This window comes from Catenulispora pinistramenti, assembly GCF_018274385.1.
GTDB classification, from domain to species: Bacteria; Actinomycetota; Actinomycetes; order Streptomycetales; family Catenulisporaceae; genus Catenulispora; species Catenulispora pinistramenti.
This window is the reverse complement of record NZ_JAAFYZ010000044.1, coordinates 1-56,971: the sequence shown is the minus strand read 5'-3', so window position 1 is coordinate 56,971 and position 56,971 is coordinate 1. Positions and strand designations below refer to the sequence as shown.

Genomic DNA, 56,971 nt, shown 5'->3' with positions numbered 1-56,971 from the left:
CCGCCGTGGCCGCCGCGCGCGCCTCGTATCTGGCGGGCTTCGCGGCGTCCTCGAACCTGGAGGCCCGGCGCCGTTACGGCGTCCCGACGACCGGCACGTCCGCGCACGCCTTCGTGCTGCTGCACGACAGCGAGCGCGACGCGTTCAGCGTCCAGGTGCAGACCCTGGGCCGGGACACGACGCTGCTGGTCGACACCTACGACGTCGCCGAGGCCGTGAAGGTCGCGGTCGACGTCGCCGGCCCCGACCTCGGCGCGGTCCGGCTGGACTCCGGCGACCTGCTGTGGATGGCGCACCGGGTGCGCAAGCAGCTGGACGAGCTGGGCGCCAAGCACACCAAGATCGTGGTCACCTCGGACCTGGACGAGTTCCAGATCGCGGCGCTGGCCGCGGCGCCGGTGGACTCCTACGGCGTCGGCACGTCCCTGGTCACCGGCTCCGGCGCACCGACCGCCGGGCTGGTCTACAAGCTGGTGGCGCGCGGCGCGAGCGTCGAGCCGGGCGCGACGATGGTCCCGGTGGCGAAGAAGTCCTCTGAGAAGGCCACCCGCGGCGGCCGCAAGTACGCCTGGCGCCGCATCGGCTCCGACGGCGTGGCGCAGGAGGAGGTGATCGGCACCGGCTCCGCGCCCGAGGCGCTGAAGTCCGAGGGCCGCGACCTGCTGATGCAGTACGTCGCCAAGGGCGAGGTGATCGCCCGGCCGACGCTGGCCGAGATCCGCGAACGGCACGAGGCCTCGCGCGCCGAGCTGCCGCCGTGGTCCACGCAGCTGTCGCGGGGCGAGCCGGCGATTCCGACGGTGTATCCGAGCTAGCCCTCAAGGTAGCGATCGAGCTAACGATCGAGCTAACGATCGAGCTAACGATCGAGCTAACGATCGAGCTAACGATCGAGCTAGCGGTTGGATCCGTCGTTGGGCCCGTGGTTGGGCCCGTGGTTGGGCCCGTGGTTGGGCCAGCGTTAAGGCCAGAGTTAAAGACAGCGCCTGAAACCCTTACAGCGCCTAAGAAGAGAGACCGAGCATGACGCGCGCACTGATCGTCGTCGACGTCCAGAACGACTTCTGCGAAGGCGGCTCGCTGCCGGTCTCCGGCGGCTCGGCCGTCGCGGCCGGCGTCACCGGGCTGCTGGCCGGCCCGGGCCGCGGCGGCTTCGAGCACGTGGTCGCCACCCGCGACTGGCACACCGACCCCGGCTCGCACTTCGCGGCCGAGCCGGACTACGTGAGCAGCTGGCCGGTGCACTGCGTGGCCGGGACGAAGGGTGCGGAGTTCCACCCGGACTTCGACCGCACGCACGTCGACGAGGTCTTCTCCAAGGGCGCGTTCCAGGCCGCGTACAGCGGCTTCGAGGCCGTGGACGGCGCGGACACGCCGCTGGGCGACTGGCTGCGGGCCCGCGGTGTGGACGAGGTGGACGTGGTCGGGATCGCGACGGACTACTGCGTGCGGGCCACGGCGCTGGACGCGGTGAAGTCCGGGCTGCGGACTCGGCTGCTCGACGGCTTGGTCGCCGGGGTGGCTGAGGGGTCGACGGCTGCGGCGTTGGCGGAGATGCGGGCTGCGGGAGTGGAGATCGTGTCGGCGGCGCAGGGCTGAGCGAGGTACCGGCGCAGACTCAGACAAGGCGTCGCGGCAGGGCCGAGCAAAGCACCGGCACCGGCACCGGCACCGGCACCGGCACCAACACCAACACCAACACCAACACCAACACCAACACCAACACCAACACCAACACCAACACCAACACCAACACCAACACAGCATCGCAGCACGCTCGCCGGTCGGAGCAGGGCCGGTCGCAGCACGCTCGCCGGTCGAAGCACGGCCAGTCGCAGCACACTCGCCGCTCGAAGCACGGCCGGTCGCAGCACACTCGCCGCCCGAAGCACGGCCGGTCGCCGAACACCTAGCCGAAACCGGCTGGCCCGGCGCCGTCGCGGCCGGGCAAGATGGCCGGCGTGGCGGGGAAATCGGGGAAGCTGGAACTCAGGACCCGGATAAGCCATGTCGGCATGGACGGGCGTGAGTACCGGGTGATCCGCCCGGACCGCCCGGCGCCGCGGCTGGTCCTGCATGACGAGAGCCTCTGGTACTCCGGCTTCGCCGACCTCGACGCCTTCAAGCAGCTGACCGTCCTGTGGGCGCTGGCAGCCGCCTCGCCGCGATCGATCGTCTACGTCCCGATGCGGCAGAACCTGTCGCGCTTCCAGGGCCACAGCGTCGATCTGGTGCTGTCCTACGCCTCGCTCCAGCTGCGGCCCTCGCGCTGGAAGGCGATCCGCGCCCGGCTCGGCAGCGGCGCGGCGCACACGGCCCGGCTGCCGGCCCCGGATCCGGATGAGGAGCCGGACTACTCCCGCATGCTGCACCGGGAGTACCGCGACGTGCTGAACTTCGACAACGCCGGTGACACGGTGTTCGTCACCGGCGGCCGCGAGTCGTTCCGTCGCGCCGCCGTGCGACTCAGTGCCCTGCCGCAGCGGACGATCGGGCGCTCGATCGCGGATCCGCACCATCTGTGCGTCGAGATCACGATCGGCGCCTGGTCCTGGTCGCGGGCGCCCACCCGGCACAACACCCCGGGCATGCTGCACTTCCAGTACGAGCCCGGCGGCTGGTGAGCTACCGCGCGCGCCGGCGCTTCAGGCGCGTCCAGTACAGCACCGTCACGACCAGCAGCACCGCGACCATCCCGCCGAGGTAGGCCTCGGAGGTCCCGTTCAGGACGTTCATCTTCGTCGGCACGCTGATCGTCTCGGCGAGTTTGTCCTCGCGGTCGTGGACCGACTGCGACATCAAGTAGCCCAGCGGCACGATGCCGATCGCCGAGATCAGCAGGACCGCCAGCGTGTGCCCGGCGCGCTCCAGCGGCCCGGCCTTCACCACGATCTTGGGCGCCTGCTTCTTCGGTCCGCGCGGGCCGTCGAACTCGGTGCGGGACGCGCCCTGCGGCCCGTCGGACTGCTTGGGGCCGGTGGTGATCTCCGGGCCGTCGAACGGCTTGCCGTCCGGCCGCAGCAGCCGGATGCGCAGCGACTGGCTGCCCGCCGACAGCTGCGCGGGGGTCTGCTTCGGCACGACGTGCAGGCCCGGACCGCCGGTGATCGAGATGCCCATCCCGGAGGCGCTGGCCACCGGGCCGACCGGGGACGTCGCAGACTGGTCGCCGACCCCGGTCCCGGCTCCGAAGCCGGGCGGCGGCGGTGACAGGCGCATGGGGTCGGGCAGCAAATCGTCGAAACTGGCGTCCGACAACGATTTCGGCGCGGTGAACGTCGGGGCCTTCGGCTCCGGTGCGGCCGCCGGGAAGTCCGGCATGGCGGCCGGGAACTCCGGGGCGCCGCCGCGACCGGGGAACGTGTCCGCTGAGGGCTTCGCGTCGTCGAAGCTCACCTCGGACAGCGGACGCGGCGGCGCGAAGGCCGGGGCCTTCGCCGTCTGCGACTGCGACTGCGACTGCGACTGCGATGACGACGAGGCGGGCGCTTCGGTGACCGTGCGGGATATCCCAGAGCCCGCCGAATCGTCCTGCGACGACCCGGCAGCCGAGGCACCGGCGGCCCGCGGCGGCGGGGGCACCGCGCCGGATTCCACGACCACATCCGCGTCCGCGCCGCCACCGGCCTTCTTCGGCATCGGCTTGCTGGTACCCGGGACCCACTTCGAACCATCCCAATACCGGATGTATCCGGGCACTGAGGGGTCTGGGTAATAACCGGGACGCGGTGAACTCTCCACGATCACCGAGCCTAGAACACTGCCGCCCAAAGCTGTACGGGTGCCGGGATTCCTTACGCAACCTTGGGGAATCCAGACACCCGCCACTATGACCAGGTACTACGTACTTTGCAGTAGAAGCCCCGCCGGGGGCTCACAGGTTGCCGCGGCGCTCCTGCTCGCGCTCGATGGCCTCGAAGAGCGCCTTGAAGTTGCCCTTGCCGAAGCCCTGGCTGCCGTGCCGCTCGATCAGCTCGAAGAACACCGTCGGGCGGTCCTGCACCGGCTTGGTGAAGATCTGCAGCAGGTAGCCCTCCTCGTCCCGGTCGACCAGGATCTTGCGCTTCTGCAACTCCTCGACCGGCACGCGCACGGTGCCGATCCGGTCCCGCAGCTCCTCGTCCTGGTAGTAGGAGTCCGGGGTGTCCAGGAACTCCACGCCCGCGGCGCGCATCGCGTCCACGGTGGCCAGGATGTCGCCGGTGTTCAGCGCGATGTGCTGCACGCCGGGACCGCCGTAGAACTCCAGGTACTCATCGATCTGCGACTTCTTCTTCGCGATCGCCGGCTCGTTCAGCGGGAACTTCACCTTGCGGCTGCCGTCGGCGACCACCTTCGACATCAGCGCCGAGTAGTCGGTGGCGATGTCGTCGCCGATGAACTCGGCCATGTTCGTGAAGCCCATGACCTTGTGGTAGAACTCGACCCATTCGTCCATCCGGCCGAGCTCGACGTTGCCGACGCAGTGGTCGATGGCCTGGAAGATGCGGGCGTTCGGCTCGACCAGCGGCGCGCGCTCGACGTAGCCGGGGGCGTAGACGCCCTTGTAGCGCGAGCGGTCCACCAGCGAGTGCCGGGTGTCCCCGTAGGCGGCGATCGCGGCCCGGACCAGGACGCCGTTCTCGTCCTCGATCTCGTGCGGCTTCTCCAGGCCGGTGGCGCCGTGCGCGACGGCGTACTCGTAGGCGGCGTAGACGTCCGGGACGGCGATCGCCAGGTCGGTGACGCCGTCCCCGTGTTCGGCGACGTGCTTGGCGACGTCGGTGCCCGGGCGGACCGAGCCCTTCAGCACGAAGCGCGCGCTGCCGGACTCCAGGACGTACGCCACCCGGTCGGTGCGTCCGGTCTCAGGGCCCGAATAGGCGACCACCTTCATGCCGAAGGCGGTGGAGTAGTAGTGGGCTGCCTGCTTGGCGTTGCCGACGGCGAACACGACGGCGTCCATCCCCTTGACCGGGAACGGGTCCTTGGCATCGGTGGACGGGCTGGCAGCGGCGGTGGTGACAGCGGTATCGGTCATGTCCTCACCATCGATCCACAGATCAAAGTGCGCAACAGGAGGTCAGAGAGCTATACAATCTGCTCAGTACTGGTGCCCCTTGGGGAGCGTTTCTGTACAGTGTGACCAGCGACACATCATCGCAAACCCGACATGGAAGGGAAACATCCGATATGCCCTCATCCGTTCCCTCCATCGACGACCTGGACGCCCGGCTGCTGGCCCTGCTCACCGAGGAGCCGCGGATCGGGATCCTCGAGGCGTCGCGGCGGCTGGGGGTCGCGCGCGGGACGGTGCAGGCCCGGCTGGACCGGTTGCAGGCGCGCGGCGTCGTGCGCGGGTTCGGGCCGGCGATCGACCCGGTGGCGCTGGGCTACGGGGTGACGGCGTTCGCGACGCTGGAGATCCGGCAGGGCCGCGGCGCGGAGGTCCGCGAGCATCTGGCGGCCATCCCGGAGCTGTTGGAGATGCACACGATCACCGGCGCCGGCGACATGTTGTGCCGTATCGTCGCGCGGTCCAACGCCGACATGCAGCGGGTGATCGACAAACTGGTCTCGTTCGAGGGCATCCAGCGGACCTCGACGGTGATCGCGATGGCGAATCCGGTGCCCTACCGGGTGCTGCCGCTGACCGAAGTGTGCGCCGCGGAGCACGGCACCGAGCACCCGGAGGGGTAAGGGTTGCTCCAGGGGTTTCTCAGGAGTCGCATTAGGTCACGGACGTCACGACTTGCCGAAACGGCGTTACCACGGATGCCGATATGGGCTAGTTTTGCTGCGTGTCCGAGCCGATCGAGGAACCCGCCGCGCCCATTCCCGAACCCCCGCAGCAGGAACCCCGGCCACAGACACCGCGTCCGTGGTGGTCCCGGGCGGTCCTGGGCGTCGCCGTCCTCGGCATCTCGCTGCTGGCGATGTACCACCTGACCATCACGTTCCTCACGAACTCGCCGACCAACACGGTCAGCACCAAGTTCGCCACACCCATCGCCAAGTGGGTGTATCCGTGGTTCGAGCAGAACTGGCGGCTGTTCGCGCCGAACCCGATGTCCCAGAACTTCACCATCGAGGCCAGGGTCTCGACCGACTGCTACAGCAGCGTCACACCCTGGTACAACCTCTCGCAGATGGACTACGACACCATCTTGCACAACCCGTTCCCGGGCCACACCGAGCAGAACGAACTGCGCCGGGCCTGGACCGACGGCTACGCGGCCACCCATGACGACAACGACGTCCCCACCTCCGACCGCGGCGACATGATGCGGCAGTACCTGGTGAACATCGCGCTGGAGCGGATCAAGCCGCGCAGCGCGGAGGACGGGGTGGCGCCGAACAAGATAGAGAACATCGAGTTCCGGGTCACCACCACCGACATCGCGCCGGCCGAGACCCCGAACCAGGTCCAGCAACCGTCGGTGCACATCATCCCGTGGCGCCAGGTCTCCGCCGACGTGGTCTCCTACGGCTGCCCGAACGGGAGCGTGGCACCGTGACCTCGGACGTCAACGACACGACCGGCACGACCGACACGACGGCCGCGGTCGGCATGCCCGACACGACCGCCGCGGTCGGCACGACCGGCACGACCGCCGCGGTCGGCACGACCGGCACGACGGCCGCGGCTGACACGACCGACACGACCGCCGCCTCCGACGCGGCCGCCGGCGGCGGGGACGCTGCCGCTGCCGACGCCACGGCCGCCGCGGCGGTCGCACTCGCGATGGCCGCCGCCCGGCGCCCCGGCTTCCGCGACCAGCCGCTGGTGTGGCTGGTCCAGACGATCGGCCAGTCCGTCACCCGGCTGACCACCCATGCGATCGCCCTCTACGGCACCGCGGTCCTGCGTATCGGCTACGGCTCGCTCTACCTGATCTTCCTGCTGCACGAGTACCCGAAGCACGAATCGCTGTGGGGCCCGAACGCCCCCTGGACCCCGGCCCTGAACCAGCAGTTCGCCAACGATCCGGGCCTGGACTGGTTCGCCGTGGACCGTTGGTGGTACACGTTCCTCGGCCACGGCGGGAACGTCTGGTTCCAGTTCTGGTACCACGCGGCGATCCTGATCTGCCTGCTGATGCTGCTGGGCTGGCGCACCCGGGCCACGTCGGTCTGCTTCGCGCTCACCATAATGGCGTTCACCGGCCGCGACGTGTTCCTCACCGACGGCGGCGACAACGTCATGGGCCTGATGGCCATCTACCTGGCCTTCAGCCGGTGCGGAGCGGTCTGGTCGCTGGACTCGCGGCGCAGGCGGCGGCAGGCCGAGAAGCGCCGGGCCCGCGGGATCCCGGAGTTCACCTGGCCCGACAGCCCGGGCTGGCAGGCGGTCGGGGAGCTGGACCGGACCCGCGAGGAGATCGTCACCTTCCTGCACAACGCGGCGGTGCTGGTGATAGCCGCGCAGGCCTGCGTGGTCTACGCGGCGGCCGGACTCTACAAGTCGCAGGGCTCTTATTGGCAGAACGGGACGGCGCTGTACTACACGCTGCACCTGGACTGGTTCCGGCCGTGGCCCGGGCTGTCGAACTTCATGGCCGGCCAGAGCGTGACGATCGCGATCGTGGCTTACCTGACGGTATTCGTGCAGATCGCCTTCCCGTTCGCCGTGTTCAGCAAGTGGCTGAAGTACCCGTGCCTGGTGGCACTGGTCGGGATGCACTTCTCGATCGCGGTCGTGATGGGCCTGCCGCTGTTCTCGGCCGCGATGATGGTCGCCGACGCGGTGTTCCTGCCGGAGGCGGTGTGGCGCTGGGTGGGGCGCAAGGTCGGGGCCGGGGTGGCGCGGCTGCCTAGGCCCGGGCTGCCGCGTCCTGCTCCAAGTACTCCGCGAAGTCCGGAAGCGTCCGTACTCCCCCGTCAAGCACAGCCTCATAAATCAGCGTCCCATTGACCTGCCGGCCGTATTCGGGACGCGGCGTCCACTCCTCCTTGATGCGCAGGATGGCCTCGCGGGTCTCGTCGGTGAGCCGCGGGAGCAGCGTGCGCAGGTGGGCCAGGTCCGGCTGCCGTGCGGGGTCGTCGACGAACCACAGGTCCAGGCCCCAGTCGCGGGGGCGGGTGGAGCGGTAGCGGACTTGGAGGAACAGGCCGTCGGGGTACTTGTCGGGCTCGGCGTTCCAGCCGCCGGTGTCGTTCCGGAACGTCACCTGCTGCACCCGCTCGTGCCGGGAGAGCCGGGCGGCGAGCTGCGTGACGGCGTCGAAGGTGGGCAGGTCCAGGCCGGTGCAGGCGGTGGTCACGTCGATGTCCGGCTTCACCATCACGCCGAGCGCGGAGCTGCCGGTGCGGATCGGATCGCCGACGGCCTCCAGCACGGCGAGCAGGTCCAGATCGTCAAGGACGGCCTCCGCCTCGCCCTGGAGAAGCCGCTGCCGCCGGAACAGATCATCGTCGATGCCCATCCGTCGAGTATGCGCCACCGACGTTCTAAGCTGCGCGTATGACCCGCACCGAACCCGCGCCGGAACCGGAGACCAGCCAGACTCTGGACCGGGGGATCCGGGTGCTCTCGGCACTGGCCGACGCCACCGCCGGGCTGACGGTCGCCCAACTGGCCGAACGCGTCGGAGCGCCGCGCACCGCCGGCTACCGCCTGGTCGCCACGCTGGAGGCGCACGGGCTGGCGCGCCGGGACCCGGACGGCCGGGTGCATCTCGGGGTCGGGGTGCTGCGGCTGGCCGCGCGGGTGCACCCGCTGCTGCGGGAGGCCGCGACGCCACCGCTGCGGCGGCTGGCCGAGGAGGTCGGGGCGACGGCGCATCTGACGGTCGCCGAGGGGCCGGACGCGCTGGCGATCGCGGTGGTCGAGCCGACGTGGACGGACTACCACGTGGGCTATCGGGTGGGGTCGCGGCATCGGCTGGCTCAGGGGGCCGCTGGGAAGGCGATCCTTTTGGGGCGCTCGGTTTCCGGGCTTGTGTTTAGCTCTGGGACGAACGCTGGGATGAACACCGGGATGAACACCGGGATGAACGCCGGGTCGAGGACTGACTCGAACGCTGACTCGAAAGCCGGCCAGAGTGCCGGGTCGAATGCTGACTCGAAGGCCGGCCCGAATGCTGGCCTGAACGCTGGCTCGAAGGCCAGGTCGGGCGCTGGGTCGACTGCCGGGTCGGGCTCTGGGTCGACTGCCGGATCGAAGGCCAGCCATAGGGATCCCGCGTCGCTCTACACCGTGAGCGAGGGCGAGTTGCAGGCCGGTGCGCACGGGATCGCGGCGCCGATCCGGGACGTGCCGGGGCTGGAGGCGAGCGTCGGGGTGGTGTCGTTCGCCCCGCTGGACAGCGCCAAGATCGCGCCGCGGGTGATCCAGGCGGCGGCCGAGATCTCCGCCGCTTTGAAGTGAGACCGCGCCTCAGCGCGGCGTCAGTTCGAAGACCCGCAGCTCCCGGCCGCTGCGCTCGGTGTAGACGTCGAAGTTGGGCCAGGTCTTGGTCAGCACCGGCCAGATGTCCGTCCGCTCCTCGCCTTCCAGCAGCCGCGCCGTGACCGGGATCTTCTTGCCCTTGACGGTCAGCGTCGCGTCCGGGTTCGCCATCAGGTTCAGCGTCCACACCGGATGGTGCTCCTGCCCCCAGTTCGAGCCGGTGAGGTAGTACTTGCCCTCGTGGCCGACGTAGAGCAGCGGCACGTTGCGTTCCTTGCCGGTCTTGCGGCCGACCGTGGTGAGCAGCAACCCGGTCAGGCCGGACGGGCTCATGGCGCCGACGCGGCCGCGCGTCACCTTGTACAGGACACGGTCCACGCGCGGGATGGTGTGCTTCCCGACCGCCACGAACCACGGCTGGCGGGCCAGGGTCTGGGCCGTACGCTTCATTCCCTTAAGGGTCATGGCGCGGAGTATGGCACTTGGCGTGCCAGCAGAGAAGAACGCCTTGCGCTCTGTACCTACTAGTATGTACAGTCAGCGTCATGGACACGGCAGACCGGCTCATCGAGAGCACCAGAGAGCTTCTCTGGGAGCGTGGATACGTGGGCACCAGCCCGAAGGCCATCCAGCAGCGCGCGGGGGCGGGCCAGGGCAGCATGTACCACCACTTCGACGGCAAGCCCGCCCTGGCGCGCGCCGCCATCGAGCGCACGGCCGAGGAGATGAGCGCCCTGGCCGAGCTCCAGTTCACCGGGCCCGGCACCGCCCGCGAGCGCCTGACCGCCTACCTGCTGCGCCAGCGCGACGTACTGCGCGGCTGTCCGATCGGCGGCCTGACGCAGGACCCGGACATCATGGCCGACCCGCTGCTGAAGGCCCCGGTCACACAGACGCTGGCGCGGCTGCGCGGCCGGATCGCGGATCTGGTCACCGAGGGCGTGGCGGACGGCTCGCTGCCTCCGGCCCTGAACCCCACGAACACCGCCGCCGCGATCGTCGCGGCGATGCAGGGCGGCTACGTGCTGGCCCGCGCGGCCGACGACCCCGCCCTGTTCGACAACGCCATAGCCGGAATCCTTCCCTTGCTTGGAGAGCGCTGATGTACGCGATGCAGTATGAGATCTCCCTGCCCGCCGACTACGACATGAACATCCTGCGCGAGCGGGTGGAGAAGGCCAAGCCCGTGCTCGACGAACGGGAGGGCGTGGGCTTCAAGGCGTACGCGATCCGCGAGGCGGCGAAGGGCTCGCCGGTGAATCAGTACGCTCCGTTCTACTTCTGGAGCGACACCGGCGCGATGAGCAGCTTCCTGTTCGCGGACAACGGATTCGAGCGGATCATCCGCAGCTTCGGGCGGGTACCGGTACGGCAGTGGACGGGCGTCGCGCACTACGCCGGACCCGCGCGGGCAGCGGAGGCGTTGCCGCGGGCGGCTTCGCGGCGGACGCGACCGGTGCCGGTGTTCGACGACACGCTGGGCGCGTGGCTGGCGGAGACGGCCGCGGAGGCTGAGCGGATGGCGCGGCGCGATGGGGCGCACACGGTCGGGCTGGCGATCGACCCGACGCGGTGGGAGTTGGTGGAGTTCGCTTTGTGGGCCGATGCGGTGCCGGGGGATGTCGAGGCTACGGAGCGGTATGAGGTGCTGCATGTTTCGAAGCCTTCGATCGGGGATCTGCCGGTGGGGTTGATTCGGTAGTGGGGCGGCGCGGCAGGTCGGTGGCTTGGCGGCGCTGTAGGCCGACTGACTGGCAACTCGGCAGTTGGGCGACTCGGCAGTTGCTTCGGCGGGCTGGATGTCGGCGGTCGGCTGTTCACTAGCGAGGTGACCGTTCGAGATCTGGCAGCCCGGCTCCCCGAGCCCGACGCGCTGCGTGCCGCCTGCCGCGCCTTCGGCGTGCTGGATGCCGTATTCGACATCGAATACCCGAAGTACCACTTCACCGCCGCCTGGCGGTCCGGCGTGGACCTCGCCCACATGGACAACGGCGGCGGCGACCGCTGGAACATCGTCTTCGAGTCGGCCGGGGTGTTCCTCTACGGTTTCGACCACATGTCTGAGGCGACGCCCTGGCGTGACGAGCCGCGTGCGCACTGGCCGGGCCTGCTCGACGGGCTTCCGGCGGCGCTCGCTCGGTGGACCGAGGAGGAGGCGTTCCTGTTCGAGGACTTCTTCGACGCCACCGTGTGCGTCTGGCGCGAGGCGGGTGACAGCGCGTGGCGGCACGGGCCGGTCAGCTTCGATGACGATGCGCCCTTCACTGACGGGTCGGAGTGGCTGTTCGACGACATCGCGGACGGGAGCGTCGCCGCGTATCTGTCACACGCTCAGAGCTACTTCGAGCGGGAGATCGACCTGGAGTCGGTGCGGGCGGTGTTCGGCGGGGAAGCGCTGACTGCGGAGATCGTGCGTGCGCTCAATGCGGAGGCCGACTTCGACGAGGTGGCGAGGATCGCGGGCCGGGCCGGAGTTCGGGCAGACCTCAGCGAGCCAGAACTGTCGTGAGTGCCTGGAGCAGGACGGCTGCCGGGTCGTCGGGCGCTTCGGTGGTGCGCCAGGCGATGACACCGTCGGGGCGGACCAGGCTCGCGCCGGATGCTTCGATGCCGTAGCCGGTCAGGTCCTCGGCGATCGTGTGGGCCTGCAAGGTGATGCCGAGGCGTGCGGCTACATCGTCCGCGGCGGCGGTCCAGATTCCGCCTTCCGCTCCTGTCAGCAATACGAAGCCGTGGCCGAACAGGTCCACGGTCGACAGCTTCTCGCCGTCGCGATGCAGCCACACGTGCGGGGCGCGGAATCCGGGGCGGCCGCTCGGGTGGTTCGGGTCCTCGGGATCTGTGGAGTAGGTATCTGCCGAGTCGGTGTCCGACGAGTCGGTGCCTGCCGAGTCAGTGTCCGACGAGTCGGTGCCTGCGGAGTCGGTGCCTGCGGAGTCGGTGCCTGCCGAGTCGGTGTCTGCGGAGTCCTCGTCCGCGGGATCGCTGATGACCGCTGCCGAGCGATAGCGGAAGCCGAGGACCAGCCTGGCCGCGCGCTGCTCGTCGGAAAGCTCTTCGCCCTCCCTGCCCCCGTCTCCTGCCGTCGCCGGGCCGCGGTTGCCCGCCAGGCGCTCCGCCTCCAGCACCACGCGGTCCGCGATCGGGCGTCGCTCGGCGTCGTAGGTGTCCAGCAGTTCCGGTCCGGCGGTCGAGTCGAGGACCGCGGCGAGCTTCCACGCCAAGTCGTAGGCGTCGCCGATGGCCGTGTTGCCGCCGAGGCCGCCGCTGGGCGGGGTGACCTTGGCGGCGTCGCCGGCCAGCAGGACCCGGCCGACGCGGAAGCGGTCCGCGACCATGGCGGCCGTGTCCCACGGTCGCACGGCCCTGATATCCGGCTCCAGGTCCGGCAGCTCGGTGATCAGCCGGATCAGCTCGACGCAGCGTTCGGGGGTGAAGTCCTCGGGCGACTGGCCGGCGGCCGGGTCGTAGTTGACGCTGTACAGGTGCCGGTTGACGGCGGCGTCGACGGTGATGAAGACGCCGTTGGCGTGCTCGTTGTGCAGCACGTGCAGCGTCGGCGGCTCCGGGTCGAGCAGGCCGGCGAGGTCGACGTCGAAGATGATGCTGACGTTGTGCCCCAGGGTGCCGGAACCGTGCCGGCCGACGCCGAGCGCCTCGCGCACGCCGCTGCGGTTGCCGTCGGCGGCGACGAGGTAGGCGGCCCGCACCTCGCTCGTCAGGCCGTCGCGGTCGCGGAGCACGGCGGTGACGCCGTCGTCGTCCTGGCCGAAGGACACCAGCTCGGTGTCGAAGCGCAGATCGGCGCCGAGCTCTTCAGCACGCCGGCGCAGAATCGGCTCCATCTTGTCCTGGCCCGCCGTGCCGAGCCTGGCCGGAGACAGGGCATTGACTTGCGAGGTGTCGGTCTCGGAGACCGTCTCGTGAAAGGTCGGTCCGGGCAGCGTGGCAGCGATCCGGACCCGGAACGCGGACAGCCCCGGCGGCAGCATCGGCACCCGTTCGGCGATCCCGCCGAAGCCCAGCAACTCCATCGTGCGCAGGTTCTGCCCCACGGCCGCGGGGAACAGCGAGGTCCCGGGATGCCGCTCGACCAACAGCACGTCCACACCGCGCGCCGCCAAGAACGCCGCACTGGACAGGCCGGCCAGTCCGGCCCCGACGATCAATACCGGCACTGAAGCCGACTCCCCATGCATCACAGCTACAGCCATCCCCGATGAGCAATGAGTACTTACTGACCACCCTCAGCAGCCCAGCGCCGCACCATATCGATCCGCTTCTGCAACTGCGTGGCCGTGGCCTGCGCGACCGCCGGGCCGCCGCACGTCCGCCGCAGCTCGCCGTGGATCGTCCCGTGCGGCTTGCCGGTCTTGTGGTGCCACGCGCCGACCAGTCCTTGCAGCTCCTTGCGGAGCTCCAGCAGCTGCTTGCGGGTCATCACCGGGCGTTCCTCGGCGCCGACGATGGCCTCGGCCTGGGAGCGGAGCAGTGCCTTCTTGCGTGCGCTGCTCAGGTGCATCTGCTGGCGCTTGGCCAGCAGTACCTTGATGTGCTCCGGCTCCAGGAGTCCGGGCAGGCCCAGGTACTCCGCCTCCTCGCGGGAGCCGGGGTCGGCGGGGAGGCCGAATTCGGCGCCGTCGTAGAGGACGCGGTCGAACTCGGCCTCGGAGTTGAGTGCCTGGAAGGTGAAGAGGTCTTCTTCGTAGCCCTGTTCCTTCTCCGTGCGGTTGGCCTCCGCGAGGAGTGCCTCTTCCTCGCCCCACACGTCCTCGGTGGTGGTGGCGCCGGTCGGCTTGTCCAGGGTGTGGTCTCGCTCCTTCTCCATCTCGTTCGCGAACTCCAGGAGAGTCGGGATCGAGGGGACGAAGACCGAGGCCGTCTCGCCGTGCCGGCGGGCTCGCACGAAGCGGCCGACCGCCTGGGCGAAGAACAGCGGGGTGGAGATGCCGGTGGCGTAGACGCCGACCGCCAGGCGGGGGACGTCCACGCCTTCCGACACCATGCGGACCGCGACCATCCAGCGGTCGTCGTTCTCGGAGAACTCGGTGATGCGGGCCGAGGCGGAGGGGTCGTCCGAGACCACGACCGAGGGCCGCTTGCCGGTGATGTCCTTGAGTATGTCCGCGTAGGCCCGCGCCGCGCCCTGGTCGGTGGCGATGACCAGGCCGCCGGCGTCCGGGATCCCGCGCCGGACCTCGCGCAGGCGGCGGTCGGCGGCCTGCAGCACCTGCGGCATCCAGTCGCCGGCCGGGTCCAGGGCGGTGCGCCAGGCCTGTTTGACAGCGTCCTGCGTCATCGGCTCGTTGAGCTGCATGGCGATCTCGTCGCCGGCCTTGGTGCGCCAGCGCATCCGGCCCGCGTAGGACATGAACACGACCGGCCGGACGACGCCGTCGGCCAGCGCCGCGCCGTAGCCGTAGGTGTAGTCGGCGACGCTTCGGCGGATGCCCTCGTTGTCCGGTGCGTAGGTGACGAACGGGATGGGGTTGGTGTCCGACCGGAACGGCGTACCGGTCAGCGCCAGGCGGCGCGCGGCCGGCTCGAAGGCCTCGTAGGTCGCCTCGCCCCAGGACTTGGAGTCGCCGGCATGGTGGATCTCGTCCAGGATCACCAGGGTCCTGCGACCCTCGACCCGGCGCCGGTGCAGCATCGGGTGCGCCGCGACGCCCGCGTAGGTCACGGCGATGCCCTGGTAGTCCCGGGAGGTGCCGCCGGCCGCGCCGCTGTAGTTGGGGTCGATCCTTATCCCGACCCGGTGTGCCGCCTCAGCCCACTGCGTCTTCAGGTGCTCGGTCGGTGCCACGATCGTGATGGTGTTCACCACGTGCCGGTCCAGCAGGTCCGTGGCGATCCGCAGTGCGAAGGTGGTCTTGCCGGCGCCGGGGGTGGCGACCGCCAGGAAGTCCCGCGGCTCGTGCTCCATGTACTCGTCCAGCGCCGCCTGCTGCCAGGCCCGCAGCCGCCCGGCGGTGCCGCGTACGGCCCGGTCGGGGTAGGACGGGGACAGGTGGGAGGCCGCCGAGATGCTCACGGATCCTCCTCTTGTTCCACCCGCTTGCCGTGCCGTTGATCGGTGGGTCCGTAAGGACCGACCCCCGAGATTACCTCAACTCCAGGACCCACCACGCCCGATCGGGTCGCAACGGCAGTCGAAGCGGTGAACCGCCCCGCGGATCGCCGACGGCGTCCCGGATCGCGGCCAGGACGGCGGCCGGGGTGGCCATCACCGACAGGTCGCCGACCGGCTTCATGCCGCCCAGCGGGGGCGCGGCGACCGGCAGGCCGTCCGGGCCGATCTCCTCCTTGGCGTCCTCGGCGGTCTCCAGCAACGCGGCGACCACGACCTCCGGGGCGTCCATCGTCGAGGGTTCGCCCCAGCCGAAGGGCAGATCCGAGCCCTCGGACAGGACGAAGCCGGCGCCGGCCACGGCTCCGGAGGCGACGCGGTGCACGGCCCGGTCCCGGACCGCGACCCGGCCCGCGTCCTGGGCGATCGCCACCTGGACCACGTTCACGAGCCCGAGTTCGGTGTCCACGTCCACGACCGCGCGCACCGCGCCGACCGCGACGCTGGCCGAGTCGGAGGTGCCGGTGAGGGCGGGCATCGCCAGCATCCGGAACTCGCCGTCGCCGCGCACCACGCGGCCCGGCGCCAGGCACTGGCGGTAGGCGTCGTCCAGCGGGAGGTGGAAGACGTCGTCGTGGGACACCAGGTAGCCGTCGATGACCTTCAGCAGCCCGCCGTCGATGCCGATCTGCTCGGCCAGCGAGCGGAAGAGCTTCGCACGGGCCTGTTTCGCGGCCGCCTCGACCGCGCTGCCGTGTACCCACGCCGGGTGCGTGACGGCCGTGGAGGAGGGCAGGGAGCCGGGGTCCTCCGGCGCCCGGACGGCGACCCGCTCCGGCGGGACGCCGAGGGTGCGCTCGACGGTGGTGCGGATCAGGTCGTGCAGGCCCGAGCCGGTCTCCACGGCCGAACAGGCGACCGTCGCGGCCGGGCCGTCCGGGGTCATCGAGACCAGCACGACGGCGGTCGCGTACTCCCCCAGCTGCGTCGGGTTCGACAGGTCGGCCATGCCCAGCGCCACGCCGACGCCGCGCCGGATCCGGGTGAGTTCCCCAGTCCGGCCAACGGTTCCGGGGTATTCGCGGATATCCGGTCCCGGCGGGAAACTCGGCATCGGGGTGTCCAGGATCTCGTGCAGACAGTCCGGGATCGGCACCGGCGCGGCGGCCGGCTTGCCCAGCGGATCGCTCGCGTCCGGCATCAGATCGCCGGGTCGCAGCAGATTGCGAAGCCGGACCTCCAGACCGCCCAGCCCGACCGCCGAGCCCGCGGCGTCCATCTGGGCCTCGTACGCCGCGCAGGTCAGGGCCCCGCCGCCGCCGCGTACGCGACCGGCCGGCGGGTTGTTCGTCCGCACCACCCGGCCGGTGACCCGGACGTTCGGCACCCGGTAGGGACCGACCGCCAGCCGGCAGGCCTCCTCCAGGATGTCTATCGTGGTGGAGGCGTAGGCACCGCCGTCGAGCAGGATGTCCGCCTCGACCGCGACCAGGCCGCCGTCCTCGCCCACCACGTGCCGGTAGCGCAGCGACGCCGCGGGACGGCCCGGGTGCGCCGGGGCGTCGCGCGGCACCACCGCCTTCACCGGCCGGCCGGTGGCCAGCGCCAGCAGCGCGGCCTGGACCTGGAGCCCGACGTCCTCGCGGTGGGTGTCGGCGCCGCCGACCCGGGTCGGGATGACGTGCACCTTCTCCACCGGCAGGCCCAGGCACTGCGCGACCACCTCGCGGTCGCCGCGCGGCGACACGGTCGCCACGTAGATCTCGATCCCGCGCTCGCCGTTCGGCACCGCGATCACCACGGCCGGGGCCGCGGGGCGGGCGTCGAGGCCGTCGAAGACGTACTCGCCCCGGACCACCTTGCGACCGGCGGACTCGGCGCTGGCCGGATCGGCCAGCGCCGCCGGATCGGCGCCGAAGGCCAGGGTGGTGGTGTGCAGGACGTTGCCGTCCGGGTGGATCGGCGGCGCGGTCGAGGCCTGATCCGGGTCGTGCAGCGGCCGCAGCGGGTCCCAGATCACCCGCACCCGCTCGGCCGCGCGGCGGGCCAGCGCCGGGTGCTCGGCGGCGACCACGGCCACCGGCTCGCCGATGTAGCGGGCCACGTCGGCGGCCAGCACCGGCTGGTCGATGGAGCGCGGGCCGTGGAAGTTGTAGCCGGGCAGGTCCGCGGCGGACAGGACGGCGTGCACGCCGGGGACGGCGCGCGCCGCCCGCATGTCCAGGCCGCGGATCGCCGCGCTGGCGTGCGGAGAGCGGCGTACGCCCATCCACAGCATGCCCTCGGCCCGCAGGTCGGCCGGGAACTTGGGCTCGGTCACGACTCTGTTTCCCCCGCCTCGATCACGAGCACGGCCATCTCGCCGGAGTCGCCGCCGGCCGGGCCCCTGGTGCCGCCGTCCCCGACGCCGGCCTCCTTCGCCCGGGCCACGGCCTCGATCCAGCGTCCCGATTCGGCGCACCGGCAGACCAGCCCGGCCAGCGCCTCGCGGATCGCCGCCGGGCCGGGATCGGCGTTGCGGCGCAACAGATCGGTGATGGCGACGGTGAGCGCGGGGGCGCAGAACCCGCAGGGGCTCGCGTTGGCCGCCACGACCGCTTCGCGCGCGGCCTCGAAGGCCGCGTCCTGGGGCGTGCGCACGTCCCGGTCCGCCGCCGCGACCGCGGGCACCAGGCAGGCCGCCGCCGGGCGGCCGTCCAGGGTCACCAGACAGGACCCGCATTCCCCGATCGAGCAGCCGTCGCGCGGCTCGTCGAGGTCCAGGCGCTCGCGCAACACCGCCAGCAGCGAGTCGCCGATCCACACCTGCGGCACCGGATATTCGTGCCCGTCGACGCGCAGCGTCAGGCCGACGGCCGGCCATTCGACCGCCGACTCGCTCACCTGTGGCTCACTGGTCCGTCCCCCTTGCCCGACACGTTTCTACTGTTGTCTCTACTGTTGTCCGACTACCGACTACCGGCTACTGGTCCTGGTTCCGTGCCTGTTCAGCGCGCTCGACTTCGGCACGCTCGACCCGCTGCTTGGCGCGCTGGAAGTCTGCTCGCTTCTGCAGCTCGCGGACCTGGTCCAGCCAGCCCAGCGGCGGCAGGGCGCGCAGCAGGGCGCGGCGGGCGCAGATCTCCACGGCCTTACGACGATACGGGTCGCCGCCCCCGCCGAGGGTTCCGCTCCCGTCGCCATAGACGAGGGAGTCGGCGACCAGGCGGCCGAAGGTCTCATAGACGGTCGGGTCGGCGATCGCGGCGGCGTCCCAGTCCACCTGCTCGGCCAGCCAGCGGTCGGCATGGTCGGCGCGCAGCAGGGTCGGCAGGCCGCCGCGGCCGGTGCCGGACGGCAGCCCGGCCAGCGCCATCGCGCCGACCACGCAGGTCGCGCTGCGCCGGGCCGGGTCCACGGCCAGCATGATCGACAGGATCGCGCGGGAGATGCCGCCGCGCACGCCGATCTTCATGAAGCCCTGCATGCCCTCCACGACCGGCACCCGCGCGCCGACGACCAGCTCGCCGGGGGCGAGCTGGGGGACGCCGTCGCGGTCGTAGAAGTCGGACACGGTCACGGTCCGCACGCCGTCGGCGGAGGCCACCAGCACCGAGGCGCCGAGCGCGGCGAGCACCACCGGCAGGTCGGCCGAGGCCGGGCCGACGACCAGGTTGCCGCCGAGGGTGGCGACCGCGCGGATGTGCGGGGCGCCGACCGTCCGCACGGCCTGGTTCAGCGCGGGAACCTGCTGGCGCAGGTCGCGTTGCTGCATTTCGGCCAGCGTCAGGCCGGCGTGCAGCAGCACCTCGCCGGAGCCGGTGGACCAGCCGCGCAGCTCGGCGCAGCGGTGCAGGGTCAGGACGGCGCCGGGGTGGCGGCGGCCGGCGGTGATGTCCGGCATGGCCACGGTGCCGCCGGCGATGATCACGGCGTCCGGGTGCTCGGCCAGGACCTGGACGGCTTCGACCACGGTCTGCGGGCCGAACAGGGAGCGGGCGGCGGTGACGGCGGAGCCGGCCAGGCCGGGACCGAGGTGCGGTTGGTCTGCTGCCGGGTTCGGGGCTGCGCCGCTGGCCGCGCCGGCTGAGCCCGCGCCGACTGAGCCCGCGCCGTCCGGAGTGGCCGCAGCCGCTGTGCCCGAGCCGCCTGGAGCGCCCGAAGCGCCCGCTGCAGCCGAGCCGCCCGAACCGCCCGAACCGGCGAACCAGCTCGCCCCCGAGGCATCCGACCCGCTGCCGGCAGCGGCCATGACCGTCGGCGCGTCCGCGGCAGCCGAGCCATCGCCTGCGCGATTCACGCCTGCCGACCCACCTGCCGACCAAGGAGCGCCCGGCCGCCCGGCCGCGCTGTCAGCGGCCGAGGCCGACCGCCCGGCTATCTCGTCCTCGCCGCCGTCGTCCTCGAAAGTGCCCAGCTCGAAGCCGGGCCGCTCGCCCTCGCCCCCGAAGACCAGCGCGCCGTCCGGGCTCCCGCCGGACCGCACCGGCACCGAGTGGCCACCGGCCGGCCCGGCCGCGCCGGCACCGCCGCCGAATCCCCCGTCGCCGCCGGACGGCCCGAAACCGTCCGGCCCCATGATCCCGGTCAGTTCGACCCGCCGTCGCCGTCGTCGCCGCCGCCACCGGGCTCCAGGCCCTCGAAGATCTCCTTGCACTCCGGGCACACGGGGAAGCGGCTCGGGTCCCGCGAGGGCACCCACACCTTCCCGCACAGCGCCACGAGCGGCGTGCCGAACACGGACGCCTCCATGATCTTGTCGCGCTCGGCGTAGTGCGCGAAGCGCTCCTCGTCACCGGGCTCGTAGCGGTAGTCGGACTCGACGCGTTCCTCGACGATCGTCGAGCCGCCGGTGTCCGTATCCGGTTCGAAAGTCGGCGTGCTCATGCTCTTGAGTCTATGCCGCGCCGCCACCGGCGAGCAGCGCCCGCGGCGCGACGCGGCACTGGATCGTTACCTGCAGGTCACACGCTGGATGCGTCAGCCGTGCAGGTAAACGATCCCCAACTCGTTGAGCTGCCAGAGCTGGTTCGCGGCTCCGGTGTAGGGCTGCAACTCGATCTCCGGGTTGCCGGAGCCGTCAGTCGAGCCGCCGATCGTGGCGACCAGGTTCTGGTTCTGTGCCGAGGCCACCGCGTAGTAGCCGCCGCCCTCGGGCTTGAAGAACCAGTGCTGGTTGGCGTTGCCGGTGCAGGCCCACTGCTCCAGCTTCACTCCGGCCGCAGCCGTCCCGCCGGTCGCGTCCAGGCACATGTTGCGGTTGCCGCTGTAGTCGACCTCGTAGGAGCCGTCGGACTTGATCTCGGTGACGAAGGACTGGTTCAGCCCGCCGGTGGTGGAGTAGGTGATCAGCGGCCGGCCGTTGGTCGAGTCGCCGTCGGTGCCGCCGCCGGAGAAGTCCCAGACGTTGCCGCTGGCCTTGCTGGTCAGCTGGAACCAGCCGCCGTCGTCGACCTGGTCCATCCAGGGCTGCCCGGGGGTCAGCGGCCGGACGGTGGTGCCGTCCTGCTGGTCCAGGGTGCAGTACGACTCAGGGTTCGCCGATCCGTAGAAGTCGCCCAGGCACGCGCCCTCGCCCTCGTACCCGGCCACCCGCAGGTGGTAGGACTGCCGGATCTCGTCCATGCAGATCAGGCCGCCGAACAGGACCTTCTGGTCGCAGCCGTTGCGGGTCATCTCCGAGGTGTCGATGACGTCGCCGTTGGTGTACTCATACGGCGAAGTGGTCATCTCCGCGCAGACCTCGTGGCCGTAGCTGACCCGGCGCTGGTCCAGGTAGCGCACGCCGGGCACCTGCTCGGCGGCGTGCCGCAGCGCGTCGGAGAACAGCGGGACGACCAGGTTGTGGCCCCAGGCCAGGTCCTCGGTGAAGGCCGGGCAGCCGTTGGCGACCTTGCTCGCGTAGTTGTCGATGCCCGAGCGCAGGTCCGGGGTGATCGGCGTGAAGTAGGACTGGAAGACGAGCTGGTAGTCCGAGTCGGCGTACCCGGCGTCGCGCATCGTCTGCCGGACGTCCTCGATCGCCGCGATCACCTTCGGCTGCACGGCCGCCGCACGCCGCTGGATCTCAGCGGTGCCGATGGTGTCCCGGCAGCCGGTGGACTGCGGGATCGGGAAGTACTGGTTGAGGCAGGACTCCATGATCTGCGTGAACTCGAAGTCGTCGTTGGCGCCGATGGTCAGCACGACCATCTTCACGTCGTTCGACCCGGCGATCGTGGCCAACTGCGTGTCCTGCTTCGCCTCGCCGTAGTCGCCGCCGCCGCTGCCGGTGACCGCGGAGTACTGCGGCAGCGAGGCGATGTCCCCGGTCTGCGCGCCGGAGCAGGCGATGTCGAAGGGGGTGAGCCCGGACAGGCCGGTGTCGAAGATCTCGGACTTGGTGCTGCGGTGGCAGTAGTCGCTGGGCCCGTCGGTGCCGGCGACGTAGCCGTCGCTGGTGTCGGTCCCGGAGCCCTCGCCGGAGATGGCGCTGTCGCCCATCGCGACGATGGCCGCCGCGCCGGTGTGGGTGGCCGCGGGGGTGGCCGCGGCGCCCGCCGGGGGCGCGGTGGCCTGGGCGGTGCCGCTCCAGGCGGACACCAGTGCGCCGGTGAGCGCCGTGGCCGCGAGCAGGGCGATGAGGGGTCTGTTCACAAAGTGCTCCTAGCAGGTGGGGAGGTGCTTCGGAGGTGGAACATGACGATTCCTCAAATATGACTTACCTGCGGGTAGCAAACAAGGGGCAGGTTCCGGCGCCGCGCGCCGCCCCCGGTTGCGGGCTACCAAGCGGTCACAATGGAGCGAACCGCTATGAATGGACTGATACTGTGACCGAGAACCCGAATACCCCGCCGGACCCGAACGCCGGCCAGCCCCCTGGCGGTCCGATCGGCCAGCCCTCGACGCCGGCGCAGCCGACACCGTCTCAGACGCCTGCGGCCCAGTCGGCCACCGACTCTGCGAAGTCTGAGGCAGCGGGGTCTGGGGCTGCGAAGTCCGGGGCGGCCCAGGCCGAGACCGCGAAGTCCGAGGCAGTCTCGGCCGCGAAGTCCGCCACCGAGCCGGGCGAATCCGGCGGCTCCGCCCAGCCCGGTTCCGTCCAGCCCGGTTCCGCCCAGCCCGGTTCCGTCCAGCCCGGTTCCGTCCAGCCCGGCGCCGAATCACCGGTGACGCAGAACCCGGCGACCGGCGGCCTCTCCGAGAACCCGTGGGTCGAACCGACCGAGGAAGAAGCCGGGTTCGCCGAGCCGGTGGACCCGAACGCCCCGAACACCGGCGTCGCGGCCACCTTCCTGCCGGGCATCGACGCCGCCGCGGTCCTGGCGCTGGTCGTGGCGGCCCTGGCGGCCGGTGCGTACCTGCTGGTCAACCCGCTGGTCCAGGCCCACGACGCGGCCCGGACCTGGTCGGACTTCAAGAACAACGTGCCGCGCACCAAGCAGGACCCGTTCGGCGTGCAGCGGGACTGGGTCTCCTACCAGTCCTGGGCGCACATCATCCTGGGCCTGGTCGCGGTGCTGTTGGCGCTGTTGGTGCTGGGGCTGTGGACGGCGCGGAGGAACAAGCTGCGGTCGCGCTCGTTCGCGCAGGCCGCGCTGGTGCTGGGGCTCGCGGTGGTGCTCTACGGCATCCTGCTCAAGACCGGCGCTGTCGGGTCGGAGATCCCGAGCATGAAGGCCATCACCTCCGGGCTCAGCTCCTCGCAGTAGCGCGCGGCGTTGGCGTACGGCAGCAGCGCGCGGCAGTAGCGCACACGAGTACCCGCACACGCTCAAGGGCCCGGCGCCGCGGACCGACCGCGGTGCCGGGCTCTGGAGCGGGTTACATCTCAGCTAATTGAGATCAGAGCCCTCAGCTCATCGGGATCAGAGCCCTCGGTCAATTGAGATCAGGGTCCTCGGTCCAGTTCGCCACCATCGCGATCGGCCCGCCCTGCCGCCGCAGCACCTTGCGCCACAGCTCCTCCGGCTCGGTGGTGAACACGTCGGCCAGCTCCGGCTCGACCACGTACCAGGCCCGCTGCGCCAGCTCCCCGGCCAGCTGCCCGGGGCCCCAGCCGGCGTAGCCGGCGAAGATCCGCAGCGCGGTCAGGTCCGGGGCCAGCACCTCCGGCGGGGCGTCCAGGTCGACCAGGCCCAGCCGGCCGGAGAACTGGCGCCAGCCCAGCGGCTCCTCGCCGGGTACCGCCGCTTCCGGCCGCACACAGGCGATGCCCAGCGCCGAGTCCAGTGCCACCGGCCCGCCCAGGAACACCGTGGGAGGCTCGGCCGCCAGCGGCGCCCAGGTCTCCAGCACGTCCTCGACGTCCAGGCTGCCGGGCCGGTTGAGGACGACGCCCAGGGTGCCGTCGTCGTCGTGGTCGACGACCAGCACCACCGTGCGGTCGAAGTTGGGGTCGACCAGGACCGTGGTGGCGACCAGCAGTTTGCCGGTCAGCCGCTCCAGCGGCACTCTGCCGCCGTCCTGCTCCCCCGCGTCGCGCCCTGCGTCCGTCATGGCACACATGATCCCGCACCCGGACCCCCGCTGGCGCCTTTTGCCCCAAGGCCCGCGCGTCCGCGACCGCCTCTTGACGCTCTGTTGACCTTCCGCGCCCGCGTCCGTCCCGGATCGGCGACACTCAGCGTTCGAACCAGTACGTCCTGTTGTCCCGCACCGGGTCCGCCCGGGCCGACACCTGACGCACGAACTGTGATCTTCGCGAGCTTCGACCGCATGCGCCCGGTGTTCGAGTACCCTGGACCGGCCGCCGCCCCGCCCCGTTCCGCCCCGTTCCGCAGCCCCGGCGGAACGGTCCGAAGCACACACCCAGTGGAGAACCATGGAGCTGAGCACCGCTTCCGACGTCCTGACTGTGCACGGCGGTACCGCCCTGTCCGGGGAGGTCCGGGTCCGAGGGGCGAAAAACCTGGTTCCCAAAGCGATGGTGGCCGCGCTGCTCGGACACGGGACCTCGGTGCTGCACAACGTGCCGCAGATCTCCGACGTCCGGATCGTCACCGGTCTGTTGGAGGCGCACGGAGTCTCGGTCACCCGCGGAGCCCCCGGGCCCGACGGAGAGCCGAGCGACACCCTGATCCTGGACCCGGCCTCGGTCGAGCAGGCCAGTGACACCGCGGTCGAGGCGCACGCCGGCACCAGCCGGATCCCGGTCCTGTTCTGCGGCCCGCTGCTGCACCGGCTGGGCCGGGCCTTCATCCCGGACCTGGGCGGCTGCAAGATCGGCGACCGGCCGATCGACTTCCACCTGGACGCCCTGCGGGCCTTCGGCGCGGTGGTCGAGAAGCGCCCCGAGGGGCTGCTGATCTCGGCTCCCGAACGGCTGCGCGGCACCCAGATCCGGCTGCCCTACCCCAGCGTCGGCGCCACCGAGCAGGTGCTGCTGACCGCGGTGCTGGCCGAGGGCGTGACAGAGCTCTCCAACGCCGCCACCGAGCCGGAGATCGTGGACCTGATCGCGGTGCTGCAGAAGATGGGCGCGATCATCTCCGTGCACAACGGCCGGGTGATCCGGATCATCGGCGTGGACCAGCTCGGCGGCTTCACCCACCGCGCCATCCCCGACCGGCTGGAGACCGCCTCCTGGGCCTGCGCGGCCCTGGCCACCGGCGGCGACATCCGGGTGATCGGCGCCGCCCAGGGCGAGATGATGACGTTCCTCAACGTCTTCCGGCGCATAGGGGGAGACTTCGAGGTCGACGACACCCCCGGCGAGCCCTCGATCCGGTTCTGGCACTCCGGCGGCCAGATGCGCGCCCTGGCCCTGGAGACCGACGTCTACCCGGGCCTGTCCACCGACTGGCAGCAGCCGCTGGTGGTGGCCCTGACCCAGGCCCACGGTCTGTCGATCATCCACGAGACGGTCTACGAGCAGCGGCTGGGCTTCACCGACGCGCTGAACCGGATGGGCGCCCAGATCCAGCTGTACCGGGAGTGCCTGGGCGGCAGCGCCTGCCGCTTCGGCCAGCGCAACTTCATGCACTCGGCGGTCATCTCCGGCCCGACCAAGCTGCACGGCGCCGAACTGACCATCCCCGATCTGCGCGCCGGCTTCAGCTACCTGATCGCCGCGCTCGCCGCGCAGGGCACGTCCACGGTGCACGGCATCAGCCTGATCCGCCGCGGCTACGAGGACTTCGAGGCGAAGCTCTCGGCGCTGGGCGCGGACGTGGAACTGGGCCTCGGGGCGTGAAACTGGCCGAGGCGCTGGCGCTGCGCGCGGACGCCGCGCGCCGGATCGAGCAGCTCAAGGCACGGATCGTCGCCAACGCCCGGTATCAGGAGGGCGAGGAGCCGTCCGAGGACGCCGCCGCGCTGCTGTCCGAGACCGGAGCGGTGCTGGACGAGTTCGAGTCGTTGGTGCGGCGGATCAACCGCACCAACGCCGCGGCGGTACTCGGACCGGACGGCGGCGCCGATGGCGGCTCGGCCGGCAGCGACTCGACTGGCAACCGCTCGGGCGACAGCGACTCGGCCGACAACAGCTCGGGCGACAGCGACTCGGCCGACAACAGCTCGGCCGGCAACGGTTCTGCCGGCAACGGTTCTGCCGGCAACGGTTCTGCCGGCGGCAACTCGGCTGGCAACGGTCCCGCCGGCGGCAACTCCGCCGGCAACGGCTCGCCCGGCACCCTCAGCGACGCCCTGGCCCGCCGCGACACCCTGCGGCTGCGGCACTCGGTGATCACCGCGGCGGCCGACGCCGCCGCCGGGAAGTCCGCCGGGTACCAGCGCCAACTGCGCTCGGAGCTGAAGATGCTGTCCGCGCTGCCGGTCGCGACGCTACGGGCCCAGGGCGACGCACTGAGCCGCCAGATCCGCGAGCTCGACGTCCGGATCCAGCGCGCGAACTGGGAGGTCGACCTTCTGGACTGACCGTGTGGAGCAGGTAACCGTCGCGGAGGCGGGCACGAACCCGACGAGCCGACGGGGAAATCTCGGCTCACCGCTGGCGCACGAAGGGCAGTGCGGGGTTCGACTCCCCACTTCACAACTGAGCCCAGCACGGCGCACAGGTAACAACGCACCGGGCACACCTCACCACCATGTGCAGATCCGCGACGGCGAGGGCGGGCAAGGGGCACTCCCACGGCCACGGGCACGGCGGTCGCGATTCGATTCGCGGCCGCCGTGCTTCATGTTCCGCCGCGGCTCACCCGGTTTTGTCCCGGCTACCCCACCTGCGGGGTCAGCAGGATCGCCCGGGCCCCGAGCCGCACCGCCTCGCGCACCGCGTCCGGATCCGGTTCCCCGGCGGCGTCGAACCCGATGGTGTGGAACTTCGCGAACGCGTGGTTGTCCCGGCACATCACCGTGTAGAGCTCGGCGACCCGGTCGGCGTCCGTCACCACCTCGACCTCGGCCGAGCGCAGCCGCCCCTTGTACCGGACCTGGATCGGGTCGCCGGTGCGCAGGTTGCGGACCCAGCCGAACTGCGTGCCGATCAGCACCTTCCCGTCGTGCTCCATGTAGGCGATCGGGATGGCGTACCGCTTGCCGCTCTTGCGGCCGAAGACGTACAGCAGGATCAGATCGCGGCCGATCCCCTTGGCCACTCCCGGCGTGCTCAACGCCGCGCGGGTGAGTGCGTTCACCAGGCCTTGTACCGGCAGCTTCCGGGCCTGCCCCGCCGCTTTCTTCTCGGTACCCATGGTGCGGACGCTACTCCGGCATCCGCACCCCGACCACGGTTCGGCGCCGGTCGGTGCGCCCGGCCGGTACGCCCGGCCGACGTCGCGCGCGCTCGGCGCCTGCCCGCCCTACTCCCCTACTCCGCCTGCTCGCCCTTCACCGCCGCGACCACGGCCTCCGCGACGGTCTTGGCCAGGTCCTTGTGGAACACGCTCGGCACGATGTAGCTGGGGTTCAGGTCGCTGTCCGGCACCGCCGAGGCGATCGCCCGGGCCGCGGCGACCAGCACCTCGGGGGTGACGTCGTTGGACTGCGCGTCGATCAGGCCGCGGAAGACGCCGGGGAAGGCCAGCACGTTGTTGATCTGGTTCGGGTAGTCGCTGCGGCCGGTGGCCACCACGGCCGCGTGCGCCAGCGCGTCGTCCGGGTCCACCTCGGGCTCCGGGTTGGCCAGGGCGAAGACGATCGCGCCGGGGGCCATGGTCGCGATGTCGTCGCCGGTGAGGATGCGCGGGGCGGAGACGCCGATGAAGACGTCGGCCCCGGCCAGCGCCTCCTTCAGGGTGCCGGTGAGGTTGCCGGGGTTGGTGTGGTCGGCGACCCAGCGCAGCTCGCCGTCGCCGTCGCCGCCGTTCACGTCGGCGCGCCCGACGTGCACGACGCCGTGGTAGTCGGCGACCGTGATGTCGGTGGCGCCGGCGGCGATCAGCAGTTTGAGGATCGCGGTGCCGGCCGCGCCCGCGCCGGAGCCGACGATCCGCACGTCCTGGAGCTTCTTGCCGACCACCTTCAGCGCGTTGGTCAGCGCGGCCAGCACCACGATCGCGGTGCCGTGCTGGTCGTCGTGGAAGACCGGGATGTCCAGCTCCTCGCGCAGCCGGCGCTCGATCTCGAAGCAGCGGGGCGCGCTGATGTCCTCCAGGTTGATCCCGGCGAAGCCCGGGGCGATCGCCTTGACCACCATGATGATCTCCTCGGTGTCCTGCGTGTCCAGGCACAGCGGCCACGCGTCCACCCCGGCGAACTGCTTGAACAGCGCCGCCTTGCCCTCCATCACCGGCAGCGCCGCGATCGGCCCGATGTTGCCCAGCCCGAGCACCGCCGAGCCGTCGGTGACCACGGCCACGGTGTTGCGCTTGATGGTCAGGCGCCGGGCGTCGCCGGGGTTCTCGGCCAGGGCCAGCGACACCCGCGCGACGCCGGGGGTGTAGGCCATGGACAGCTCGTCGCGGTTGCGCAGCGCGACCTTGGAGCTCATCTCGATCTTGCCGCCGAGGTGCATCAGGAAGGTCCGGTCGGAGACCTTGCCGACCTCGACCCCCTCGATCTTGGCCAGCTCCTCGGTGATCGCCCGGGAGTGCTCCTCGCTGCTGGCCGCGATCGTGACGTCGACCCGCAGCCGGTCCCGCCCGGAGCCGGAGACGTCCAGGCCGGTCACGACGCCGCCGGCGTCCTCCACCGCCCTGGTGATCCCGCTCACCGCGTTGCCGTAGGAGGGTGCCTCCAGACGGACGGTGATCGAATAGGACACGCTGGGCGAGGCGGACACGGGCGGTTCTCCTTTGGACTGCCGGTTTTTCTTGTGTCAAGCCTAGACTCCCGGCGGCCCGGCCCGGGGCACAGACGGAACGGTCTGTGGTCGCCGTCGGTACTGCGACGCGTAGCGCCTTCTTAACGGGCGGTGGCGGGAGACAGGTGGGCCGGCCGGAGCGGCCCGTGACGTGATCGAGTCGTGGCTGAAGCGTGATCTCCCCGCATGATCTCCGCTCTCGCCGGGGCCGGAATGATCGCGTACACTCGCAGCCAAGGTCGTAAAGTTCGCGGTGTTAAAGGCCCAGCGGAACTAATTCCGCCGGGCCATTCTCGTCTGGGGCCAGTGGCCGACAACAGCACTTCAAGTATGAAATGAGAGCAGGATGGCTCAGGGGACAGTCAAGTGGTTCAACTCCGAGAAGGGCTTCGGCTTCATCGCCCAGGATGAGGGCGGCCCGGACGTGTTCGTGCACTTCTCCGCCATCCAGTCGAGCGGCTACCGCTCGCTGGAGGAGAACCAGCGCGTCGAGTTCGAGGTTACTCAGGGGCCGAAGGGCGCCCAGGCGGAGAACGTCCGCCCGGTCTGAGGAAACCTCTCGGATATAACGCGAGCCGCATTCGGAAGTACTCTTCCGAATGCGGCTTTTCGGTGCCCGAGAACAACGCCTACGGATATCAGCCCTGGAAATCGCCTAAGGGCTGATATGGGCGACTAACGGCGATAGAAGGCCCAGGCGTCGGCGACCGACTCGATCAGCTCGGTCCGCTCCGGATTCCAGCCCAGGACGGTCCGCGCGCGCTCGGCCGAGGCCACCAGCCGCGCCGGGTCGCCCGCGCGCCGCGGCTTCTCCACCGCCGGGACCGGGGCGCCGGTCGCCTTGCGCACCGCCTCCAGCACCTCGTAGACCGAGAACCCGGTGCCGGTGCCCAGGTTGCAGATCAGGTGCTCGCCCTTCTTGGCCGCGCCCAGCGCCAGCAGGTGCGCCTCGGCCAGGTCCCGCACGTGGATGTAGTCGCGGATCGCGGTCCCGTCCGGGGTCGGGTAGTCGGTGCCGAACACCGAGGCCTCCGGCGCGTTGCCGGCCGCCACATCGAGCAGCCGCGGGATCAGGTGGGTCTCCACTTCGTGCCGCTCGCCCTGCGGACCGTAGGCGCCGGCGACGTTGAAGTAGCGCAGTGAGACCGCCGCGATGCCGTAGGCCGGGGCGGCGAAGGTCAGCATCTGGTCGGCGGCCAGCTTCGAGGCGCCGTAGGGGTTGGTCGGCACCGTGGGCATGTCCTCGGTGATCGGCGTGACCGCCGGCTCGCCGTAGCAGGCGGCGGTCGAGGAGAAGACGATCGTGCCGATCCCGTTGTCCCGCATCGCTTCCAGCAGGTTCGCGGTGGTGGTGATGTTGTGCCGGAAGTAGCGGGCCGGCTCGGCCACCGACTCCCCGACCAGCGAGCGCGCCGCGAAGTGCAGGATCGCGTCGATCGGGCCGGCCGCGGTGACGTCGCGCAGCACGTCCCCGAGCTGGCGCTGGTCCAGCACGTCCGCGTGCCGGAACGCCGCCCCGGCCGGCACCGCGTCCCGGTGCCCGGTGGACAGGTCGTCGACCACCGTCACCTCGTGCCCGGCCTCGACCAGCACCGCGGAAGTGACCGAACCGATGTACCCCGCGCCCCCAATGACCAGCAACCGCATGCTTTCGAGACCTCCGCTAGGACCGACTGGAACGGGCTCAGCCTAGCGGAGTTCTCTGAGAAAAGCTCCCAGAGTTAAACAGGTTCAATCAGAAATCAACACAACGGCCAGGGTCCGCGGCCCGTGCACGCCCTCGACCCGGTCCAGCTCGATGTCCGAGGTCGCCGAGGGCCCGGAGATGAAGGTGGTCGGCCGGTCCGGGGTCAGCGCCCGGAGGGCCGGCGGCACGTCGGCCGCCACCTGCGAGGCCCGGACCACGCACAGGTGCAGGTCCGGGACCAGCGACAACGCCCGGCGGCCCTGCCCGGGCCCGGCGTCCAGGACGATGGTGCCGGTCAGCGCGATCCCCCGGGCGGCCAAGGTGATCACCCCGTCGGACGCGTCCAGCTCGGCGGGGGTCAGCGGCGGGTCGTCGGACAAGCGAGAGCCCTGATACCCGGCCAGTAGCACTTCCGGGAAGGCCGGAGGTACAACCAGGCTCTGGATCCCTTTGTCCGCAAGGATCCGGGCGATCTCGGCCGGAGCCTCGGCCTCGGTGACCCGGGTGACCGTGGCGCGGTAGTCCTCGACGCGCTCCACGAACAGATCGACGACGGCGCCGGCATCGCCGGACACGTGGCTGTCGGCGTACTCGCGGGTGACTTCGACGTCCTCGGGGCGCTCCTCGCGGGGCACATCGCGCAGCGCGGACCGGATCCGGCCGAGGATCGCCGCTTTGGCGTCAGCCGAATCGGCCGGTGTCAGCGCACTCATCCCCGTCCCGCCTTCCGCCACCACGTCCGGAACGACTCCCGCGCCGGCACCGGCACGTCCCGCGCTCCCGTCCACTTCTTCGCCGGCCCCGGCAGCCACTTCCCGCCGCCGAGCCCCGCGATCCGCCCCGCCATCGCGCCCAGCCGCTCGGCCAGCGCGAGCCGGCGTGGCGAGCCGAACACCAGTTGCGCACCCTTCATCGCCAGCGCCTCCGGCTTCGGCAGGCCGCCCCGGTGCGAGTCCACGACCTTCGCCCGCAGGTGCACCAGCATCTCCGGGATGTCGATGCGCACCGGACAGGCGTCGTAGCAGGCTCCGCACAAGGTCGAGGCGAACGGCAGCGAATCGGCGTGCTCTGATGTCCCGACCCCGACCAGCTGCGGCGTCAGCACCGCGCCGATCGGGCCCGGGTACACCGATCCGTAGGACCGGCCACCGGTCCGCTCGTATACCGGGCAGACGTTCAGGCAGGCCGAGCAACGGATGCAGTGCAGCGCCGAGCGTCCCGCGGTGTCGGCGAGCGTCTTCGTGCGGCCGTTGTCGAGCAGGATCAGGTGGAACTCCTGCGGCCCGTCGCCGGGCGTGACGCCGGTCCACAGCGACGTATAAGGGTTCATCCGTTCCGCCGTCGACGATCTCGGCAGCAGTTGCAGGAACACTTCCAGGTCGCCGAACGACGGCAGGACCTTCTCGATCCCCATCACCGTGATCAGCGTCTCGGGCAGCGTCAGGCACATCCGGCCGTTGCCCTCGGACTCCACGACCCCGACGGTCCCGGTGTCCGCGCACGCGAAGTTGGCCCCGGAGACCGCCACCTTCGCGCGCAGGAACTTCTCCCGCAGGTGCACGCGCGCCGCCTCGGCCAGCACCCGCGGCTCGTCGGTGAGGCCGTCCGGCGCCGGGACGCCGTGCTTGCCCATCTCCCGCCGGAAGATGTCGCGGATCTCGGTGCGGTTGCGGTGGATGGCCGGGACCAGGATGTGCGAGGGCCGGTCGTCGTTCAGCTGCACGATCAGCTCGGCCAGGTCGGTCTCGGTGGCCTCGATGCCCTCGTCCTGGAGCGCCTCGTTGAGCCCGATCTCCTGGGTGGCCATCGACTTGATCTTGACGACCTCGGTCGCGCCCTTGGCCCGCACCAGCTCGGTGACGATCCGGTTGGCCTGGCGCGCGTCCTGGGCCCAGTGCACGACGCCGCCGGCGGCGGTGACCGAAGCTTCCAGCTGGAGCAGGTACTCCTCCAGGTGCCGCATCACCCGGTCCTTGATCTGCGAGCCGGCCAGCCGCAGCGTCTCCCAGTCATCGAGCTCCGCGACGGCGCGCAGCCGCTTGTCGCGGATCGTCGTGGTCGCGTGCTTCAGGTTGTGGCGCAGCTGGGTGTCCAGGAGCGCGTCGTGCGCGGCCTTGGGGAACGTCGGGGATCCCAGCCACACCACATTCACTTCGTCGCGGCTCATCGTGTCGCCGCCAGGATCTCGGCCAGATGCAGGGTCCTGACTCCTGACTTGACCCGCCCGAGTCCGCCGCCGATGTGCATCAGGCAGGAGTTGTCGGACGCACACAGCGCCTGCGCGCCGGTCTTGCGCACGTTGCCCATCTTGTCCTGCAACATGGCCACCGAGGTCTCAGCGTTCTTCATCGCGAACGTGCCGCCGAAGCCGCAGCACGACTCGGCCTCCGGCAGCTCGACCAGATCGATGCCCTCGACCGCGCGCAGCAGCCGCAACGGCTTGTCGCCGACGCGCAGCATGCGCAGGCTGTGGCAGGTCGGGTGGTAGGTGACACGATGCGGATAGTAGGCGCCGACGTCGGTCACTTCCAGGACGTCCACCAGGAATTCCGAGAACTCGTACACGTTCGGCGCCGTCTCGGTCTCGTGGTGGTGCCGGACGTGGCCGCCGCACGAGCCGGAGGGCGTGACGATCGCGTCGTATCCGCGGAACGCGTCGTTGAACGCCCCGACCAACGAGTCGGCCTCGCGCCGGTACCCGGTGTTGTAGTGCATCTGTCCGCAACAGGTCTGCGCCATCGGGAACTCGACGGTGTGGCCCAGCCGCTCCAGCACGGCGGTGACCGCCTTGCCGGTGTCCGGGAACAGCATGTCGTTGTAGCAGGCGATGAACAGCGCGATACGCATCTCAGACCTCTGCCCACAGCGCTTCGGGGATCGGCAGCCGCGCCATCTCGACGCAGTCCCGCACCTCCTCCGGCGACCGCGCGCCGATCAGCACCGACTTCACCGCCGGATGACGCTGCGGGTACCGCAGGGCCGCGGCGCGCAGCGGGACACCGTACCGCTCGCAAGCGTCCTTGAGCCGCAGCGCCTCGTTCAGGATCTCCGGCGGCGCGGCCAGATAGTTGTAGGTCGAGCCCGGCTTCGGGTCGACCAACAGCCCGGAGTTGAACACCCCGCCGATCACTATGCCCACACCTCGCACCGCCGCCTCGTCCAACAGCTCCGCACCGGAGCGTTCGAGCAGCGTATAGCGGCCGGCCAGCAACACGACATCGATGTTCGTCTCGCGCACGAACCGCAGCGGCACCTCGGTCTGGTTCATCCCGACGCCGATGGCGCCGATCACCCCCTCGGAGCGCAGCTTCGCCAAGGCCGGGAACGCCTCGCTTATCGCCTGCTCCGCATGCAGATCGGGATCGTGGATCAGGACCGTGTCGATGCGGTCCAGGCCGAGCCGTTCCAGGCTGGCCTCGATCGACCGGCGCACCCCGTCCCCGGAGAAGTCCCACACCCGCCGGAACGCGGCCGGCACCGCGAACCCCTCGGAATCGGCACCGATCGGATCCGCCACCGGCTCCAGAATCCGGCCGACCTTCGTCGACAACACGAACCCATCCCGCGGCCGTTCCCGCAACGCCGCACCGAGCCGCCGCTCCGACAGACCGAGGCCGTAGTGCGGCGCGGTGTCGAACGCGCGGATGCCCGCGTCCCAGGCGGCGTCCACCGCGGCGCGCGCCTCGTCGTCGCCCACCTCGGTGAACAGGTTGCCGAGCGCCGCGGCCCCGAACGACAACTCGGTCAGCTCCACGCCGCGGCCGATGGTGCGCTCAGCGCTCACCGCGCACCGTCCGCCGCGTCGCGCCGGTGGGGGTTCAAGTCCCCACTCGGACACCCGTTGTTGCTCTTGGACATGCGGCTACTGTCCCACGGGCCGCAGCCGCAACCCGGCCATTCCGCCGTCCACGGCGAGTGCCGTCCCGGTGACCGAAGCCGCGGTCGGCGAGGCCAGATACGCGATCGCCGCGGCGACCTCGTCGGCCGACACCAGCCGTCCCATGGGCTGGCGCGCCTCCAGCGCCGCGCGCTCGGCCGCCGGGTCCTCGGCGGCGTCCAGGAGGCGGCCGACCCAGGGGGTGTCGGCGGTGCCGGGGTTGACGCAGTTCACCCGGATGCCCTCGCGGACGTGGTCCGCGGCCATCGCCAGGGTCAGGGACAGCACCGCGCCCTTGGTCGCCGAGTAGAGGGCGCGCTGGGGCAGGCCGGCGGTGGCGGCGATCGAGCAGGTGTTCACGATCGCAGCGTGCTGTGACGCGCGCAGGGCCGGCAGCGCGGCGCGGGTCACCCGGACCATGCCGACCACGTTGACGTCGTAGACCTTCATCCACTGCTCGTCGGGGTTGTCCTCGACCGTGCCCGCGGCGCCGATGCCGGCGTTGTTGACCAGTACGTCCAGGCCGCCGAGGACGTCCAGGGCCGAGGCCAGGGCGGCGCGGACCGAGGCGTCGTCGCGGACGTCCGCCTTGAAGCCGTGCAGGCCGGCGTCGACGGCGGCGGCCGGGTCCAGGTCCAGCACCGCCACGGCGGCGCCGCGGTTGGCCAGCAGCCGGGCGGTGGCCGCGCCGATGCCCGAGCCGCCGCCGGTGACGACCGCCTTCAGTCCTTCGAAGTCCCGCATCCTGTGCACCTCACACCTCTCCTCGGTCCGCACGCCAGAATGTGCCGTCAGGGAACGAATACGCTTCCAGGGTGGCCGGGAACATCTCGGCTGAGAAGCCCGGTGTCGATGGGGCCTGATACGCGCCGTCCTTGATCACCGTCGGTGCCAGGAAGTGCTGGTGCAGGTGATCGACGTACTCGATGACCCGGTCGGTGCGGGTGCCGGACAGGGCCACGAAGTCGAACATCGACAGGTGCTGCACCAGCTCGCACAGCCCGACCCCGCCGGCGTGCGGGCAGACCGGCACACCGAACTTGGCCGCCAGCAACAGGATCGCCAGGTTCTCGTTGACCCCGCCGACCCGCGCCGCGTCCAGTTGCACGAAGTCGATCGCCTCGGCCTGGAGCAGCTGCTTGAAGATGATCCGGTTCTGCACGTGCTCCCCGGTCGCCACCTTCACCGGCGCCACCGCGGCCCGGATCGCGGCGTGCCCGAGCACGTCGTCCGGCGAGGTCGGCTCCTCGACCCAGTACACGTCGAACTCGGCCAGCGCCTTGACCCACTCGATCGCCTCGTGCACGTTCCAGCGCTGGTTGGCGTCGATCGCCAGCCGGATGTCCGGTCCCACCGCGGCCCGCGCGGCCCGGGCCCGGCGCACGTCGTCGGCCAGGTCGGCGCCGACCTTCAGCTTGATCTGGCCGAAGCCGGCCCGGACCGCCTCGTGGGCCAGCCGGGTCAGCTTCTCGTCGGAGTAGCCGAGCCAGCCCGGCGAGGTGGTGTAGCCCGGATACCCCTCGGCCCGCAGTCGCTCCTCGCGCGCCTGCGCGCCGTTCTTACCGTGCCGCAACAGTTCCAGCGCTTCTTCGGGGGTCAGCGCGTCGGTGAGGTAGCGGAAGTCGACCTGCGAGACCAGCCATTCCGGATCGGCGTCGGCGAGCAGTTTCCACAGCGGCACCCCGGCGCGCTTGGCCGCCAGGTCCCAGACCGCGTTGACGACGGCGCCGATCGCCATGTGCATGACGCCCTTCTCCGGTCCCAGCCACCGCAGCTGGCTGTCACCGATCAGCGCGCGGCTGACGATGCCCGGGTCGGCGCAGACCTGCTCCACGTCCAGCCCCAGGACGTGGTCGCGCAGCGCCTCGATCGCCGCGACCTGGACGTCGTTGCCGCGGCCGATGGTGAAGGTGAACCCGTGCCCGGACAGGCCGTCCTCGGCGTCGGTGCGCAGGATGAGGTACGCGGCCGAGTAATCAGGGTCCGGATTCATCGCGTCCGAGCCGTCCAGCTCGCGCGAGGTCGGGAAGCGGACGTCGAACGTCTCCAGACCGACGATCCGGCTCATGCCTGGACCAGATTCGAACGCTGCGATCCCAGCCCGTCGATCTCCGACTCGACCACGTCGCCGGCCCGCAGGTAGGGGTGGTCGGCCATGCCGAGCGCCACACCGGCCGGGGTCCCGGTGTTGATGACGTCGCCCGGCTCCAGCACCATGTGCTGCGACAGGTAGTGGATCACCTCGGCCACGCCGAAGATCATGTTCTCGGTGTTGCCGTTCTGCCGCCGCTCGCCGTTGACCGACAGCCGCAGTCCCAGCTTCTGGAAGTCGCCGGCCTCCTCGGCGGTGACCAGCCACGGACCCAGCGGGTTGAAGGTCTCACAGGACTTGCCCAGGTCCCACTGCCCGGAGCGTTCCAGCTGGAACTCGCGCTCGGAGACGTCGTTGCTGATCGCGAAGCCGCCGATGACGCCGAGCGCGGCCTCGTGCGAGTCCAGGTAGCGGGCCCGCTCGCCGATGACGACGGCCAGCTCCACCTCCCAGTCGGTCTTCACCGAGGCCCGCGGGATGAGGATGTCGTCGTTCGGGCCGACGACCGTGTAAGGGTCCTTCATGAACACCACCGGCCGCGGCGGCAGCGCCGCGCCGGTCTCCTCGGCGTGGTCGCGGTAGTTCAGCCCGATGCACACCACCTTGCCCGGCCGGGCCACGGCCGCGCCGACGCGCAGTCCGGCGATCTCCTCGGCGGGGATCTCGGGCAGGGTCCCGGCCTCGGCGGCGGCCCGGATCGCCTCCGGGCCGTGATCGGCCCAGAACGCACGGTCCACGTCGCTGATGACGCCGGTCAGATCGAAGTGGCGGCCGTCGGAGGCGAGCAGCACGGGGCGCTCGCGGCCGGGCTCGCCCAGGCGGAGGAGTCTCACGTTCCGGGACTCTAGGCAAACATCGGATCTATCGTCAAGGGATTCAAGATCCTTCTCATTCCCCGGGACCGGGGTCGGCCTGCCGATTCCTGAAGTGGATCTAGTAAAGCCCCGTAACGATTGCGTTCCATGGGCTTTACAGACCTCGCAAGCAGGGCTATACATCGGATGACTGAACGGCAAGTGATACAGACCACACCCACCCTCCCCCGCACACCCTCACCAGCGAGGACGGACATGAGGCTGCACCGTACGTCGAGAACAGTTCTGGCCCTCACGGCCGTCGCGGCACTCGGCCTGAGCGCCGCCGCCTGCGGCCGGGGCGGTTCCAAGTCCGGCTCCGGCGACAAGAAGATAGGCATCGACTTCCCGCGGTCGGACTCCGACTTCTGGAACAGCTATGCGAAGTACGTCAACGCCGACGTCAAGTCCGGCAGCATCAACGCCCTGCCGCCGACGAACTCCAACAACCAGACCGACGTCCTGGTCTCCAACGTGAGCACGCTCACCGGCCAGGGCGCCAAGGTCATCCTGATCGCCCCGCAGGACACCGGCGCGATCGCCAGCACCCTGGAGAACCTGGCGAGCAAGCACATCCCGGTGGTCAGCGTGGACACCCGGCCGGACAAGGGCCAGGTCTACATGGTCGTGCGGGCGGACAACCAGGCGTACGGCACCAAGGCGTGCCAGTTCCTCGGCGCCAAGCTCAAGGGCACCGGCACCGTCGTGGAGTTCGAAGGCGACCTGACCTCGATCAACGGCCGCGACCGGTCCCAGGCCTTCGGCGACTGCATGAGCAAGAACTACCCGGACATCAAGGTGGAGGCCGAGCCGACCAACTGGGAGGGCGACGTCGCGGCGTCCAAGCTCCAGGACGCGCTCAACGCCGGCCCCGTCAACGGCATCTACATGCAGGCCGGCGGCGTGTTCCTGGCGCCGACGCTCTCGCTGCTCCAGCAGAAGCACCTGCTGGTGCCGCCGACCGACCCCAAGCACATCTTCATCATCTCCAACGACGGCATCCCGGCGGAGTTCCAGGCCATCAAGGCCGGGCAGATCGACGCCACGATCTCCCAGCCGGCCGACCTGTACGCCAAGTACGGGCTCTTCTACGCCCAGGCCGCGGCCGAGGGCAAGACGTTCTCCCCCGGGCCGACCGACCACGGCTCGACCATCATCCAGCTGCCCAACGGGCTGGAGGACCAACTGCCCGCCCCGCTGGTGACCGCCGCCAACGTCGACGATCCGTCGTTGTGGGCCAACCAGCTCGGCAAGTGATCCGCCGATGACGACGCAAGACCTGGGGACGGCCGGTGCCACCGGCCGTCCCGCCGGCGGGGTCGCCACGGCGATCGCCGTCTCCAAGAGCTTCGGCGCCACCCGCGCGCTGATCGACGTCGACATCTCCGTCGCCCCCGGCGAGGCCCACGCCCTGGTCGGCCGCAACGGCGCCGGCAAGTCCACGCTGGTCTCGCTGCTGACCGGGCTGGCCCGGCCGGACGGCGGGCAGATCATGTTCGACGGCGAGAGCGCACCGCCGCTGTCCGACCGCGCGGCCTGGCAGTCCCGGGTCGCGTGCGTGTATCAGAAGTCGACGATCATCCCCACGCTGTCGGTAGCCGAGAACCTGTTCCTGAACCGGCAGTCCGACGGGCTGCGCCGGATCAGCTGGCGGGCCCTGCGCGCCCGCGCCGCCGAGTTGCTGGCCGAGTACGAGATCGACGTGGACCCGAGCGCCGCGGCCTCGACGCTGGCCGTGGACCAGCGGCAGGTGCTGGAGATCGCCCGGGCGCTGTCGTTCGGGGCGAAGTTCATCATCCTCGACGAGCCCACCGCGCAGCTGGACGGCGCGAAGATCGCCGGGCTCTTCGACCGGTTGCGGCGGCTCCAGGAGTCCGGCGTCGCGTTCCTGTTCATCTCACACCACCTGGCCGAGGTATACGAGGTCTGCCAGACGGTGACGGTCTACCGGGACGCCCGCCACATCCTCACCGCACCGGTGGCCGGACTCGACAAGGACGCCCTGATCGAGGCCATGACCGGCGAGGACCGGTCGGAGCGCGCCGAGTTCGCGGTCGCGGCGTACACGCCGAAGGCCGAGGCGAAGCCCGCGCTGGAGATCAGGGACCTGAGTCTGGCCGGTGTGTACCAGGACTTCTCGGTCACGGTCGGCGAAGGCGAGATCGTCGGCCTGGCCGGCGCCGGCGGCTCCGGCGTGGTGGCGCTCGGGGAGACGGTCGCCGGACTGCACCGGCCGAGCGGCGGAAGCGTGACAGTGGCCGGGCGCAAGGTGCGGACCGGGAGTGTCCCGGACGCCCTGCACGCCGGACTCGGCTTCGTCCCGGAAGACCGGCACGCGCAAGGCGTGGTCCCGATGCGGCCGATCGCCGAGAACATCACGCTCACCGCGATGGACCGGTTGGCCCGGCACGGATTCTTCACGGGCGATTCGCTGCGGCGGGCCGGCAGTGCCCTGATGGAGCGGCTGGATGTGAAGGCCGAAGGCCCGGACCAGCCGGTCGGCGCGCTGTCCGGCGGGAACCAGCAGAAGGTGGTGATGGGCCGCGCACTGGCCAATTCGCCCAAGGCGCTGGTCCTGATCCGGCCGACCGCCGGGGTGGACGTGAAGTCGAAGGAGTCGCTGCTCGGAACGGTGCGGCAGGCCGCGGACGACGGCTGCGGGGCCCTGCTGGTCTCCGACGAGGTGGACGACCTGCGCATCGCACACCGGGTGGTGGTGATGTTCAAGGGCGCGGTCGTGGCGGAGTTCCCGAGCGGCTGGAGCGACGCCGAACTCATCGCGGCGGTCGAGGGGCTCGGCGAGACCGGCACCGACACCGACACCGACACCGGCGACGCGGCTATCGCAGAACACGGACAGCAGAACATCGCGAACGAAAGGTCCGGCCATGAGTGAGGCCACGACGATGTCCGAGGCGGCCGAAGCCGTTCCGGCCGATCCGGCGGCGCGGACCCGCCGGATCAGCACCCGCTGGCTGCGCGAGTTCTCGCTGCTGCCGGCGATGGCGCTGCTGGTCCTGATCGGCTTCATCGAGTCGCCGAACTTCCTGACCTCGGACAACTTCCTGGCGATGCTCCAGCAGTCGACCGAGCTCAGCGTCCTGGTCCTGGCCGAGGCGCTGATCCTGATCAGTGGCCGGATGGACCTGTCGCTGGAGTCGACGGTGACGCTGGCCCCGGTGATCGCGCTGTGGCTGGTACTGCCGACGTCCGGGAACCGCTTCAACGGGCTCGGGTTCGGCGTGGAGTGGCTGGCGATCCCGGTGTGCCTGGTGGTGGGAGCCGCGATCGGGGCGGTGAACGGGTTCCTGATCCTGAAGATGAATCTGAACGGGTTCGTCGTCACCCTCGGGATGCTGACCATGCTGCACGGGCTGGTGATCGTCATCGACGGCGGGCAGACCATCTTCACGCTGCCGCCGTCGTTCGCCTACATCGGCAACGCCGAATGGGGCGGCCTGCCGGCGTCGGTCTGGGTCTGCGGAGTCCTGTTCGCCATCGGGATCGCGGCTTTGGGCTGGTACCGGCACGGCCGGTCCCTGTACGCGATCGGCGGCAACCCGGGCGCCGCGCGCGCCGCGGGCATCCGGGTGGAGCGCACGGTCTGGATCGTGCTGATCATCGGCTCGATGCTGGCGGCGTTCGCCGGCATGCTCTACACCGGCCGCCTCGGTTCGGCCTCGGCCAGCCAGGGCACCGGCAAGATCTTCGAGGTCTTCGCGGCCACGGTGATCGGCGGCGTGAGCATGAACGGCGGCCGTGGCTCACTGTTCGGCGCGCTCACCGGGGTGCTGACGCTGAAGCTGATCGAGAACGTGCTGACGTTCGGCCACGTGTCGGCGCAGGACATCGAGTTCTTCAACGGTGTCGTGATCCTGGTGGCGCTGATCGTCTCGCGCTACACCTCGGGCGCCGCGCAAGACTAGACGGCGGTGAGGCGGGGCGGAGCGACGCTCGTTACGGCCGCCCCGCCTCGTCCGCCGAATCCACCACGTCCACCCCGTCCGCAGCGCCCACCACATCCACCACGAAATCCCGCACCTCACGCAGCAACGTGTCGGGGGCGTCGGCGAACAGGTCGTGGGCGACATCCGGAAGCGTGACCAGCCGCCCCTTCGCGGGCAGGGCCTCGGCGGTGGCGGCGATCGCCTCGGCGGTCACGAAGGGGTCGAGCTCGCCGAGGATCACCAGCGTCGGGACGGCGACGCCGCGCAGATCCGGGGTCAGGTCCAGGATCTCGTACTGCGGGGTGAAGTGAGCGTCGAGCTGCGGACTGAACCATTGCGCCGCGCGGACGGCGGCCAGGGCGGGGCTCGGCTGCCGACGTGCCATCAGAGGTAGACACAAGCGCTGCATCTCTTCCACCGCCTCAGTACTGGGTCGGTAGTGAGCGCGCAGCCATGCTTGTTCCGCGGCGGGCCCGGCGAGCGTTCCCATCCGGCGCGCGATCTCCTCGGGCGAGGGCACCCTGGGCGTCATCGACGCGACGATCAGGCCGCCGGTCTGCCGCGGATGCCTGGCGGCGTGCCGGATCGCCACCCAGCCGCCGAAGGAGATGCCGTACACGACCGGCCGGTCCAGACCCAGCTCGTCGATGATCGCGGCGACGTCGTCGGCCCAGGTGTCCAGTTCCCACTTGTCCGGCGTGCTGGGGTCGCTCAGACCGTGCCCCCGCTGATCCGGCACGACCACGTCGGCGACATCAGCGAGCGCCGAGAGCATCAGCCGCTGCCCGGAGCCGTCGATGCCCGGCCCGCCGTGCAGGCACACCAGTGCCCTGCCGCTGCCGGGCGGACGCCCCGCGGCGCTGTGCACGGTCACGTAGATGCCGGTGCCGTCCACCCGGATCGTGTGCGCGGTCTCCGTCACTCCCCCGACGCTGATCTCGTCACCTCACTCCTGCTCCGAGCGCTTCTCGCTCAACGTCTTGCGCAGCCACTGCTCGATGCTGACGATGTGGATCGTCGCCCATGCCCGCGCGCCCTCGGAATCCCGCTCGGCCAGCGCGTCCAGGATCGCAGTGTGCTCCATCAGGGTACGAGTCAGCGCGCCTTCCTGGGTCAGCCCGCGCCAGACCCGCGCGCGCGTCGTCGGCCCGGACAGGCTGTCCAGCAGCGATCCGAGCACCACGTTCCGCGAGCAGGCCGCGATCCGGCTGTGGAACTCCAGGTCGTTGCGCACCAGGTCCTCGACGGTCGGCGCGTTGCCGATCAGCGCCAGATGCGCACGCAGGTCGGCCACCTCCTCGTCGGTGACGCGCTGCGCGGCCATGGCGGTGGCGGCCGGCTCCAGGATGCGGCGGACCTCCAGGAACTCCAGCACGGTGTCGTCGCGGTGGAAGTCGACGACGAAGCTCATCGCCTCCAGCAGGCGGGCCGGCTCCAGGCTGGTGACGTAGGTGCCGTCGCCCTGGCGCACGTCCAGGACGTGGATCAGCGACAGGGCCCGGACCGCCTCGCGCAGCGAGCTGCGGGACAGCCCCAGCTCGGCGGCCAGGTCGGCCTCCTTGGGGAGGCGATCGCCGGGCCGGAGCCGACCCTTGATGATCATCTCTTTGATCTTCTCGATCGCCTCGTCAGTCACCGCCATGCGGTCATTGTGCCAGCGTCGGGGCGCAATGGCGGGAGGGGAGGGACAGGCGACACTTACCGCGATCCGACACAGCCGCCGCCAAGATCGGTGCGTGGATGTGTCGTTGCTGGGCGGCTGGCTGCCGTGGGCCCTTCGGGTGGCCACCGTGGCACTGGTCGTCGTCACGATCGGCCGGCGGCGGCTGCGGGACCGCGGGTTCCTGCTCAAGCGCCTGCCGATCGTGCTCGGGGTCTCGGTTCTGTTCGGCGTGTTGTGCGCGGTGCTGGTGCGGACGGCACTGGGGATCTCCGATCCGCTGCCGTTCGGGCTGTGGTTCTGGCTCGCGGTCTTCGCGCTGGCGATCGGCCTGGGGATCCTCTGCTGGCGCGGGTCGCGCTGGTGGCAGCGGACGGCCGCGCCGCTGGCGATGCTGCTGGCGGTGCTCACCGCGGCCGACGCGCTGGACATCAGCCTCGGCTACTACCCGACGCTGGCCGACATGTACGGCGAGCTCACCGACCAGGCGCTGCCGCAGCAGGTCAGCCTGGCGCAGCTGGGCACCATCCACGGCAACACCAAGACCGGCCGGATCGTCGAGGTGCAGATCCCGGACACCGCCAGCGGCTTCCAGCACCGCAGCGAATACGTCTACCTCCCGCCGGCCTGGTTCCGCTCCACGCACCGTCCCAAGCTCCCGGTGGTGGAGATGATCGGCGGCGAGTACGCGGTCCCGGACAACTGGATCCGCTCCGGCAACGCCATCAAGACCGCCGACGCCTACGCCGCCGCGCACCACGGCTTCGCCCCGGTCCTGGTCTTCGTGGACGCCACCGGCGGCTTCAAAGTGGACACCGAGTGCGTGGACGGCCCGGCCGGCCAGGCCATGGACCACCTGGTGAAGGACATCCCGCCCTACGTGGAGAAGACCTTCGGCACCGCGACGATCCCCGGCAAATGGGCGGTGGCCGGCTGGTCGATGGGCGGCACCTGCGCCATCACCCTGGCCCTGACCCACCCCGCGGTCTTCGGCCACTTCCTGGACATCAGCGGCGACCTCGGCCCCAACAAGGGCAACAAGAACGCCACTATCGCCACCCTCTACGGCGGCAACGCGGCCGAATACGCCGCCGACGACCCGCTGACCATCCTGGGCAAGCGCAAGAAGTGGCCCAAGGGCTTCTCCGGCATGTTCGCCGTCGGCAACCAGGAGTCCGTGCAGCCCAAGCACGCGCAACAGCTCTCCAGCGCGCTGAAGAAGGACCACATCCCGAACCAGATCTGGACCGGCGACGGGAAGCACTCGTGGGTGTTCGCTCAGGCGGCGTTCGTGCAGGAGTTGCCGTGGCTGGCCAAGGCGGTTCAGGTGCCGGGGGCGAAGTAGCACAGTGGTTGATCCCGGGTCTATCCTGCGGCGGCCGAGTTCTTCCGACCCGCGCGCTGACCGTTCGCCTCACGGCGTCTGCGTCACCGCCGCGATCTCGGCGGTGGCCGTCGCATCCTCCGTCCCCGCACCGGAGGCACCACGGCCGGCGCCGGTCACGATCCACCGGTCGGTCCGGATCCGGACGCCGAGCGCGATCAGCCGCGCCAGCATGAACACCCCGAGCGCCCACCACAAGCCGTTCAGTCCCTGCCGCAAGTGGTAGGAACCGAGTGCGGCGACCAGATAGGCGCTGGTGGTCGCGATCCCGGCCCACGCCAGATAGCGGCCGTCGCCGGCGCCGATGAGCAGGCCGTCCAGGACGAACACCGGCGCCGCGATCGGCAGGAACAACGCTTCCAGGAGCAGGACGTCGCCGAGCAGGGCGCGGACCGTGTGGTCGTCGGTGAACAGCGGGATGAACAGCTGCCGCGTCGCCAGCACCACCAGGGCGAGCACCACCCCGCCCACCACGCCCCACTCCATCGTGCGCCGGGTCGCGCGCCGGGCGCCGGAGGCGTCCGAGGCCCCGAGCAGCTGCGAGATCCAGGCCTGGCCGGCGATGGCCAGCGCGTCCAGGACCAGCCCGAGGAAGCCCCACAGGGACCACGCGACTTGTTGCGCCGCCAGCGCCTCGGTCCCATACCGCGCGGCGAGGATCGTCCCGGCCAGGAGCGCGACCCGCAGCAGTATCGTGCGGATCAGCAACGGGATCGAGGCGGTCGCGGCCTGCTTGATGCCCTCCCGATCCGGCTTCAGCGGTGCTCCGTATCTGCGCGCCGCCTTATAGACGACCACTGCGTAAGCGATAGCCATTCCGTACTGCGTGAGGACGGTCCCGGTCGCCGATCCGGCGATCCCCATCCCCACCGGATAGACCAGCAGCAGGTTCAGCACCACGTTCATCCCGGCGCCGGTCGCCGCCACTACGAGTGTCGTGCGGATGTCCTGTAGACCTCGCAGAACACCTGTGGAGGCCAGGACCAGGAGCATCGCAGGCTGTCCGATAGAGGCGACCGCAGATACGTCACGCCATAAGGCACCGCCTCATGCGACGCCCCGAACACCCGCACCAGCGGCGCGGCGAAGACGATCCCGGCCAGCCCCAGCACCACACCGAGGATGACCCCGAGCCACATCCCGTCCACGCCCTGCCGCACCGCTCCCGGCAGGTCACCCGCGCCGATCCGCCGCCCCACCGCGGCGGTGGTCCCATAGGCGAGGAACACGCACAGGTACGTCAGCGTCGCCAGCAACGCGCTCGCCGCCGCCAGCCCGGCCAGTTGCGGCGTCCCCAGATGCCCGACGATCGCCGAGTCGGCCAACAGGAACAACGGCTCGGCGACGAGGTTGCCCAACGCCGGAAGCGTCAGCTTCAGCAGGCGCGCGTCCTCGGCCGTCGGGCGGAAGCTGTGCTCGGTGGTCATCAGTGGTCCCCGGTCGGCGCGGCGGTGGACGAGACAGCGGACGAAGCAATGGGCGAGACAGCGGGCGGGGTGTCACAGGCGCAGTGTCGGCACGAATATTACATCGGAGGATCGGCCCGGATCAGCAGGCGCCGTGGAAAACTGGTCGCATGACCGTCGAGTACATCCGCTACCGCATCCCCGCCGAGCGCGCCGCCGGGTTCGAGGCCGCCTACGCCGACGCGGCCGAGGCGCTGGCCGCCGCACCGGAATGCGTCGCCTACGAATTGACCCGTGGCATCGACGAACCCGACCGGTACGTCTTTCGCACCACCTGGACCTCGCCGGGGACCCAGAGCGAGGACTACCTCAAGGGCGACTACCTCAAGGGCTACGAAGGCGACATCACCGACCGGAGCCGCTACGAGAACACCGCCGTGCGCGGCGACGGCGGTTCGGTGCCGAGCCTGTACGACTGGATCGGCGGCGATGAGGCCCTGCAACGCTTGACCGAGGCCTTCTACCGCGAAGTCCTCAAGGACGATCTGCTCTACCCGCTGTTCGCCGGTATGGACCCGGGGCACCCGCAGCACGTCGCGGTCTGGCTCGGCGAGGTCTTCGGCGGCCCGAGCGCCTACACCGCCGAGCACGGCGGCTACGCGCACATGATCCGGCGCCACCTCGGCCGCGGCATCCAGGAGAAGCAGCGCCGACGCTGGGTCAGCCTGCTGATGGACGCCGCCGACGAGGTCGGGCTCCCGGACGACCCCGAGTTCCGCGCCGCCTTCGTCAGCTACATCGAGTGGGGCACGCGGCTGGCCGTCATCAACTCCCGGCCCGGCGTGAAGGAGTACGACGCGCCGATGCCGAAGTGGAACTGGGGCGGGCACCCTCCGTACCGCGGGTGAGCGGCCGGGGGAACCCGCCCCGGTCAGGGGACGCGGACTCCTTCGCGGATTCCTTCGCGGACTACTTGATGAACGTGATCGGGTACTTCGACGCGCCACGGCCGTCCAGCAGGTGGTCGTTACCACCCTTCAGGAACCGGTTGAAGAACGAGTCGACCAGCGCGCGGTCGGCGGCCACCGCGCGCTGCGCATCGACCGTCCCGTTGTCGTAGGTCAGCGTCGAGGCCGGGATCTGGCCGGCCAGCTGCGAGAGCAGGGGCTCGGCGTCGGTGAACGACTGGTGCTGGGAGTCGTTCAGGGTGACGTCCGCCTTCCAGCCCTTCTGGTGCTGCCAGAACGACGTCCACGACGGCTCGACGTGGATGCTGCTGGGGTAGCGTCCGGTGCTGCCCATCAACAGGAGCGGCTGCTTCAGCCCGTGCAGCGCGACCTGGCTCAGGTGGGTGCCGTCGGCGTCCTCGGTGTACTCCATGGTGCCGTCCAGATTGACGCCGGCCTTGACCCGCGGGTCGTTGTACATCGTCTCCGCCGCCTCGAACCCGCCGGCGGAGTGCCCGAACATCCCGATGTCGTTCAGGTTCATCCCGGCGGTCAGCCGGTGCGGCAGGCTCGACAGCCGGTTCAGCACGAGCTGGGTGTCGGCCAGGCGGATGTCCATCACCTTGGTGAGCAGGACCGTCGCCGCCGCCTGGTCGTTCCCGACCTGGTTGAAGGCCGCCAGCAGCGGTGCGTTGCCGACCACGTGGCCGTCTGGGAACTCGGTGGCCGGGGCCTCCCCGGTGTGGTCGATGGTGACCACCACATAGCCCTGCGACGCCAGGTTCTCCACCAGCGTGACATTCGAGTCCCGAGGGTCTCCGGCGCCGGGCGAGTACAGGACGACCGGGAAGCGGCCCGGCGCCATGGCGGCGTCCTGCACCGAGTGCGTCTTGGTCGCGGCCCAGTTCACCAGACCGGCGGGCAGGCTGTTGCCGCTGTCCAGGCTGGCACCGATCAGAGCGGATGCCGCGACCGGGAACTGGTTCGTGAACGGCTTGCCGGCCGTGTGCACCGCCGGGTAGAAGACACTGATCATCAGCTCGCGGTAGGGCTGGTTCGGCGTCCACGGGTCCGGACGGCTGTCGTCGACGAGGCGGAATGCCGACTCGCCGGTGGCGTAACGGCCGGTCGGCGCGGGCAGCTTGAGCGTCTCCCCCTTGGCGGGCTTCGAGGACGACACGGCCGACGCCGGGAGCGCGGTCGAGACGGCCAGACCACAAGCGACGACCCCGGCCACAGAGGCGGCGACGAGACGAGAAGTGCGCATGAGACATTCCTTCGGATGCGGCATTGCGTTGTTCGGACGCTTCGATCCTCGCAACTCGCGCACCCCGCGAACCACGGTGCTACCAGGAGTTTCACCCCTCGTGTGGGCCGAACCCGCCGTAGGGCGGATAACCGCCCTACGGCAGTGTCCGTATCCACCGGGCTCGTCAGCCGATCCCGATCCCGTTCAGCATCGCCTTGATCGCCGGGCCCGCCTTGTCGTTGCCGAATCCGCCGTTGAGCACCACGCAGGCGACGGCGATGTCGTGCTGCGGATCCATCGCGATCATCCAGCTGTCCAGATCCCCGTTCTGCCGCTCGGCCGTGCCGGTCTTGGCGCCGAGGGTGGGGCTGATGCCGCGCAGCGAGGTGGCCGTGCCCACGGCGATGACTCCGCGCATCAGAGTCTTGATATCGTCGTCGACGCCGGCGGGCAACGGCGTCGCCGCCACCTGTTTCTGCCCCGGCAGCAGGATCGGCTGCTTGAACGTGCCGGTCGCGGCCGTCGCGGCCACCGAGGCCATCGTGAGCGGGCACATCGTGATGTCGCCCTGGCCGAAGGTCTCGGCGGCGAACCGCTCCTGGCCGTCGGCCGCGGGGACCTGTTCGCTGCCCGCGGTGCAGTACGTGGCCGCGCCAAGGCCCATGTCCCACGGCTGGTTCAGGCCGAACTGCGTCTTCGCCTCGTTCTCCAGCGCGTCAAGGCCCGACAGGCGGTTGCGCAAGCCGACATAGGAGGTGTTGCAGGACAGCTCGAAGGCGTCGGCCAGGGTGGCGTTCGGGTAGCCGTTCTTCAGGCCCTCGTCGTTGTGGTAGTTCTGCGACCCCACGGTCGAGATCGCCGGGCACGGCGCGGGATCCGACGGCTTGAGTCCGGCCTGGAGCAGGGCCGCGGTCGTGATCACCTTGAACGTGGAACCCGGTGCCCGCAGCGCGTGATAGGCCAAGCCGGCCGTGCTCTGGGAGTTGCCGGCCATCGCCAGGACGCCGCCGGTGCTCGGCTTGATGACCACCATCCCGGACTCCGGGTACGCGGCCAGCGCGTGCTCGGCGGCGGTCTGGACGCGGTTGTCGAGCGTCGAGGTGATCTGCGGCGCGGCGCCGCCGCTCGGCGCGCCGAGATTGACCGGCTGCGTCCCGCCGAGGATCGCGCCGGTGTTGGCGTCGACGAAGTTGATCTGGAGCGCGGTCGGAGCCGGGGCGCCGGACGGCCTGGCGGTCGCCAGACGCGCGAGCGCGGTCGCCAGGCTGGGATGCGCCGACGCCTGCAATGGCAGACCGGTGTCGTCGACGACCGTCGCGGCCGGCGGGGTCGCGGTGAGGTTCGCCTGGCCGCCGAGTCGCGGGTGGATGACGGCCGAGGACCAGGGGACCAGCGGAGTGCTCGCGCTCCCGCTCGCCGGGACGACGGCGAGGATCGAGCTGTAGGTCCACTGCAAGGCGCCGTCGAAGGTGTCCACGACGCTGAAGTTGTAGCGGGTCGCCGGGTCCGGGGTGGCACCGGTCGCAGGGATCTGCGATCCGAGGGTGAGCTGTGTGGATTTGGGGTTCAGCGACTTCATGACCGCTTGCAGCCGCGGACCGGCCGCGGTCGCGTCGTCGGTGAGGGAGCCGGCCTTGGTGTAGTCGCCGGACGCCCACGCGGCCAGGAAGGCCTTCGCCACCGCGTCCGGCGTCGAGGGCGCGTTGCCGGACCCCGCCGCCTCCGCCGCCGATGACGCCGCGCCGCCGCCCGGCCCGGTCTGCGCCGTCGGCGAGGCGCCGATGCCGTGGTGGTCGGACCGCGGCCAGAGCACCACGGTCGCGGCCGCCGCCACCGCGACCGTGACGACCGTTGCGGTGACTGTCCTTGAAGTACGGCGTCCCCGCCGTTGTATGCCTGCCATAGCTCGCAAGGAAAGCGTGCGGCTCGTGACCGTGTCCAAGAGTCGTATGGGAAACACATCCATAGCGAAGTGACTATGATCCGATGTCATGGACCTCTTGGCGCACCTCCGGTACTTCCACGTGGTCGCTGAGGAACAGCACTTCGGACGGGCCGCCACTCGGCTACGGCTGGCGCAGCCGTCGCTGTCGCAACGGATCCAGCGGCTGGAGCGGGAGTTCGGGGTGCGGCTGTTCGACCGGGGACGCGGCGGCGCCGTGCTGACCCCGGCCGGGCAGCTGGTGCTGGCGCAGAGCGAGTCCGTGCTCGACGCCGCGGACCGGCTGCGGTCGGTGGTGGAGCGGTTGCAGGACGGCGAGGCCGGGACGTTGCGGGCCGCGGTGCCGGCGCACCTCGGCGGTGCGGCGGTAGCGGCGCTGCTGACGGCGTTCCAGGAGCGCAGTCCCGGCGGCGAGCTCGATCTGCGCGAACTCACCACGGCCGAACAGACCGCCGAGCTGGCGGCGGGCACGTTGGACGCCGGGATCGTGCGGCATCCGTGTCTGGCGACGGGACTGTCGTTCGGGCCGATGCTGCATCAACCGCTGGGCGTGCTGCTGCGCGAGGACGATCCGCTGGCGGCCCGACCGGAGGTCGATCTCAGAGCTCTGACGGGACGCGGACTGGCCATGCCGCCGCGCGCGAACAGCCCGGCATTGCACGACGAGACGCTGACCGCGGGCGCGCGCCACGGTTTCACGCCGACGGCCATCCGCATCGTCGAAGGGCTCGAATTCACCCGCGCCCTCATCCGGTCCGGGGCCGACCTGGTCGCGCTGATCCCCGATCCGCCACCGGAGCCGGGCACCACGTGGCGTCCGCTGGCCGGCCGTCCGCTGTCCTGGCGGACGTCCACCGCCTGGCGCGCCGGGCACGACGGCCCGGCCGTGCGCGTCTTCGCCGAGGCCGCCGACCTCGCGCTGCGCGTCCACTCCGGCATGTTCGCGGCACCGGCCGAACGTCCGCGCGCCGCCCGACCGGAAATGGAGTTCGCGCTGTGAGTGAAGCCGTTCCGCCGTCCGGCACCGCCGTTCGCCGCGCCGTGCCGCGCATCAACGCCGCCTTCGCCGACGCCGGTGTCACCGGCCGACTGCACGCGCTGGACATCGACACCGGCGCCTCGGTCTCCGTGGCCGCCACGCACCTGACGCCGACCAGCAGCCTGCACAAGGTGTGCCTGCTCGCGACCCTGTACCGGGAGGCCGCCGCCGGCCGGCTGGACCGTACCCGGCAGATCGACATCCCGGCCGCCGAGCGCACACCGGGCTTGTCGGGCCTCGCCGTGATGCGCGACGCCGTGCGCATGTCCCTGCGCGACCTCGCGACCCTCGTCGTCGCCGTCAGCGACAGCGCCGCCGCCGACGTCCTGTGGCGCGAGGTCGGCTTCGACGCCGTCAACCGCACCATGGCCGAGCTCGGCCTGACCGACACGATCGCGGTCCACGACATGGCGGCCATCAGGGAGGCGCTGCGGGCCCACCCGGACCTGACCGATCCCGCCGCTCTGGCCGATATCAGCATCCTGAATCCGGCTCGCACCAACCGCTCCACGGCCCGCCAGATGGCCGAGCTGTTCGCCGCCGTGTGGCGTGAGGAGGTCTGCGCCGGCGAGCCCGCCGAGGAACTGCGCGCGCTGCTCGGCCTGCAGGCCTGGACGCACCGTATGGCCTCCGGATTCCCGTTCGACGACGTCCGGGTCAGCGGCAAGACCGCCACGCTGCCCACCTTGCGCCATGAGGCCGGCGTCGTCGAATATCCCGACGGCGGCCGATACGCCGTCGCCGTCTTCACCCGCGCCGCCTCCGCCGCCGCGATCCTGCCCGCCGCCGACGCCGTGATCGGCACCGCGGCCCGCATCGCGGTGGACGCGCTGCGCTCAGTGTGAGAATCGTTTCGAACGCCGGATATCCGGCTCAGGGCTCTGATCATATCTTTCGGCGCATTTCGTGACGCCCGCGAGGCCCGGCGAACACCGCGGCGCAGGTTGCGGCAAGCCGAATTGTTAGGAACCTTGACAGACCTCTGGTCTAGTCCAATGATGTCCTCCAGGGCGGCCGCCTCCTTCAAGATCCAGTCCTGCTCAACGCCCTGCCATCTGGGAGCAACATGAAACGGACAGGCCGTCAACTCCGCGTGCTCGCGACCGCCGCGGCGACGCTGGCCGCGAGCGCCGGCGCCCTCCTGGCGTCGAGCGCCGCGGGCCATGCCGCCACAGCGGTACCGGCCGCGTCGACCGGCACCCCCATCCCGGCGCACGTCTTCGCGCCCTACTTCGAGGCCTACAACGGCGACGACCCGGCGACGCTGAGCCAGCAGTCCGGCGCCAAGTACCTGACGATGGCGTTCATCCAGACCGCCAGCGCGGGTTCGTGCACGGTCCAGTGGAACGGCGACACCTCGATGCCCATCGCGGCGTCGTCGTTCGGCGCCTCCATCACCAAGATCCGGGCCACCGGCGGCGATGTCATCCCGTCGTTCGGCGGCTACACCGCCGACCACAACGGCACCGAGATCGCCGACAGCTGCACCGATCCGACCCAGATCGCCGCGGCCTACGAGAACGTCATCACCACTTATGACGTCACCCGGCTCGACCTGGACACCGAGGACAACTCGCTGACCAACACGGCCGGCATCGACCGCCGCAACAAGGCGATCAAGCTGGTCGAGGACTGGGCCGCGGCGAACGGCCGCACCGTCCAGTTCAGCTACACCCTGCCGACGACCACGAGCGGCCTGGCCGACTCCGGGCTCGCGGTTCTGCAGAACGCGGTGTCCGACAACGCCCGCATCGACACCGTCAACATCATGACGTTCGACTACTACGACGGCGCCACCCACGAGATGGCCAACGACACCAAGACCGCAGCCACCGGCCTTGAGGGTCAGCTCGCCTCGCTCTACCCGGGTAAGTCCGCCTCGCAGTTGTGGTCGATGGTCGGCGTCACCGAGATGCCCGGCATCGACGACTACGGCGCGGCCGAGACGTTCCAGACCTCGGACGCGGCGACCGTGCTGAACTGGGCGCAGGCCACCGGTATCAACGAGATCTCGATGTGGGCGCTCCAGCGGGACAACGGCGGCTGTGTCGGGACCGGCGGTTCGGACACCTGCTCGGGTATCGCACAGAGCACCTGGTACTTCAGCAACACCTGGGAGCCGTTCACCAGTGGCGGGAGCACTCCGCCGCCGCCGACGAACGACTTCTCCGTGGGCGTCGCGCCGACGTCGGCCTCGCTGGCTCAGGGCGGGACCGCCACGGCGACGGTGTCCACGGCGGTCACCAACGGCCAAGCGCAGAGTGTGGCGCTGACAGCCAGTGGTGCGCCGTCGGGGGCCACAGTCAGTCTCAGCCCGACCTCGGTCACGGCCGGCGGCACGTCGACCCTGACCGTCGCCACGTCCTCGACCACCCCGGCCGGGACGTACCCGATCACCGTCACCGGCACTGCGGCCTCAGGAAGCCACAGCGCCGCCTACAGCCTGACCGTCACCGGTCCCGGCGGTGGGGGCGGCGCGATCGTCAACGGCGGGTTCGAGTCCGGGTCGGTCAGTCCCTGGACCTGTCAGAGCACTGACTCGATCGTCAGCAGCCCGGTGCACTCCGGTTCGCACGCGGCGAAGATCTCGCCGAGCGCCAGCGCGACCGGCGAGTGCGACCAGGCCGTGACCGGCTTGACCCCGAGCCACGCCTACACGCTGACCGCGTGGGTCCAGGGCAACTACGCCTTCGTCGGTGTCAGCGGCGGGGCCAGCGGCAGCACGTGGACCTCGGCGTCGGGCTGGACCCAGCTGTCCGTGCCGTTCACGACCGACGCCACCGGGAAGGTGACGGTGTTCGTCCACGGCTGGTACGGCGAGGGCGACGTCTACGCGGACGACTTCGCCATTTCCTGACCGATTGCCACCCGCCAGGCGCGGCGTCCCGGCGATCACGGCTGCCATCAGCCGTCCGCTCGCCGGGACGCCGCGTCAATCCCGGCAGGTGGTAATCACTCGTTCTAAGGAAGTAACAAAGCCGCATATTGCTTCGGCAAGACGGACATTGGTTACGTGGAGGCATGCCGACCGATCCCATGCCGCAGGACCTCCTCCTGGACAGCCAGGACAGCCAGCTCAGCCTCAGCACGGCCGCCGCGCGGAATCTGGCGACCACCACCAAGACCGTCCCCCAGATGCAGGGCATCACCTCCCGGTGGCTGCTGCGCAAGCTCCCGTGGGTGCAGGTGTCCGGCGGCACCTACCGGGTGAACCGCCGGCTCTCGCACGCCGTCGGGCGCGGCCGGGTCGCCTTCGACCAGGCCGGCGAGGAGATCAGGGTCCTGGCGCCGACGCTCACCGAACTGCCGGTGCTGCGCGGCCTGGCCGACGACGCGCTGCTGGCCGAGCTGGCGGCCCGCTTCGCCCAGCGCCGGTTCGCCGCCGGCGAGCAGCTGGCCGAGGCCGGCCAGCCGGTGACCGAGATCCTGGTGGTCGGGCACGGGAAGGTGGCCAAGGTCGGCACCGGCAAGTACGGCGAGACCACCGTCATCGGCTCCTTCGCCGGCGGTGACCACCTGGGCGACGAGGCGGTCGCCGGCGGGGTCGTGGACTCGGTGCCGTGGGCCTACGGCGCCCGCGCCACCACCTCCGGCGTCCTGCTCGCCCTGCCGCTGAGCGCGTTCCAGGAACTACTGGACCGCTCCGAGGCACTGCGCACCCAGCTCGCCTCCCACTCCACCCGCCGCGCCAAGGCGACCAACAAGAAGGGCGAGGCGGAGATCTCGCTGTCGGCCGGCCACGAGGGCGAGGCCGGGCTGCCGGGCACGTTCGTCGACTACGAGCTGGACCCGCGCGAGTACCAGCTCTCGGTGGCACAGACGGTGCTGCGCATCCACTCCCGCGTCGCAGACCTCTACAACGACCCGATGAACCAGACCGAGCAACAGCTGCGACTGACCGTCGAGGCACTGAAGGAGCGGCAGGAGCACGAGCTACTGAACAACGCGCAGTTCGGCCTGCTCGCCAACGCCGCCAACGACCAGCGCATCCACACCCACAGCGGCCCACCCACCCCGGACGACATGGACGAGCTGCTCTCGATGCGCCGCTCCACCAAGTTCTTCCTAGCGCACCCCAAGGCCATCGCCGCCTTCGGCCGCGAGTGCACCAAGCGCGGCGTCTACCCCACCTCCGGCAACGTGGACGGCAACCGCGTCTTCGCCTGGCGCGACGTCCCGATCTACCCCTGCTCCAAAATCCCGGTCACCGGCGGCCACACCACCTCGATCCTCGCCATGCGCACCGGCGAAGACGAACAGGGCGTGGTGGGCCTGCAACAGACCGGCCTGCCCGACGAACTGGAGCCGAGCCTCAACGTCCGCTTCATGGGCATCGATGACAAGGCGATCATCTCCTACCTCGTCAGCGCCTACTACTCGGCGGCCATCCTGGTCCCCGACGCGCTCGGCGTGCTCGAGAACGTCGAGCTCGACCGCCCGCGCGGCTAGCGCGAGCGGCTAGCGCGAGCGGTGTCCTCGGCGGCTCGTGCGGCGAGCCGCCGGGGGCTTTCGCGGGCTGGACGGGCGTAGATGCGCATCTGCGCCCGGCCAGAGTATTCGCCACAGGTGCGGGAGCCGCCTCGGCCGTGGGTTGTTCGGGTTCGGGTCTTTTGTGGAAGGGCTGGAGTTTGTGGGCCGGGTTGCTGTTGGTGTGTGGGTTTCAAAGCTTTTTACGGCCTTCGGTCATGGTTGTGCCGGTTCGGGGTTCGGGGTGGTGGGTTTGTAACTCGGCTGCCGGTTCGCGCGTTCACAACCCCGCCCCACCTCATGCCTCTTCAACTCCAGCAAGTCAGAGCAAGGGCAAGGTCAAGGGCACAAGCCAGATCAAGAGCAAGATCAAGAGCTACAAGCAAGATCAAGAGCTGAAGGTCAAGGTCAAGGGCTGTGGTGAAGGGCCGGGCCTCCGGCGGGCCTCGGCAACCTCAGGGAAACTAGCGCGGTTCCCTAGGGTGGCCGATCTAGTCTCAGCGGCGGCGGCCTGTGAGGTGGTGCGGTCCGTTCCCCTCGGTCGCGTCGTCAGCCCGGGGGGTACAGCACCGGTGTCCGGGGGTAAAGTCCGCGCGCGGCGGTTGGGTGTGTGAGCTGCGGTTTCGCACAGCGCGAACTTGACCCCCGGCCACCGGCACAATGCCGCGTAGTTAAGGTTTTGGTGGGGGTGTCAAGGTGGTGTGGCGGTGTAGGTGCCGGGTGCGGTTTTGTGGATGTGTCCGCGTTTGGCGGCGGTGTTGAGGGCGACGCCGAAGGTGTTGAGGGCTTTTTGGCCGTTGATGCCAAGGTTGCGGGCCAGGTCGCGGCCGCGCCAGCTCTGGTCGGGGTAGGCGTGGATGACGGCCAGGGCCAGTAGCAGTGCCGGGCTGGCGGTGGCCTGCAGGTCCGGGACGCTATCGGGGATGGCCTCTGGTAGTGGTGGCAGCGTGGGCTGCTCGGGGGTGTGCACGGTGATGGTGGTGCCGGTGATGGTGGTGCTGGCGCGGGGCCGGTTGCCCTGGCCCGCGGTGGTGCCGTAGCGGGAGGTAGGGGATTTGACTTTGCGCATGGACAAGCGCGGGCGGCGTGGGGGCAGGACGGCGGCCTGCACGGCGGTGGTGATCGGATCGTCCAAGGTGGTGCAGGTGATGCCGTCAGCGGCGGCAACGCTTAAGCGGGCGGCGTGCAGTGCGGTGGTGAACCCGGCACGGTCCGGGTCGGTGGCCGCGGTTACCGCCGCGTCGGCCATGACGGTGCGCAGCAGCTGGTAGACGGTCAGATGGGCCCACATCTCCTGGGAGATCCCATCGGGGTCGCCCGAGCGCAGTACCGGCCGGCCGCACAGGGTGTGGCGCAGCGCCAGGAACGCCGTCTCGATCTCCCAGCGTTCGTGGTAGAGCGCCAGTAGCTGTCCGGCCGGGTCGGTGCGGTGGCAGGTCAGTGTGGTGATCAGGCACCAGGTGTCGGCCACGGCGGTGCCGTCGGCCAGCCGGGCGGCCACGGTGGCCCGCACCACCCGCAGGGTGCGGCCCTCGATCACGGTCAGAAACGACCCGTCTGGCAGCACCGCAACCACCGGCGGGCGGCGCGAGATGCGGATCCGGATGAGGAACTGCGCCTGGGTTTCGGCCAAGGCGTCAAGGAAGGTATCGGCGTCGAACGCCCGGTCGGCCAGCACCAGCATGTCCGGGGTCAACAGCGGGAACAACTGTCTGGCATAGTCCAACTCGCTGACCGTGTCGGGCCCGAACACCGCCCCCATCACCGCGCGGGTCCCGGTCTCCACCAACGCCATCAACATCAGCATCGGATAGGGCA

49 protein-coding genes and 4 pseudogenes (1 of these 53 cut by a window edge) are annotated in these 56,971 nt (G+C 70.5%); 24 read left to right on the top strand and 29 right to left on the bottom strand.

From position 1 onward, the window contains the following. Both KGQ19_RS15340 and KGQ19_RS15335 read left to right on the top strand, forming a co-directional pair. Window positions 1–815, top strand: the 3' portion of a protein-coding gene (locus KGQ19_RS15340) for a nicotinate phosphoribosyltransferase (RefSeq protein WP_212009810.1). It extends 487 nt beyond the left edge of the window; 815 of the gene's 1,302 nt are visible here — the last part of the coding sequence; its start codon lies off the left edge, out of view; its stop codon occupies window positions 813–815. 208 nt (window positions 816–1,023) lie between these two features. Beyond that, the gene (locus KGQ19_RS15335) at window positions 1,024–1,599 is read left to right on the top strand and encodes an isochorismatase family protein (protein WP_212009809.1); all 576 of its coding nucleotides are present in this window, start codon (window positions 1,024–1,026) and stop codon (window positions 1,597–1,599) included. Between the two features lie 19 nt (window positions 1,600–1,618). Here KGQ19_RS15335 and KGQ19_RS15330 read toward each other — a convergent pair whose 3' ends face one another. Next, a complete protein-coding gene (locus KGQ19_RS15330) occupies window positions 1,619–1,756 on the bottom strand; it encodes a hypothetical protein (protein ID WP_212009808.1) in 138 nt (45 codons plus the stop codon). Between the two features lie 205 nt (window positions 1,757–1,961). On the opposite strand from KGQ19_RS15330, the gene KGQ19_RS15325 reads away from it, so the two are divergent. After that, window positions 1,962–2,624, top strand: a complete 663-nt coding sequence (locus tag KGQ19_RS15325) for a hypothetical protein (RefSeq protein WP_212009807.1) — start codon at window positions 1,962–1,964, stop codon at window positions 2,622–2,624. 1 nt (window position 2,625) lies between these two features. Here KGQ19_RS15325 and KGQ19_RS15320 read toward each other — a convergent pair whose 3' ends face one another. Next, on the bottom strand, window positions 2,626–3,741 hold the full coding sequence (locus KGQ19_RS15320) for a DUF2510 domain-containing protein (protein WP_212009806.1): 1,116 nt from the start codon (window positions 3,739–3,741) through the stop codon (window positions 2,626–2,628). 133 nt (window positions 3,742–3,874) lie between these two features. Further along, window positions 3,875–5,020: a 4-hydroxyphenylpyruvate dioxygenase gene (gene hppD / locus KGQ19_RS15315; RefSeq protein WP_212009805.1), complete on the bottom strand. Its 1,146-nt coding sequence runs from the start codon at window positions 5,018–5,020 to the stop codon at window positions 3,875–3,877. A 152-nt stretch (window positions 5,021–5,172) separates the two neighbouring features. Here hppD and KGQ19_RS15310 point away from each other — a divergent pair, with 152 nt between their 5' ends. The 3 genes from KGQ19_RS15310 to KGQ19_RS49625 all read left to right on the top strand — a co-directional run bounded on the left by KGQ19_RS15310 (window position 5,173) and on the right by KGQ19_RS49625 (window position 7,894). After that, window positions 5,173–5,679: an Lrp/AsnC family transcriptional regulator gene (locus KGQ19_RS15310; protein WP_212009804.1), complete on the top strand. Its 507-nt coding sequence runs from the start codon at window positions 5,173–5,175 to the stop codon at window positions 5,677–5,679. A gap of 101 nt (window positions 5,680–5,780) precedes the next feature. After that, window positions 5,781–6,497, top strand: coding sequence for a DUF5819 family protein (locus tag KGQ19_RS15305; protein ID WP_212009803.1), 717 nt, complete (start codon window positions 5,781–5,783; stop codon window positions 6,495–6,497). Continuing rightward, window positions 6,494–7,894 carry an HTTM domain-containing protein gene (locus KGQ19_RS49625; protein ID WP_212009802.1) on the top strand — a complete coding sequence of 467 codons (1,401 nt, stop codon included), beginning with the start codon at window positions 6,494–6,496 and terminating at the stop codon, window positions 7,892–7,894. The genes KGQ19_RS15305 and KGQ19_RS49625 overlap by 4 nt, the downstream gene beginning before the upstream one ends. Here KGQ19_RS49625 and KGQ19_RS15295 read toward each other — a convergent pair. Further along, the gene (locus KGQ19_RS15295; protein WP_212009801.1) at window positions 7,794–8,405 is read right to left on the bottom strand and encodes a hypothetical protein; all 612 of its coding nucleotides are present in this window, start codon (window positions 8,403–8,405) and stop codon (window positions 7,794–7,796) included. The genes KGQ19_RS49625 and KGQ19_RS15295 overlap by 101 nt on opposite strands. 38 nt (window positions 8,406–8,443) lie before the next feature. Here KGQ19_RS15295 and KGQ19_RS52770 point away from each other — a divergent pair. Continuing rightward, window positions 8,444–8,917 (top strand): annotated as a pseudogene (locus tag KGQ19_RS52770) (IclR family transcriptional regulator); the annotation flags it as partial. A 441-nt stretch (window positions 8,918–9,358) separates the two neighbouring features. On the opposite strand, the gene KGQ19_RS15285 reads toward KGQ19_RS52770, so the two are convergent. Further along, a complete protein-coding gene (locus KGQ19_RS15285; protein WP_230418688.1) occupies window positions 9,359–9,820 on the bottom strand; it encodes a nitroreductase/quinone reductase family protein in 462 nt (153 codons plus the stop codon). A 95-nt stretch (window positions 9,821–9,915) separates the two neighbouring features. Here KGQ19_RS15285 and KGQ19_RS15280 point away from each other — a divergent pair, with 95 nt between their 5' ends. From KGQ19_RS15280 to KGQ19_RS15270, 3 genes are all read left to right on the top strand, one after another. Beyond that, entirely contained in the window at window positions 9,916–10,473 is a 558-nt protein-coding gene (locus KGQ19_RS15280; protein WP_212009799.1) for a TetR/AcrR family transcriptional regulator, read from the top strand. After that, window positions 10,473–11,072, top strand: a complete 600-nt coding sequence (locus KGQ19_RS15275; RefSeq protein WP_212009798.1) for a DUF4865 family protein — start codon at window positions 10,473–10,475, stop codon at window positions 11,070–11,072. Before KGQ19_RS15280 ends, KGQ19_RS15275 begins: the two co-directional genes overlap by 1 nt. A 126-nt stretch (window positions 11,073–11,198) precedes the next feature. Beyond that, window positions 11,199–11,879 (top strand): hypothetical protein, encoded by a 681-nt coding sequence (locus KGQ19_RS15270; RefSeq protein WP_212009797.1) that lies wholly within the window; start codon window positions 11,199–11,201, stop codon window positions 11,877–11,879. Here the strand turns inward: KGQ19_RS15270 and KGQ19_RS15265 are convergent. From KGQ19_RS15265 to KGQ19_RS51890, 7 genes are all read right to left on the bottom strand, one after another. Continuing rightward, window positions 11,857–13,548 carry an FAD-dependent oxidoreductase gene (locus tag KGQ19_RS15265; RefSeq protein ID WP_212009796.1) on the bottom strand — a complete coding sequence of 564 codons (1,692 nt, stop codon included), beginning with the start codon at window positions 13,546–13,548 and terminating at the stop codon, window positions 11,857–11,859. The genes KGQ19_RS15270 and KGQ19_RS15265 overlap by 23 nt on opposite strands. A gap of 56 nt (window positions 13,549–13,604) precedes the next feature. Beyond that, the gene (locus KGQ19_RS15260; RefSeq protein WP_307856425.1) at window positions 13,605–15,404 is read right to left on the bottom strand and encodes a DEAD/DEAH box helicase; all 1,800 of its coding nucleotides are present in this window, start codon (window positions 15,402–15,404) and stop codon (window positions 13,605–13,607) included. Between the two features lie 70 nt (window positions 15,405–15,474). Beyond that, window positions 15,475–17,760 carry a xanthine dehydrogenase family protein molybdopterin-binding subunit gene (locus tag KGQ19_RS15255; protein WP_212009795.1) on the bottom strand — a complete coding sequence of 762 codons (2,286 nt, stop codon included), beginning with the start codon at window positions 17,758–17,760 and terminating at the stop codon, window positions 15,475–15,477. Further along, a complete protein-coding gene (locus KGQ19_RS15250) occupies window positions 17,757–18,323 on the bottom strand; it encodes a (2Fe-2S)-binding protein (protein ID WP_212009794.1) in 567 nt (188 codons plus the stop codon). The genes KGQ19_RS15255 and KGQ19_RS15250 overlap by 4 nt, the downstream gene beginning before the upstream one ends. A 79-nt stretch (window positions 18,324–18,402) precedes the next feature. Then, window positions 18,403–19,998 (bottom strand): FAD binding domain-containing protein, encoded by a 1,596-nt coding sequence (locus tag KGQ19_RS15245; RefSeq protein ID WP_212009793.1) that lies wholly within the window; start codon window positions 19,996–19,998, stop codon window positions 18,403–18,405. 8 nt (window positions 19,999–20,006) lie between these two features. Then, complete coding sequence (locus KGQ19_RS15240) at window positions 20,007–20,306, bottom strand: DUF3039 domain-containing protein (RefSeq protein ID WP_212009792.1); 300 nt, start codon at window positions 20,304–20,306, stop codon at window positions 20,007–20,009. A 93-nt stretch (window positions 20,307–20,399) separates the two neighbouring features. Beyond that, entirely contained in the window at window positions 20,400–22,055 is a 1,656-nt protein-coding gene (locus KGQ19_RS51890) for an RICIN domain-containing protein (protein ID WP_212009791.1), read from the bottom strand. Between the two features lie 173 nt (window positions 22,056–22,228). Here KGQ19_RS51890 and KGQ19_RS15230 point away from each other — a divergent pair, with 173 nt between their 5' ends. Beyond that, window positions 22,229–23,110, top strand: a complete 882-nt coding sequence (locus KGQ19_RS15230) for a hypothetical protein (protein ID WP_212009790.1) — start codon at window positions 22,229–22,231, stop codon at window positions 23,108–23,110. A gap of 169 nt (window positions 23,111–23,279) precedes the next feature. On the opposite strand, the gene KGQ19_RS15225 is transcribed toward KGQ19_RS15230, so the two are convergent. Beyond that, window positions 23,280–23,897: a YqgE/AlgH family protein gene (locus KGQ19_RS15225; protein WP_194895370.1), complete on the bottom strand. Its 618-nt coding sequence runs from the start codon at window positions 23,895–23,897 to the stop codon at window positions 23,280–23,282. 325 nt (window positions 23,898–24,222) lie between these two features. Here KGQ19_RS15225 and murA point away from each other — a divergent pair, with 325 nt between their 5' ends. The 3 genes and pseudogenes from murA to KGQ19_RS52760 all read left to right on the top strand — a co-directional run. Next, window positions 24,223–25,593, top strand: a complete 1,371-nt coding sequence (gene murA, locus KGQ19_RS15220) for a UDP-N-acetylglucosamine 1-carboxyvinyltransferase (RefSeq protein ID WP_212009789.1) — start codon at window positions 24,223–24,225, stop codon at window positions 25,591–25,593. After that, a pseudogene (locus tag KGQ19_RS52765) lies at window positions 25,590–25,808 on the top strand (DIP1984 family protein); the annotation flags it as partial. The gene murA and the pseudogene KGQ19_RS52765, both read left to right, overlap by 4 nt. A gap of 213 nt (window positions 25,809–26,021) precedes the next feature. Next, a pseudogene (locus KGQ19_RS52760) lies at window positions 26,022–26,276 on the top strand (DIP1984 family protein); the annotation flags it as partial. Window positions 26,277–26,572: 296 nt separating this feature from the next. Here the strand turns inward: KGQ19_RS52760 and KGQ19_RS15210 are convergent. Beyond that, entirely contained in the window at window positions 26,573–27,052 is a 480-nt protein-coding gene (locus KGQ19_RS15210; protein ID WP_212009787.1) for a nitroreductase/quinone reductase family protein, read from the bottom strand. Between the two features lie 116 nt (window positions 27,053–27,168). Further along, a complete protein-coding gene (locus KGQ19_RS15205; RefSeq protein ID WP_212009786.1) occupies window positions 27,169–28,581 on the bottom strand; it encodes an NAD-dependent malic enzyme in 1,413 nt (470 codons plus the stop codon). Between the two features lie 367 nt (window positions 28,582–28,948). Here KGQ19_RS15205 and KGQ19_RS15200 point away from each other — a divergent pair, with 367 nt between their 5' ends. Then, entirely contained in the window at window positions 28,949–29,152 is a 204-nt protein-coding gene (locus KGQ19_RS15200; protein WP_194895373.1) for a cold-shock protein, read from the top strand. 125 nt (window positions 29,153–29,277) lie between these two features. Here the strand turns inward: KGQ19_RS15200 and galE are convergent, their stop codons facing one another. The 8 genes from galE to KGQ19_RS15160 form a co-directional block, all read right to left on the bottom strand. After that, window positions 29,278–30,249 carry a UDP-glucose 4-epimerase GalE gene (galE, locus tag KGQ19_RS15195; protein ID WP_212009785.1) on the bottom strand — a complete coding sequence of 324 codons (972 nt, stop codon included), beginning with the start codon at window positions 30,247–30,249 and terminating at the stop codon, window positions 29,278–29,280. A gap of 84 nt (window positions 30,250–30,333) precedes the next feature. Further along, window positions 30,334–31,002: a LutC/YkgG family protein gene (locus tag KGQ19_RS15190; RefSeq protein ID WP_212009784.1), complete on the bottom strand. Its 669-nt coding sequence runs from the start codon at window positions 31,000–31,002 to the stop codon at window positions 30,334–30,336. After that, on the bottom strand, window positions 30,999–32,456 hold the full coding sequence (locus KGQ19_RS15185) for a lactate utilization protein B (RefSeq protein ID WP_212009783.1): 1,458 nt from the start codon (window positions 32,454–32,456) through the stop codon (window positions 30,999–31,001). Before KGQ19_RS15185 ends, KGQ19_RS15190 begins: the two co-directional genes overlap by 4 nt. Then, window positions 32,453–33,136 (bottom strand): (Fe-S)-binding protein, encoded by a 684-nt coding sequence (locus KGQ19_RS15180; protein ID WP_212009782.1) that lies wholly within the window; start codon window positions 33,134–33,136, stop codon window positions 32,453–32,455. Before KGQ19_RS15180 ends, KGQ19_RS15185 begins: the two co-directional genes overlap by 4 nt. Window position 33,137: 1 nt before the next feature. Further along, a complete protein-coding gene (locus KGQ19_RS15175; protein WP_212009781.1) occupies window positions 33,138–34,073 on the bottom strand; it encodes an aldo/keto reductase in 936 nt (311 codons plus the stop codon). Window positions 34,074–34,151: 78 nt separating this feature from the next. Further along, entirely contained in the window at window positions 34,152–34,910 is a 759-nt protein-coding gene (locus tag KGQ19_RS15170; RefSeq protein WP_230418687.1) for an SDR family NAD(P)-dependent oxidoreductase, read from the bottom strand. A 10-nt stretch (window positions 34,911–34,920) separates the two neighbouring features. Further along, window positions 34,921–36,234: an enolase C-terminal domain-like protein gene (locus KGQ19_RS15165; RefSeq protein ID WP_212009779.1), complete on the bottom strand. Its 1,314-nt coding sequence runs from the start codon at window positions 36,232–36,234 to the stop codon at window positions 34,921–34,923. Further along, window positions 36,231–37,091, bottom strand: coding sequence for a fumarylacetoacetate hydrolase family protein (locus tag KGQ19_RS15160; protein ID WP_212009778.1), 861 nt, complete (start codon window positions 37,089–37,091; stop codon window positions 36,231–36,233). Before KGQ19_RS15160 ends, KGQ19_RS15165 begins: the two co-directional genes overlap by 4 nt. 237 nt (window positions 37,092–37,328) lie before the next feature. On the opposite strand from KGQ19_RS15160, the gene KGQ19_RS15155 reads away from it, so the two are divergent. The 3 genes from KGQ19_RS15155 to KGQ19_RS15145 are packed head-to-tail and all read left to right on the top strand — an operon-like array spanning window position 37,329 to window position 41,038. Then, the gene (locus KGQ19_RS15155; protein ID WP_212009777.1) at window positions 37,329–38,369 is read left to right on the top strand and encodes a sugar ABC transporter substrate-binding protein; all 1,041 of its coding nucleotides are present in this window, start codon (window positions 37,329–37,331) and stop codon (window positions 38,367–38,369) included. 7 nt (window positions 38,370–38,376) lie between these two features. Beyond that, window positions 38,377–40,008, top strand: coding sequence for a sugar ABC transporter ATP-binding protein (locus tag KGQ19_RS15150; protein ID WP_230418686.1), 1,632 nt, complete (start codon window positions 38,377–38,379; stop codon window positions 40,006–40,008). Then, window positions 40,001–41,038: an ABC transporter permease gene (locus KGQ19_RS15145; RefSeq protein WP_212009776.1), complete on the top strand. Its 1,038-nt coding sequence runs from the start codon at window positions 40,001–40,003 to the stop codon at window positions 41,036–41,038. The genes KGQ19_RS15150 and KGQ19_RS15145 overlap by 8 nt, the downstream gene beginning before the upstream one ends. Before the next feature lie 31 nt (window positions 41,039–41,069). Here KGQ19_RS15145 and KGQ19_RS15140 read toward each other — a convergent pair whose 3' ends face one another. Then, complete coding sequence (locus KGQ19_RS15140) at window positions 41,070–41,981, bottom strand: alpha/beta fold hydrolase (RefSeq protein WP_212009775.1); 912 nt, start codon at window positions 41,979–41,981, stop codon at window positions 41,070–41,072. 24 nt (window positions 41,982–42,005) lie between these two features. Further along, window positions 42,006–42,701 (bottom strand): FadR/GntR family transcriptional regulator, encoded by a 696-nt coding sequence (locus KGQ19_RS15135; RefSeq protein ID WP_212009774.1) that lies wholly within the window; start codon window positions 42,699–42,701, stop codon window positions 42,006–42,008. 94 nt (window positions 42,702–42,795) lie between these two features. Between KGQ19_RS15135 and KGQ19_RS15130 the strand changes: the two genes are divergently transcribed. Further along, window positions 42,796–44,064: an alpha/beta hydrolase gene (locus KGQ19_RS15130; protein ID WP_212009773.1), complete on the top strand. Its 1,269-nt coding sequence runs from the start codon at window positions 42,796–42,798 to the stop codon at window positions 44,062–44,064. A 69-nt stretch (window positions 44,065–44,133) separates the two neighbouring features. Here the strand turns inward: KGQ19_RS15130 and KGQ19_RS15125 are convergent. Further along, window positions 44,134–45,530, bottom strand: a pseudogene (locus tag KGQ19_RS15125) (MATE family efflux transporter). 149 nt (window positions 45,531–45,679) lie between these two features. Here KGQ19_RS15125 and KGQ19_RS15120 point away from each other — a divergent pair. Beyond that, a complete protein-coding gene (locus KGQ19_RS15120; RefSeq protein ID WP_212009772.1) occupies window positions 45,680–46,417 on the top strand; it encodes a globin domain-containing protein in 738 nt (245 codons plus the stop codon). A 61-nt stretch (window positions 46,418–46,478) separates the two neighbouring features. Here KGQ19_RS15120 and KGQ19_RS15115 read toward each other — a convergent pair whose 3' ends face one another. Next, entirely contained in the window at window positions 46,479–47,723 is a 1,245-nt protein-coding gene (locus KGQ19_RS15115; RefSeq protein ID WP_212009771.1) for an alpha/beta hydrolase family protein, read from the bottom strand. A gap of 166 nt (window positions 47,724–47,889) precedes the next feature. After that, the gene (locus tag KGQ19_RS15110; protein WP_212009770.1) at window positions 47,890–49,608 is read right to left on the bottom strand and encodes a penicillin-binding transpeptidase domain-containing protein; all 1,719 of its coding nucleotides are present in this window, start codon (window positions 49,606–49,608) and stop codon (window positions 47,890–47,892) included. A gap of 88 nt (window positions 49,609–49,696) precedes the next feature. Here KGQ19_RS15110 and KGQ19_RS15105 point away from each other — a divergent pair, with 88 nt between their 5' ends. The 4 genes from KGQ19_RS15105 (at window position 49,697) to KGQ19_RS15090 (ending at window position 55,135) form a co-directional block, all read left to right on the top strand. After that, window positions 49,697–50,647 (top strand): LysR family transcriptional regulator, encoded by a 951-nt coding sequence (locus KGQ19_RS15105; RefSeq protein ID WP_212009769.1) that lies wholly within the window; start codon window positions 49,697–49,699, stop codon window positions 50,645–50,647. After that, window positions 50,644–51,531 carry a serine hydrolase gene (locus KGQ19_RS15100; RefSeq protein ID WP_212009768.1) on the top strand — a complete coding sequence of 296 codons (888 nt, stop codon included), beginning with the start codon at window positions 50,644–50,646 and terminating at the stop codon, window positions 51,529–51,531. The genes KGQ19_RS15105 and KGQ19_RS15100 overlap by 4 nt, the downstream gene beginning before the upstream one ends. 221 nt (window positions 51,532–51,752) lie before the next feature. Next, the gene (locus KGQ19_RS15095) at window positions 51,753–53,543 is read left to right on the top strand and encodes a glycosyl hydrolase family 18 protein (RefSeq protein ID WP_212009767.1); all 1,791 of its coding nucleotides are present in this window, start codon (window positions 51,753–51,755) and stop codon (window positions 53,541–53,543) included. A 164-nt stretch (window positions 53,544–53,707) separates the two neighbouring features. Continuing rightward, window positions 53,708–55,135 carry a family 2B encapsulin nanocompartment shell protein gene (locus KGQ19_RS15090; protein ID WP_212009766.1) on the top strand — a complete coding sequence of 476 codons (1,428 nt, stop codon included), beginning with the start codon at window positions 53,708–53,710 and terminating at the stop codon, window positions 55,133–55,135. 709 nt (window positions 55,136–55,844) lie between these two features. On the opposite strand, the gene KGQ19_RS15085 is transcribed toward KGQ19_RS15090, so the two are convergent. Beyond that, window positions 55,845–56,971, bottom strand: a 1,127-nt coding sequence (locus KGQ19_RS15085; protein WP_212009765.1) for a transposase, incomplete at its 5' end; no start/stop codon positions are given.

What these genes read in the sequence shown, in the direction of transcription:
- KGQ19_RS15335 (WP_212009809.1), top strand. Translation starts at nt 1,024, where the DNA reads ATGACGCGCGCACTGATCGTCGTCGACGTCCAGAACGACTTCTGCGAA.
- hppD (WP_212009805.1), bottom strand. Translation starts at nt 5,020, where the DNA reads ATGACCGATACCGCTGTCACCACCGCCGCTGCCAGCCCGTCCACCGAT.
- KGQ19_RS15310 (WP_212009804.1), top strand. Translation starts at nt 5,173, where the DNA reads ATGCCCTCATCCGTTCCCTCCATCGACGACCTGGACGCCCGGCTGCTG.
- KGQ19_RS15295 (WP_212009801.1), bottom strand. Translation starts at nt 8,405, where the DNA reads ATGGGCATCGACGATGATCTGTTCCGGCGGCAGCGGCTTCTCCAGGGC.
- KGQ19_RS15285 (WP_230418688.1), bottom strand. Translation starts at nt 9,820, where the DNA reads ATGAAGCGTACGGCCCAGACCCTGGCCCGCCAGCCGTGGTTCGTGGCG.
- KGQ19_RS15280 (WP_212009799.1), top strand. Translation starts at nt 9,916, where the DNA reads ATGGACACGGCAGACCGGCTCATCGAGAGCACCAGAGAGCTTCTCTGG.
- KGQ19_RS15275 (WP_212009798.1), top strand. Translation starts at nt 10,473, where the DNA reads ATGTACGCGATGCAGTATGAGATCTCCCTGCCCGCCGACTACGACATG.
- KGQ19_RS15245 (WP_212009793.1), bottom strand. Translation starts at nt 19,998, where the DNA reads ATGGGGCCGGACGGTTTCGGGCCGTCCGGCGGCGACGGGGGATTCGGC.
- KGQ19_RS15240 (WP_212009792.1), bottom strand. Translation starts at nt 20,306, where the DNA reads ATGAGCACGCCGACTTTCGAACCGGATACGGACACCGGCGGCTCGACG.
- KGQ19_RS15225 (WP_194895370.1), bottom strand. Translation starts at nt 23,897, where the DNA reads ATGACGGACGCAGGGCGCGACGCGGGGGAGCAGGACGGCGGCAGAGTG.
- murA (WP_212009789.1), top strand. Translation starts at nt 24,223, where the DNA reads ATGGAGCTGAGCACCGCTTCCGACGTCCTGACTGTGCACGGCGGTACC.
- KGQ19_RS15210 (WP_212009787.1), bottom strand. Translation starts at nt 27,052, where the DNA reads ATGGGTACCGAGAAGAAAGCGGCGGGGCAGGCCCGGAAGCTGCCGGTA.
- KGQ19_RS15200 (WP_194895373.1), top strand. Translation starts at nt 28,949, where the DNA reads ATGGCTCAGGGGACAGTCAAGTGGTTCAACTCCGAGAAGGGCTTCGGC.
- galE (WP_212009785.1), bottom strand. Translation starts at nt 30,249, where the DNA reads ATGCGGTTGCTGGTCATTGGGGGCGCGGGGTACATCGGTTCGGTCACT.
- KGQ19_RS15190 (WP_212009784.1), bottom strand. Translation starts at nt 31,002, where the DNA reads ATGAGTGCGCTGACACCGGCCGATTCGGCTGACGCCAAAGCGGCGATC.
- KGQ19_RS15185 (WP_212009783.1), bottom strand. Translation starts at nt 32,456, where the DNA reads ATGAGCCGCGACGAAGTGAATGTGGTGTGGCTGGGATCCCCGACGTTC.
- KGQ19_RS15180 (WP_212009782.1), bottom strand. Translation starts at nt 33,136, where the DNA reads ATGCGTATCGCGCTGTTCATCGCCTGCTACAACGACATGCTGTTCCCG.
- KGQ19_RS15170 (WP_230418687.1), bottom strand. Translation starts at nt 34,910, where the DNA reads ATGCGGGACTTCGAAGGACTGAAGGCGGTCGTCACCGGCGGCGGCTCG.
- KGQ19_RS15165 (WP_212009779.1), bottom strand. Translation starts at nt 36,234, where the DNA reads ATGAGCCGGATCGTCGGTCTGGAGACGTTCGACGTCCGCTTCCCGACC.
- KGQ19_RS15155 (WP_212009777.1), top strand. Translation starts at nt 37,329, where the DNA reads ATGAGGCTGCACCGTACGTCGAGAACAGTTCTGGCCCTCACGGCCGTC.
- KGQ19_RS15150 (WP_230418686.1), top strand. Translation starts at nt 38,377, where the DNA reads ATGACGACGCAAGACCTGGGGACGGCCGGTGCCACCGGCCGTCCCGCC.
- KGQ19_RS15145 (WP_212009776.1), top strand. Translation starts at nt 40,001, where the DNA reads ATGAGTGAGGCCACGACGATGTCCGAGGCGGCCGAAGCCGTTCCGGCC.
- KGQ19_RS15135 (WP_212009774.1), bottom strand. Translation starts at nt 42,701, where the DNA reads ATGGCGGTGACTGACGAGGCGATCGAGAAGATCAAAGAGATGATCATC.
- KGQ19_RS15120 (WP_212009772.1), top strand. Translation starts at nt 45,680, where the DNA reads ATGACCGTCGAGTACATCCGCTACCGCATCCCCGCCGAGCGCGCCGCC.
- KGQ19_RS15115 (WP_212009771.1), bottom strand. Translation starts at nt 47,723, where the DNA reads ATGCGCACTTCTCGTCTCGTCGCCGCCTCTGTGGCCGGGGTCGTCGCT.
- KGQ19_RS15110 (WP_212009770.1), bottom strand. Translation starts at nt 49,608, where the DNA reads ATGGCAGGCATACAACGGCGGGGACGCCGTACTTCAAGGACAGTCACC.
- KGQ19_RS15105 (WP_212009769.1), top strand. Translation starts at nt 49,697, where the DNA reads ATGGACCTCTTGGCGCACCTCCGGTACTTCCACGTGGTCGCTGAGGAA.
- KGQ19_RS15095 (WP_212009767.1), top strand. Translation starts at nt 51,753, where the DNA reads ATGAAACGGACAGGCCGTCAACTCCGCGTGCTCGCGACCGCCGCGGCG.
- KGQ19_RS15090 (WP_212009766.1), top strand. Translation starts at nt 53,708, where the DNA reads ATGCCGACCGATCCCATGCCGCAGGACCTCCTCCTGGACAGCCAGGAC.